Genomic DNA, 41,940 nt, shown 5'->3' with positions numbered 1-41,940 from the left:
TGGCGGCAGTAGCGCGGTGGTCCCACCTGACCCCATGCCGAACTCAGAAGTGAAATGCCGTAGCGCCGATGGTAGTGTGGGGCCTCCCCATGCGAGAGTAGGGAACTGCCAGACATCAAATCAAGCGAAAGGCCATCCGAAAGGATGGCCTTTTTGCATTGTACGAAAAGTTGAATTCACCTTTTCAGTCCAGGAAACACAACTTAATGGATTACCTGCGATAAAAATGCCCTCGTACGCTCTGATTTAGGATGCGCAAAAAACTCATCTGGTGCAGCTTGTTCCACTATCTCTCCGCGATCCATAAAAATCACCCGGTCAGCGACGGTTCGCGCAAATCCCATCTCATGCGTTACGCACAACATTGTCATTCCCGACTGCGCCAGCCCAATCATCGTATCCAGCACTTCTTTCACCATCTCCGGATCAAGCGCCGACGTAGGTTCATCAAACAGCATAATCTTAGGCTTCATACAAAGTGAACGTGCTATAGCAACGCGTTGCTGCTGACCACCGGAGATCTGTCCGGGAAACTTCTGTGCATGTTCGGCAATTCTCACCCGCTCAAGGTAATGCATCGCCAGAGCTTCAGCCTCTTTCTTTGGCATCTTGCGTACCCAAATCGGTGCCAGGGTACAGTTCTGTAAAACGGTCAGATGTGGGAAAAGATTAAAATGCTGAAAGACCATTCCCACTTCCTGTCTGACACGCTCAATATTGCGGATATCTTCGTTAAGTTCGATGCCATCCACCACGATCCGTCCCTGTTGATGTTCTTCCAGATGATTAATACAACGAATGGTTGTCGATTTACCGGAACCTGAAGGGCCACACAGAACGATCCGTTCGCCCAGTTGCACGGTTAAATTTATATTTTTCAAAACATGGAATTGTCCAAACCATTTATTGACGTTTTCCAGCGTAATCATCGCGTTAGCAGGTTGCAGTAAACTTTGGCTCATAGTGTCCTCAATGCGGTGTACGCCCGGTGTTAAAACGTTTTTCCAGATGCTGGCTATAGCGCGACATGCTGAAACAGAAGATCCAGTAGATCAGTGCGGCGAAAACATACCCTTCGGTCGACATGCCCAACCAGGCGGGATCAACGGTTGCCTGCTGGACGCTACTGAAAAGATCGAACAACCCGATAATGATCACCAGGCTGGTATCTTTGAAGAGTGCGATGATGGTATTGACCAGCCCAGGAATTACCAGCTTCAACGCCTGTGGCAGAATAACCAGTCCCTGGGTTTTCCAGTAACCCAACGCCAGCGATTCCGCCGCTTCATATTGCCCCTTTGGCAGCGCCTGTAATCCGCCTCGCACGACTTCTGCAACATAGGCTGACTGAAACAGGATCACGCCAACCAGCGCGCGGATCAGTTTGTCGATACTGGTGCCTTCTGCCATAAACAACGGCAGCATGACCGAAGACATAAACAACACGGTGATCAGCGGCACGCCACGCCAGAACTCGATAAAAATGACCGATAAGATACGCACAATCGGCATATGGGAGCGGCGACCTAATGCCAGCAAGATCCCCCACGGTAGCGCCCCCGCGATCCCAACTGATGCAAGAATCAAAGTCAGCGTCAGCCCGCCCCATTGCCGGGTTTCAACCCGCGCCAGACCGAGAAAACCGCCATACATTAGCCACCAGACGATGAGTGGGTAGATAACCGCCCATACCGCAATATAGCGCCCGCGATGAGGGAGTATTTTCCAGAACATCGGCGCAATCGAAACCAGGACAATCAGTAATGCCAGATTAATTCGCCAACGTTGGTCGTGTGGGTAAAGCCCATACATAAACTGACCAAATCGTTCGTGGATGAAAACCCAACAGGCACCGGCTTTTGTGCAGTCGGCACGCGTTGAGCCAACCCAGTTAGCCTGCAAAAATGCCCAGTTCAGCAACGGCGGAATCAATTCCCACATCAACCACAAGCAGCCAATAGTCAGCAGGCTATTGCCCCAGCTGGAGAACAGGTTTTTGCGCACCCACACCATAGCGCGGCTTGAGTTATGGCTCGCCGGGCGCGGGGGATGAGACAGCAATACTTTTGTCATCATGACTCCTTAGCGTTCAACGATCGCGATACGGCGGTTATAGATATTCATCAGCAGCGAGATAGTCAGACTGATAATCAGATAGACCGACATGGTCATGGCTATAGTTTCGATAGCTTGCCCCGTCTGGTTCAGTACGGTGCCAGCAAACAGCGAAACCATATCCGGGTAGCCAATAGCGGCGGCAAGAGAGGAGTTTTTGACGATATTGAGATACTGGCTGGTTAACGGCGGAATAATCACCCGCAGCGCCTGGGGAATAATGACCTGGCGTAGCGTAACTGGGTTGGGTAACCCCAGCGAGCGGGCAGCTTCATGTTGACCATAAGGCACCGCCTGGATCCCGGCGCGGATAATCTCGGCGATAAATGCAGAGGTATAAACTGAAAGTGCCAACGTTAAGGCTGCCAGTTCGGGTATGAGAACCATACCGCCACGGAAGTTAAACCCTTGTAGCGCCGGAATATTCCAGTGCACTGCTGCACCAAAAAGCCAGTGTGCCAGTAAAGGCAAACCAATGATCAACCCAACGGCGACAGGCCATGTACGTCGTAGTTGACCGGTCTTTATCTGGTGCGTTTTATTGAAACGGAATAACCCAACAGAAATGGCTATAGCAATAACAACAGCCACTATGAACGCGAGAAATCCATCTCCCAGTTGCGGTGAAGGAATGTAAAGTCCACGATTGCTCAAAAAGATCAGATCTAACGCGCTCACCGCCTGGCGTGGTCCGGGCAAATTGCGCAACACGGCAAAGTACCAGAAGAAGATTTGCAGCAGCGGCGGAATATTACGGAAGATCTCAATATAAATTGTGGAAAGCTTTCGTAGCAGCCAGTTATCCGAAAGTCTCGCGAGACCGATAAAGAAGCCCAGAACAGAAGCGAACACAATACACAATGCTGAAACTAGTAGCGTATTGAGCAGGCCGACAATAAAAACGCGTCCGTAGGTATCGCCCTGCTGGTAATCGATCAAATGCTGGACGATACCGAAGCCAGCTCCGCGATCCAGAAAGGCAAACCCCGATGTAATGCCGCGATTGCTTAGATTCGTTACGGTATTATGGAATAGCCAGCCTACAATGCCGACGACGGCGACAACGGCAAGGATCTGGAAAAGCCAGGCGCGAACCGTAGGATTGGCAAATGAAAGTGAACCTTTAACGGTTGTGCGGCGATGGGACATAGGAACCTCGGAAACCATAACGCTAAAGAGAGCGCCGCTGTAGCGACGCTCATTACCTCACACCGACTTAACGCACGGGCGGTGCGTACTGGATGCCACCGTTATTCCAGAGATTATTTTGACCACGTTTAATTTTCAGTGGGCTTTCGGAGCCGACGTTGCGCTCAAAAATTTCCGAGTAGTTACCCACCTTTTTGATGATGTTGTATGCCCATTGGTTATCCAGCTTCAGATCTTTGCCGTAATCGCCCTCTTTACCCAGTAGATGCGCCATATCAGGCGTTGCCGGATTCGCCGCTTTTTCATCGACGTTCTGGGAATTGATGCCCATCTCTTCAGCATTCAGCATGGCAAAAAGCGTCCAGCGCACAATAGAGAACCATTCGTCATCGCCACGGCGGACTACCGGACCAAGCGGTTCTTTAGAGATAACTTCTGGCAGCACGATCCACTCGGCTGGGTTGCTTAATTTGATTCGCAATGCATACAGTTGTGATTGATCCGAGGCCAGCGTATCGCAGCGACCAGATTCCAGAGCCTTCGCGGATTCGTCAGAGCGATCGAAGGTCACGGGCGTGTACTTCATATTGTTTGCCTTGAAGTAATCGGCAACGTTGAGTTCGGTGTCTGTTCCTGCCTGAATACAGACCGTTGCGCCGTCCAGCTCTTTCGCGCTTTTTAGCCCCGCTTTATCGTGCGTCAGGAAACCAATGCCATCGTAATAAGTGACACCAGTAAATGCCATTCCCATGCCTGCGTCACGAGATGAAGTCCAGGTTGTATTACGAGAGAGTAAATCCACTTCGCCAGATTGCAATGCAGTGAAACGCTCTTTTGCGGTGAGCGGGGTGTATTTCACTTTTGTGTCATCGCCAAATACAGCGGCGGCGACGCCACGACAAACATCAACATCAATACCAGAAAACTTGCCATCTGCATCGGCATAAGAGAATCCAGGCAATCCGTCACTGATCCCGCATTGCACAAAACCTTTTTTCTTTACAGCATCGAGCGTCGCGCCAGCATGTGCCTGATTTGCAACGGCAAGCAGCACGCTGGCGGCAGCCAGTGTGGCTATCATCATCTTTTTCATAATGCTTCCTGTGAGGCGAAAATTATCGTTATAGGACGTTTGGGAAACGCCTTTTACCTGTCTGTGGCCATCCTCTTATAAGCAAAAGTAGTGCCAGCTTTTGCGCACGATTTCGCGTCGCAATAAGCTGAGTGTAGACAGGAAATAATAAAAACAGCGCCCCGCAATGGTGCGAAAATGAAACATGCGCCACATTTTGGCGCAAAAGATTTACTCGTATTTTGCTAAGCAGAATAATGATTATTGGCGTGAGTATCGGTGGGGAGGATGTGATTAAAAAATAAATTAATGCGTTATTTCGATATTGAGGTAATGCTGCGAGATAAAATGCTTAATTAAAAGGGGATTAGCCAGCGAAATATAGCGGTGTTTAACGTATAGAAAGATTCTGTATCGTTAAACAGAGCGCGGAAGTCCGCGCTCTGTTCAGTTATTTTGACAGAGCAATGATCCCCATCGTAAGGCCAGCGACAGCCGCCGCCCCGCCAGCAATAGCTCCGGCAGTTTCCCAGTTATCCTGTGTTGTACCTTTCATACAGGTATTGGTGTGAACCAGGCGTCCCTGATCGTCATAAACTGGAACGCAGGGGGAATCGTGAGCACAGCCCGCCAGCAATGCGGTGAGCAATGCCACAGGAATTAATCTTTTCATGGTGTTACCTCAGTAATAACGCTATCGCTTAATAAGTTAACTCTCTTATTAGCGAGCTGAATGCCATTTTATCACTGGAGGTTATAAATCTTGCGGAATGAATAATGACAAATTATGTGAATTGTAAAAATAGTGAAGGGAGCATGGGCTATAGAAAGTTATTAAAGAGTGAGTGGAAGATTATCTTATTAATTTTTATGGTGTTCAGTGGAATTAATAAAGGCGCCCGAAAGCGCCTTTATGTTTCTGATTTATCCTTTAAAGCAACGGCGGATCACGACAAAGAACACCGGTACGAAGAAAATCGCCAGCAATGTTGCAGAGACCATTCCGCCCATTACACCGATACCCACTGCGTTCTGCGCGCCACTGCCGGCACCGTTACTGATAGCCAGCGGCAATACGCCGAGAATAAAGGCGAGAGAGGTCATCAGGATAGGACGCAGACGCATACGTACTGCCATCAGCGTCGCTTCGACAACACCTTTCCCCTCTTTCTCCATCAGATCTTTAGCGAACTCAACAATCAATATGGCGTTTTTGGCTGACAAGCCAATTGTCGTTAACAAGCCCACCATAAAGTAAACGTCATTTTTTTGATTAAAGATTGTCGCGGCCAGCAGCACGCCAACAATCCCTAACGGCACGACCAACATAACCGAGACAGGTATTGACCAGCTTTCATAGAGCGCAGCAAGGCACAGGAAAACCACTACGAAGGAGATTGCCACCAAAGCAGGAGCCTGGTTACCCGATAAGCGTTCCTGGTACGACATACCTGTCCAGTCATAACCAATGCCTGCCGGTAATTTTGACGCAAGGTTTTCCATCAACGCCATGGCATCGCCGGAACTGGTTCCTGGCGCGGCTTCCCCCTGAATTTCCATTGACGGCAGACCGTTGTAGCGTTCCAGTCGCGGAGAACCATACACCCAATGTGAAGTGGTAAAGGAAGAGAATGGCACCATTTCGCCGTTGGCGCTGCGAACATAAAGTTTATCGACATCTTCTGGCAGCATACGGAATTTGGCATCCGCCTGAACATAAACTTTTTTCACGCGACCACGATCGATGAAGTCGTTAACGTAAGTCCCGCCCAACGCCGTAGAAATGGTCTGATTGATGTCAGAAAGCGATACGCCTAATGCTTGCGCCTTTTCCTGGTCAACTTCAAGTTTGAATTGCGCGGTATCTTCCAGGCCATTAGGGCGCACACTGACTAAGCTGCCAGGATGTTGCGCCGCCATGCCAAGCAGCTGGTTGCGGGCCTGGGTTAGGGCATCGTGACCCAGCCCTGCCTGATCAATTAACTCAAAGTCGAAACCCGTTGCCGTGCCCAGTTCAACAATAGCAGGCATATTAAACGGAATGACAAAACCGTCGCGGATCTTACCCAATTCCATTTTGGCGCGATGGATAACCGCTTCCGCGCTGTTTTCGTCGCCACTACGCTCTTCCCACGGTTTCAGGCTGACGAAGGCCATCCCGGCGTTTTGCGCCTGGCCGCTGAAGCTAAACCCGTTAACCGTAAAGACACTTTCAACGTTTGCTTTTTCATTGTGCAGATAGTAATCCGTCACCTGATCCAACACTTTTTGCGTCCGCTCTTGCGTCGCGCCAGCGGGTAGCTGAATCATAGTCAGAAAGACACCCTGGTCTTCTTCCGGCAAGAAAGAAGAGGGGAGACGTAAAAACAACACCACCATTCCGGCAACTATCAACGCATAGATCAGTAAATATCGTCCTGTGGAACCGAGGATTTTGCCGACGCTGTTGGTGTAGTGATTAACGCTATGATCGAAAGTGGTATTAAACCAGCCGAAGAAACCACCCTTATTTTCGTGATGCTCAGCAGAGACGGGTTTGAGCAGCGTTGCACATAACGCAGGGGTAAGGATCAATGCCACCAGTACGGAAAGCGCCATTGCTGAAACAATGGTGATAGAGAACTGGCGATAAATTGCCCCTGTGGAACCGCCGAAGAATGCCATCGGAATAAATACCGCTGACAGCACCATCGCGATACCCACCAGTGCACCCTGAATTTGCGACATTGATTTTTCCGTCGCTTCTTTTGGCGGGAGCTTATCCTCCATCATCACGCGCTCGACGTTCTCCACCACCACTATCGCATCATCGACGAGCAGCCCAATGGCAAGCACCATCCCGAACATCGTTAGTGTGTTGATGGAGTAACCAAAAGCGGCGAGGATGGCAAACGTCCCTAACAACACCACGGGCACCGCAATGGTGGGGATCAGCGTTGCTCGCATATTCTGCAAGAACAGATACATCACCAGGAACACCAGCATAATGGCTTCGAACAGCGTTTTTACCACTTCGTGAATAGAAAGCTGGACGAATGGCGTGGTGTCATAAGGGTAGAGAACTTTCATTCCCTGCGGGAAGAATGGCTGTAATTCCGCTAGTTTTGCCTTAATGGCTTTCGCAGTATCGAGAGCGTTCGCACCGGTTGCCAGCTTAATACCCAGACCCGCCGCCGGTTTACCGTTGATGCGAGCGATAACGTTATAGTTTTCACCGCCTAGTTCAACCCGTGCGACATCTTTCAGGCGCACAACCGAACCATCGCTGTTCACACGCAGGGTAACTTTGCCGAACTCTTCCGGATTTTTTAATCGCGTCTGAGCAATAATCGAGGCGTTCAACTGTTGCCCTGGTAACGCTGGCGTTCCGCCCAACTGTCCGGCAGCAATCTGATCGTTTTGCACTTTCAACTGGTTAATTACATCAACCGGTGTCAGCTTATATTTGTTCAGCAGATCGGCGTCCAGCCAGATACGCATCGCATACTGTGCGCCAAAGAGTTGCACGTCACCAACGCCATTCAGGCGGCTAAGCGTATCTTTAACGTTAGAGGCCACATAGTCCGAGATATCGTCCTGTGTGGTGCCTGGGTTATCAGAGACGAAACCCGCCACCATTAAATAGCTGCTACTGGACTTTTCAACGCTGATCCCCTGCTGTTGAACTTCCTGCGGCAGCAACGGCGTGGCGAGCTGGAGTTTGTTCTGCACCTGCACTTGCGCGATATCTGGATCGGTTCCGGACTGGAAGGTGAGGGTAATTGTCACGCTACCGGCGGAATCGCTGGTGGAGGACATATACATCAGGTTATCGATACCATTCATATTCTGTTCGATAACCTGCGTCACCGTATCCTGCACGGTCTGCGCATCAGCGCCCGGATAGTTTGCCGAAACAGAAACCGCAGGCGGCGCAATGGTTGGGTACTGGGCGACGGGCAATTGTAAGATCGCCAGTACGCCCGCCATCATCAGAATAATGGCCAGCACCCATGCAAATATCGGTCGTCGAATAAAAAAGTTTGCCATGTCAGATTGCCTTACTTCGATGCAGTATCTGCGGGGGTATCGGTAGTGGCTTTAACCTGTTCTCCCGGACGCGCTTTTTGCAGGCCGCTGACAATGACTTGATCGCCAGATTTCAGCCCTTCGCTAATCAACCATTTATCGCCAATCGCCTGGCTGGCAACGACAGGGCGCGCTTCAACCTGGCTTTTATCGTTCACAATCAGCACGGTTGCGTCACCACGCGGTGTGCGGCTAACGCCTTGTTGCGGGATAAGAATGGCATCAGGTTGTACGCCTTCATCAATCCGTGCGCGCACAAACATACCCGGCAAAAGCGTATGTTGCGGGTTAGGGAAGACCGCGCGTAGGGTTATGGAGCCGGTGCTTTCATCAACGGTCACATCGGAGAATTGCAGCGTGCCTTTCAGGGGATAGGTTTGACCGTTTTCCATCACCAGTTCTACGTTGCTGGTGGCGTTTTCCTTCTGCAAATTCCCTTGCTCTACGGACTGCTTCAGCCTCATGAAATCGTTGCTGGACTGAGTAACGTCGACGTAGATAGGATCAAGTTGCTGGACAGTCGCCAGTTCAGTCGTTTGCCCGTTAGTGACAAGAGCACCTTCGGTCACAGTAGATTTGCCGATACGTCCGCTAATTGGCGCAGTCACTTTGGTATAAGCGAGATTGATGCGGGCGCTTTCGACCGTGGCTTTTGCGGCAATTACGGCGGCATCGGCCTGGCGAGCATCCGCAATGGCCTGGTCGTACTCCTGCTGACTGATGTATTTCGTACCCACGAGCGGAACGTAACGTTTTACCGTCAAATGCGCGATGGAGGCGGCGGCTTCACTTTTCGCCAGTTCGCCTTTCGCGCTGTCATAACTTGCCTGATAGGTCGCTGGATCGATCTGGTACAGGGACTGGCCTGCCTGCACATCGCTGCCTTCAGTGAAATTACGATTCAGTACGATCCCACTAACCTGTGGGCGAACTTCGGCAATACGAAAAGCATTGGTGCGCCCTGGTAATTCAGTTTTTACTTCTAACGGGGCCGTTTTCACAACATGAACGGTAACCTGCGGTTCACCGACGTGAGCTTTCTCTTCTCCCTTATCGTTACAACCCGCGATTAAAGCAGCGGAGATCAGAATAAAGGAGGGCAGGAGGAAAAACCTGGCATGTTTCGTCATTACTATTCCTCAAAAAAACCAAAAGCGCGTTATTTACCCAAAAAGGCAACGCGTTAACTCGCAGAAAGAAAAAATACAGTTCGCTATCCTACAAATTATCATTCGTCGATGTAAGGAATAGTTATGAATACTGGCGTCTCAAGGCACATAAACACAAAAAAAGATTAATATTCTGATGTTTTGTTTTGATGCGAATTGAATGAGGTGGAATTAAATTCACGCAAATGGAAATATATATTGATTAAGTGAATGAATTTTAGATAAACAATACATATGATTTATTTGACGATTTATAGCAACTCAATATTAGCCTCTCGTATAAATACACATCAGGTGATAGATTAACCTGCGCTATTTTCTCACCCTGTGTCTAATATATTTATTTTCTGAATAATTAACTATGGCCAAAAGAACTAAAGCCGAAGCCCTGAAGACCCGGCAAGAACTGATTGAAACCGCCATCGCCCAGTTTGCACTACATGGCGTAAGCAAAACGACGCTCAATGACATCGCCGACGCCGCTAACGTCACGCGTGGCGCTATCTACTGGCACTTCGAAAACAAGACCCAGTTGTTTAATGAAATGTGGCTGCAACAGCCATCATTGCGGGAGTTAATCCAGGAGCGGCTGGCGGCAGGTTCAGACCATAACCCGTACCAGCAATTGCGTGAAAAACTGATTGTTGGCTTGCAATATATTGCCGAAATTCCCCGCCAACAGGCATTACTGCAAATCTTATATCACAAATGTGAATTTAATGATGAGATGCTGGCAGAGGCAGTAATACGCGAGAAGATGGGCTTTAATCCGCAGACTCTCCACGAAGTATTGCAATCATGTCAGCAACAAGGTTATGTGGCAAATAATCTCGATTTAGATGTCGTGATGATTATTATTGATGGCGCCTTCAGTGGTATTGTTCAAAACTGGTTAATGAATATGGCGGGTTACGATCTTTATAAACAAGCACCCGCATTAGTCGATAACGTATTAAGAATGTTCATGCCAGATGAAAACATAACGAAATTAATTCATCAAACAAATGAATTAAGTGTCATGTAAATTTACATTCTGTACTGAAAATTCAGCTCATCACAGTTAACCAGTTTAAGTGGATTAACCGAGTTCATATTGCGGCATTTGTCTGTTTCTGTTGCCAGCAGTTCAATCCATTGCATCAGTAAAGCATCAAACAGAAAAACGGAGACAGCGAAAACGACGAGCCACCAATACTTGCGAATCATTACCTGAACCTGTGCATGTTTAACCTGGTCTGGCAGGAAATATACACGAAATGAATAATCTGAAAACCAGGCTTACACTTCCTTTACTTTGCAATGAGATCGGGGTCAACTTCGCTTAACCGACTTCGTTTTGAGAGGTTGCTGGTTTTTCTTTTTTTCACTTTCGCCAAATCTTCCACAGAGTAATGTGACACGACATCCAGCCGTCGAAGTCCCATCTTGATGTACTCGCTGTTAATCTCAATACCAATGAATTTTCGCCCGCTGGCGACGGCTACGGCACCGGTAGTAAAGCTACCGGCAAACGGGTCGAGAACGACATCGCCAGGGTTGGAAGAGGCGAGAATAATGCGCTTCAGTAATGCTTCCGGTTTTTGCGTCGGATGGTTTTCATATTCATCCATCAAATAACGCACGCGCGGAAAATCCCAGACATTACCCGGTACTTTTTGATGATTGTAAGGCTGTGGAGGATTTTTACGGTAATCGATCAACGCGCGCTGCGATCCGGTTTTAGCTTCTACCAGAATAGCATCACCGTTGAACGTGTAGTTTTTTGCATCTTTCACCATCATCAGGATGGGTTCGTACATGGAGCCATAGTGTTTCTTCGCCTGCACCCCAGAACTGTCATATGACCAGACGATGCGACTTTTGATGGTAAAGATCTTGCGGCACTGGAGATCGATAAAGGGCATGTTTTCCGTGCTGTTCATGATGTACATACTGCCCTGCTTTTTCAGAACGCGGTGGCACTCTGCAATCACTTCAAACAGCCAGTCGATAAACAGTTCTTCTTTCCAGGCTTCGATCAGACCATCAAAATTTTTACCGATGTTATAGGGTGGGTCGGCAAAGATCAGATCGACGCTTTCGGTGGGTAGTTTTTTAAGCTCGGCAAGTGCATCACCGTGAATAATAGTCTTAGCTTCATTACCAAACCGGGTCGGTTCACATCCTGTTCTCATGGTCACTCCCTTTGTGACACCTATAAAAAAGGCGCTTCCCCATGCCGAGTAGCGCCTTTTTAATCAAGCATTTAGCTAACCTGAATTAGTTCATGCCGTACTTTTTCAATTTTTTACGCAGCGTACCACGGTTGATGCCCATCATCAGCGCAGCACGGGTCTGGTTACCACGGGTGTATTGCATCACCATGTCCAACAGGGGCTGTTCTACTTCAGCCAGTACCAGCTCATAGAGGTCATTCACATCCTGACCATTCAGTTGAGCAAAATAGTTCTTCAGTGCCTGTTTAACCGAGTCACGCAGGGGTTTTTGGGTTACCTGATCCTGAGAGTTAACGGTAGAAACGGTCAGTACGTCAGAATTTACGCGTTGTTCGAACATAGTTCTGTCAGCTCTTTATTTCTGTTTACGCAAAATTTTCGAAGTATGCCTCCAACGCCTCCAGCTGTTCGCTGGCATCCTCAATGGCGTTGAATGTGCGCCGAAACTGGTCATTTGGAGCGTGTTCCTGGAGATACCAGGAAACGTGTTTACGTGCAATTCGGTATCCTTTTGCCGGACCATAAAAGTCATGCAGTTCCCGAACGTGCGCGCAAAGCAAGCGCTTAACCTCTGCCAAAGGCAGCGGGGGCAGCAACTCCCCAGTGTCCAGATAATGCTGGATTTCCCGAAAGATCCAGGGTCTTCCCTGAGCTGCACGGCCTATCATCAGAGCATCCGCCCCTGTATAGTCGAGCACAGCTCTGGCTTTAAGCGGGTCAGTAATGTCGCCATTCGCGATAACCGGAATGGAAACTTTCTGCTTAACTGCCCGAATACTGTCGTACTCAGCTTCTCCATTGAACAAACAGGCGCGTGTACGGCCATGAATGGTCAGAGCCTGAATGCCACAGTCTTCAGCCAGTTGGGCAATCTCTTCACAGTTACGGTGTTCCGGCGCCCAGCCGGTGCGAATCTTCAGGGTAACAGGAACGTCCACTGCATTGACGACCTCGGTAAGGATCGATTTAACGACATCCGGGTACTGCAAGAGGGCTGAACCTGCGAGCTTGCGATTCACTTTTTTAGCCGGGCAACCCATATTGATATCAATAATCTGGGCACCGCTTTCCACGTTAATACGTGCTGCATCTGCCATTTCTTTCGGATCGCTACCAGCAATTTGCACGGTGCGAATACCGGGTTCATCAATGTGCACCATCCGTAAACGAGATTTGTCGCTTTCCCAAACCTGAGGGTTAGAAGACATCATCTCGGATACTGTCAATCCGGCTCCCATCTCGTAGCACAACGTCCGAAAAGGTCTGTCTGTAATGCCAGCCATGGGCGCTGCGATCAGGCGATTTCTGAGCTGATATTGTCCGATGCGCATGAGTTAAGAAATGACCATACTGTGACTGCAAGGCGGCGTATATTACGCATTTTTTGCACGAGATGAAAGGCCAAACTTTGACCAATCCTCTGAGATGGATCAAAGAATTGCATTTAAAATGAGCGTAGCGCGATAATTAATCATAAAAATCATCATATTAGAAAATAGTGACTAAAATTTACACTCAAAGAAATTTGAGTAAGTTCTCAATTTTTCTTTATGAATGAAAATTTTGGCACGCAAAATTGCGTAAATAATCAGCAAATTTACGTGCCTTTTGTGACCTTGCTCGCACTTCGCCCTGCATCACCATGTGGTGATGCGAAGGTTAATTCTTACGACCAGTAATGCGACACCACTCTTCTTTTTCCACAACCGGGTCCAGAGCGAAGCTGTCGACATAAGCTTCGCAAACGCTCTCCGCCTGGCTTGCCAGAATACCGGAAAGTCCCAGCAAACCGCCTGAAACCGGCAGGACGCTGATTAACGGTGCCAGTTCACGTAATGGGCCTGCGAGGATATTAGCGACCACCACGTCGGCTTTCATTTCTTCTGGCTGATCTTTCGGGAGATAGAGTTCCAGACGCTCGGAAACGCCATTGCGTTCAGCGTTGTCACGGCTTGCCTGAATAGCCTGCGGGTCGATATCAATACCAATAGCTTTTGCTGCACCAAGTTTCAGCGCCGCGATAGCCAGAATGCCGGAGCCACAACCAAAGTCGATGACCGTTTTACCGGTTAAATCGAGGCTGTCGAGCCATTGCAGGCACAGAGAGGTGGTTGGATGAGTCCCTGTACCAAACGCCAGGCCTGGGTCTAACATTACGTTGACAGCGTTTTCGTCCGGCACATCACGCCAGCTTGGGCAGATCCACAGACGTTCACCAAAGCGCATTGGGTGGAAATTATCCATCCATTCGCGCTCCCAGTCTTTATCTTCCAGTTGTTCGATTTTATGCGCGAAGCCCGCGCCGAGCAGCGGATGGTTTTCCAGAATCGCCACAACTTCATTCATGTCAGTTTCAGCGTCGAACAGACCTATCACATCGGTATCGCCCCACAGGCGAGTTTCGCCAGGCAGCGGCTCAAACACCGGTGTATCGTGGGTGTCCTGAAAAGTGATAGAAACGGCACCCGCTTCCATCAGCGCATCGCTAAGATCTTCTGCGTTCGCGCCGGTGGTGTTCAGTTTCAGTTGGATCCAAGGCATGGCAAAACTCTTTATTTATCAGTAGTCAAAACGGTAGCTTGCGGGACGGATGTACCGAAACGGTTTCCGACCAGGAAAGCCAGCAAACTTAGCAGTAACGAGGGCACGATAGGATGGAAGCCCAGGTACTGAATATTCAGCGTCGCAAGTACGGCATACAGCACGCCGCCGACGATCATGGCACTTAGCGCGCCTTTGGCGTTGGCGCGTTCCCAGTAAAGACCCAGCACCAGCGGCCACAGGAAAACGGCTTCCAGCCCACCAAAGGCCAGCAAATTCAGCCAGATGATCATTTCTGGCGGCTTCCAGGCGGCAAGCAGCAGCAACGCGCCGAGAACTAACGTAATTACTGCCGACATCCGCTTCAGACGCGTCTCATTTTGCATTTGATCCGGACGGATATTCAGATAGAGATCTTTAATGATCGTAGCGGAACTTTGCAGCAATTGGGCGTTGATTGTCGACATGATCGCAGCCATTGGTGCAGCAAGGAAGATCCCGGCAGCAAACGGTGGCAGCACTTTTACCATCAACGTTGGGATCACCAGATCCGGTACGGTGAGATCGGGGATCACTGCCCGACCTAACGCTCCGGCAAGGTGCATACCAAACATCAGGATCGCCACCACAACCGTACCAATGATGATCCCACGATGTACTGCTTTACTGTCTTTATAAGAGATGCAGCGCACAGCGGTATGCGGCAGACCAATCACGCCAAAACATACCAGCACCCAGAACGACGTCATAAAGGCTGGCGACAAAATATCGTCAGCACCTTGCGGCGTAACCAGCTGCGGATCGATGGTTTGCAGCGTCTCTACTGCGTTGCTTAAGCCGCCAGCAGCATGGACCACGCCGACCAGCAGCACAATGGTGCCAATCAGCATCACCAGCCCTTGCATAGTGTCGTTCAGCACGCTGGCGCGGAAGCCGCCAAAGGCGGTATACAACGCAATGCTGATACCGAAAATCAGCAGGCCGGTTTCATAAGGAATACCCGCAGCGGTTTCCAGCAGGCGCGCACCGCCGATAAACTGCACGGTCATCGCACCAACGAACGCAACCAGCAAACTCAAACTTGCCAGCCACACCAGCAGGCGGCTCTGGTAGCGGGCAAACAGCATATCGTTCAGCGTTACCGCATTATAACGGCGCGCGAGAATCGCGAACTTTTTGCCAAGAATACCGAGCGAAAGCCAGACTGCCGGTAGCTGGATCATCGCCAGTAATACCCAGCCCAGCCCGTATTTATAAGCAGCACCAGGCCCGCCGATAAACGAACTGGCGCTGATATAGGTTGCGGTGAGCGTCATCGCCAGCACAATACCGCCCATAGAACGGCTGCCGAGGAAATACTCATTAAGGAACGTGCCCGCGCTCCGTTTACGCATCGCGTAGACAGAGATTCCGAACACCACCACCAGATAGGCGACCAGCGGTAGAATTACTTCAAGCTGCATCGTCATCCTCCAGCGGGATATCGCGATAGATAAATTTCACCATCGCCCAGCACAGTCCAATAAACAGCAGCGGCGTCAGGATGCAGGCCATCTCAAACCAGCGTGGAAAGCCGGTAAAACCGGGGGCAACGCCAGGTAAGTAAGCGGCTACTAACCATACAGCCAGATACAAAAGGGTCAGCCCCAGCGCCCAGCGCGCCTCTTTATGGGCCTGAACAAAACGAGTGTCCATTTTTTGTCCCTGATGGGTGAAGAAAGCGGGGATTGTACCTTATGGGGCTTGTCGATCCCCAGAAATAAAAAAGGCCGGAAAATCCGGCCTTTTGACGTTTTTGCAGTTTTATTTTTCCTGAAGACCGAGTTTTTTCTCCAGATAGTGGATGTTAGTGCCACCATGCTGGAAGTTCTCGTCGTTCATGATGCGGATCTGCAGATCAACGTTGGTTTTGATACCGTCGATGATCAGCTCCTGCAGCGCATTCTTCATGCGTGCAATCGCCACGTCACGGTTTTCACCGTAGCAAATCAGTTTGCCGATCATTGAGTCATAGTACGGCGGCACGGTGTAGCCAGCGTAGATATGAGACTCCCAACGCACGCCAAAACCGCCAGGTGCGTGGAAACGGGTGATTTTGCCCGGGCTTGGCAGGAAGGTGTTCGGATCTTCGGCGTTGATACGGCATTCCACCGCATGGCCGCGAACGTGAACTTCTTCTTGCTTGATCGACAGCGGTTGACCTGCCGCGATACGCAGCTGTTCTTTGATCAGGTCAACGCCGGTGATCATTTCGGTAACCGGGTGTTCTACCTGAATACGGGTGTTCATTTCGATGAAATAGAACTCGCCGTTTTCGAACAGGAACTCGAAAGTACCTGCACCGCGATAGCCGATATCAACACACGCTTTAGCGCAACGTTCGCCGATGTAACGACGCAGTTCCGGGGTAATGCCCGGTGCTGGCGCTTCTTCGACGACTTTCTGGTGACGACGCTGCATGGAGCAGTCACGTTCTGCCAGATAGATTGCGTTGCCCTGACCGTCCGCCAGTACCTGGATCTCGACGTGGCGAGGATTTTCCAGGTACTTCTCCATATAAACCATATCATTGCTAAAAGCAGCTTTCGCTTCCGCACGGGTCATGGAGATAGACTGCGCCAGTTCAGCGTCGCTGCGCACAACGCGCATACCGCGACCGCCGCCGCCGCCGGAGGCTTTGATAATCACCGGATAACCAATGCGTTTTGCAATGGCGCGGTTTTTATCCATATCATCGCCCAGCGGGCCGTCAGAACCCGGAACGCAAGGAACGCCAGCTTTTTTCATCGCTGCAATTGCAGACACTTTATCGCCCATCAGGCGAATAGTGTCTGCTTTCGGGCCGATGAAGATAAAGCCAGAGCGTTCAACCTGCTCGGCAAAATTAGCGTTTTCGGAAAGGAAGCCGTAACCCGGATGGATTGCTACTGCGCCGGTGATTTCAGCGGCGCTGATGATAGCCGGGATGTTCAGATAACTTTTTACTGACGGAGCCGGGCCAATACAGACCGTTTCATCTGCCAGTAATACGTGTTTTAAATCGCGATCCGCGCTGGAGTGCACAGCGACAGTCTTAATGCCCAGTTCTTTACAGGCACGAAGAATACGCAATGCAATCTCGCCACGGTTGGCAATAACAATTTTATCCAGCATGTTCGCCTCGTTACTCGATGACGACCAGCGGCTCGTCAAATTCTACCGGTTGTCCACTTTCGACCAGAATTGCTTTCACAGTACCGGATTTGTCTGCTTCGATCTGGTTCATCATTTTCATGGCTTCAACGATGCACAGGGTATCGCCCACGTTCACTTTCTGACCCACTTCGATGAACGCTTTCGCGTCCGGGCTTGGGGTGCGATAGAAAGTACCAACCATTGGGGAACGTACGATGTGACCACTGATTTCCGCTGCTGCTGGCGCTTCCATGGAAGGAACGGTCGCCGGAGCGGCTGCGTTAGATTGAGCTGGCTGCTGCATCATCGGTGCAGCGTAAGCTTGTTGCATCATCGGGAAACTAGCGGCAGGTGCTGCACGGCTGATGCGTACTGACTCTTCGCCTTCAGAAATTTCCAGTTCAGAGATGCCTGATTCTTCAACCAGCTCGATCAGTTTTTTAATCTTACGAATATCCATGAGTGGGTTCCGTACTCTTTGTTTAGTGTGATTGTGACAGGCGTTTCACCGCCGTCTGTAAAGCGTATGCCCCGACAGCTGTATGCATAGCGATAAATTCCAGCTGACCGGGACGCCGGTCTATTTTGCCCCAGAGCGTCAATGTGAGACTTGACGGACATTGTGTAGCGATCTGCTGCTATCCTCCGGCAAAAAACAAAATATACCTTCGTTGCGCCATTGTCACCTTTTCCGCAGCTTAAAAACCGCGTTAGGGAGAACGAAGTCGCACATTATAACGATTTCGTAGCAATTGGCAGCTAAATACTGGTCTTATCAGGGAAGATAATCAACAGCTAACATGTAAATAACTTTCAACGCCGTGCATTTTGCAACAAGCCGCACAGTTCATGAAATTAGCGCCACCATTGACGGAACTTCTTAAAACGTAAGGCTAAAAGCAGTAAAGCCAACCCGGCGTAGATAACCGGCTGTGGTGAGATAATCTTCACTGACCACAGATAATGTATGGGAGCCAGGATCGCGACCAGATAGACGAAGTTATGCAACTGTTGCCAGCGTTTACCTAAGTTTCGCTGCATCGCCTGCGTGGAAGTGAATGCTAAAGCCAGTAAAATCAGCCAACTGACAATGCCGAGCGTTAAATAAGGTCTGGTGATTAATTCCTGACCGAATAACGTCAGGTTATTCACGCCCAGTTCCAGTAAGGCATAACTGGTTAAGTGCAGTGTTGCCCAGGCGAAACACCATAAACCTAGCAGGCGGCGGGTGCGTATCAATAAGGGCTGTTTAGCATAGCGCGCTAGTGGCGTAATTAATAAGGTCGCCAGCAAGAATTTCAGCGCAGTCCGACCAGTAAAATGCTGAATATCTTTCACCGGATCGGCGCTTAATCCGCCATGATTGATTGCCCATACCAGCCAGACAAACGGTAAAAATCCGGCAAGATGCAGGCAAACTTTCAGCCATGTCACTTGTTTTGCTGTCAGTCGCACTTAAAAATTCTCCCGTAAATCCAGGCCACGATAAAGCGACGCTACTTGATCGGCATATCCGTTAAACAGCAGCGTAGGCTGGCGTTGTACATCCAGAATGCCGCCTGAACCAATAAAACGTTCGGTGGCCTGCGACCAACGGGGATGATCAACATGCGGATTGACGTTGGCGTAAAAGCCATATTCATTGGGCGCAGCCAGATTCCAGGTGGTTGGCGGACGTTCGCGGGTCAGCTTAATGCTGACAATCGATTTAATCCCTTTAAAGCCATATTTCCACGGCACAATCAGCCGCACAGGTGCGCCATTTTGTGGTGGTAGCGCCTTGCCATAGACACCGACGGTCATCAGCGTGAGTGGATGCATCGCTTCGTCGAGACGTAATCCTTCTATATAAGGATATTTCAGGCCGCCGCCAATAAACCGGTCCTGCTGGCCTGGCATCTGTTCCGGCGCATAAATGGTTTCGAAGGCGACGTATTTTGCGTTACTGGTTGGTTCCGCCAGTGCCAGTAATTTGTGCAGCGGGAAACCAATCCACGGTACGACCATCGACCACGCTTCCACGCAGCGCATACGGTAAATCCGCTCTTCCAGCGGGAAACGACGGGTTAAGGCTTCGTGGTCGAGCGTTAACGGTTTGGCGACTTCACCACTGATTTTCAACGTCCACGGATCGGTTTTCAGGCTGCCGGCATTTGCCGCTGGGTCCGCTTTATCCAGCCCGAACTCATAGTAGTTGTTATAGCCGGAAACTTTATCTTCCGGCGTGAGCGGCAGATTATTTTGCCAGGCGGCAGGTTTACTAAACTCCAGCGGCTTCCCGGCAGGTGCGGGCGGGCGATCGTTGCCCTTAAACCAGTTAAGCAGGTCGGCATGTGTAGTGGGTGGCAGAGAAAGTGCAGCTGCGCTGATGCCTAATGTTTTCAGAATCTGCCGACGTTGCATAAAAAAAGCCGATTCGGCAGTGACATCGGCTTCTGTAAATTGACGAATTTTTTTCATAACAGACTCCCGGTATGCTCCTGATTACTATGGCAGGGAGAATGTCAAAGTGCTGCTAAAATTCGTTAGTTATATGTAAATTATTTTGTACGAAATCTTAACTTATTTTTACCAGTGTGCGCCCCTGCACCTGGTTATTAATAATAGCTTCGGCAAACTTCGGTGCCTCTGTCAGTGAGATTTCTTTTGCTGCCTGTGAATAGAATGATTCCGGTAGATCAGCGACCAGACGCTGCCAGGCCTGCGCCCGACGAGCTGGTGGCGTCATGACTGAATCCACTCCTTGCAGACGGACGTTGCGTAGAATAAACGGCATTACCGTGGTTGGCAGAGCAAAGCCACCCGCCAGACCACAAGCCGCCACGCAGCCGCCGTAGTTCATTTGTGCCAGTACTTTCGCCAGTACTTTGTCACCAACGGTGTCAATTGCGCCTGCCCAGAGTTGTTTTTCCAGCGGACGGGATTCAGCAAACTCATCGCGCGGCAGAATACGGCTGGCGCCTAAACTTTTCAGATACTCATGGGTACTTTCGCGACCAGATACAGCAACGACCTGATAACCTAACTTATGCAACAGCGCCACGGCTGTACTGCCGACGCCGCCGCTGGCACCCGTCACCACAATCTCGCCATCCTGCGGACGAATACCGGCATCTTCCAGTGCCATTACGCACAGCATGGCGGTAAACCCGGCAGTACCGATAATCATCGCTTTACGCGCGTCCAGACCTTGCGGCATCGCAACAAGCCAGTCACCTTTTACGCGCGCCTGTTGTGCCAGCCCGCCCCAGTGGTTTTCACCGACGCCCCAACCCGTCAGTAACACTTCCTGACCGGCATGAAAACGAGGATCTTCACTGGCGCGTACCGTTCCGGCGAAGTCAATGCCAGGAATCATCGGAAAATTACGGATGATTTTTCCTTTACCAGTAATCGCCAGTGCATCTTTATAATTCAGACTCGACCACTGGACATCGACCGTCACATCGCCTTCCGGCAGGCGACTTGCGTCCAGAGTCTGTACAGATGCGAGGGTTTTACCGTCCTGCTGTTCTAAAAGTAACGCCTGCATAAGAGATCCTCATGTGCATGATGGATTGGAAAATAATTTCTGAAGACTATACTCGCTAATGGAAAAGCAAAGCCGATGAAGCGCAATAAATTGCGAGATAAATCTGATTTGCTAGTATGCCCGCGTCCTCACTATCGGAGTTAACACAAGGATGAGATTAACGACGAAATTTTCGGCCTTTGTCACGCTGCTCACCGGGTTAACAATTTTTGTGACTCTGCTGGGCTGCTCGCTTAGTTTCTACAACGCCATTCAGTATAAGTTTAGTCATCGTGTTCAGGCAGTGGCGACGGCGATCGATACCCACCTTGTGTCGAATGACTTCAGCACATTGAGGCCACAAATCAGCGAACTGATGATGTCTGCAGATATCGTTCGCGTGGATCTTTTGCACGATAAAAAACAGGTTTATACCCAGTCCCGCAATGGTAGTTACCGTCCGGTGGGAACCAGCGATCTGTTTCGCGAACTGACTGTACCGTTGATTAAACATCCGGGGATGTCGCTGCGTTTGGTTTATCAGCACCCGATGGGCAACTATTTCCACTCGTTGATGACCACCGCACCGCTCACCGGTGCGATTGGTTTTATCATTATTATGCTCTTCCTGGCAGTACGCTGGTTACAGCGGCAACTTGCCGGGCAAGAACTGCTGGAAACCCGCGCCACACGTATTTTAAATGGCGAGCGAGGCTCGAATGTGTTGGGAACCATCTATGAATGGCCGCCCAGAACCAGCAGTGCGCTGGATATGCTGCTTTGTGAAATTCAGAACGCACGCGAACAGCACAGTCGTCTTGATACACTGATTCGCTCCTATGCTGCTCAGGACATCAAAACTGGCCTCAATAACCGACTCTTTTTCGATAATCAGTTAGCAACGTTACTGGAAGATCAGGAGAAAGTGGGGACTCACGGGATCGTGATGATGATCCGCCTGCCGGATTTCAATATGTTGAGCGATACCTGGGGACACAGCCTGGTTGAAGAACAACTCTTCACCCTGACAAATCTGTTATCGACATTTATGATGCGTTATCCCGGGGCGCTATTGGCGCGTTATCACCGTAGCGATTTCGCCGTGCTGTTGCCACACCGGACATTAAAAGAGGCGGAGAGTATTGCCGGGCAATTGATCAAGGCGGTCGATACCTTACCGACGAATAAAATGCTGGATCGTGATGATATGATTCACATCGGCATCTGTGCCTGGCGTAGCGGGCAGGATACCGAACAGGTGATGGAACATGCGGAATCCGCCACGCGCAATGCAGGATTACAGGGCGGCAATAGCTGGGCTATTTACGATGACTCGTTACCTGAAAAAGGGCGCGGTAACGTTCGTTGGCGTACGCTCATCGAGCAAATGCTGAGTCGCGGCGGCCCGCGTCTTTATCAGAAACCGGCGGTTACCCGTGAAGGGCAGGTTCATCACCGCGAACTGATGTGTCGTATCTTTGATGGTAACGAAGAGGTCAGTTCGGCGGAATATATGCCGATGGTGTTGCAGTTTGGCTTATCGGAAGAGTATGACCGTCTGCAAGTCAGTCGCCTCATCCCGCTGTTACGCTATTGGCCGCAAGAAAATCTGGCGATTCAGGTCACCGTTGAGTCGTTGATTCGCCCGCGTTTCCAGCGTTGGCTACGCGATACACTGATGCAGTGTGAAAAATCACAGCGAAAACGCATAATTATTGAACTTGCAGAGGCTGATGTTGGTCAACATATCGGTCGCTTGCAACCTGTCATTCGTTTGGTGAATGCTTTAGGAGTTCGGGTCGCCGTCAACCAGGCTGGTTTGACGCTGGTAAGTACCCGTTGGATCAAAGAACTTAATGTCGAATTACTCAAGCTCCATCCGGGGCTGGTAAGAAACATTGAGAAGCGAACAGAGAATCAATTGTTGGTTCAGAGCATGGTAGAAGCGTGTTCCGGGACCAACACCCAGGTTTACGCTACTGGCGTACGTTCGCGAAGCGAGTGGCAGACCCTGATTCAGCGTGGGGTTTTGGGTGGGCAGGGGGATTTTTTTGCGTCCTCACAGCCACTTGATACTAACGTGAAAAAATATTCACAAAGATACTCGGTTTAACCTGCCGTTTGATCCGTTTTCACGTAGAATAACGCGCGCTGCGTTTCACGGGAGCGTGCTTGTCTGTTCGCCAGATTGTTGCAGCACATATGCAGATTAATGACCTTACGCAGTTGCAAACAGGCGAGGAATGCATGCTGATGCATTTAGCCTCTCTGGACTCAGGTAGAGATTTGTAACAAAGGAAACAAACTGCACTAATTTTCACCGTAGCAGATGATTTTTGCGCCTTGTCGCTGCTGCGTGTGGTTGGTAAAGTAAGCGGATTTTCTTTTCCGCCCCAGCTTTCAGGATTATCCCTTAGTATGTTGAAAAAATTTCGTGGCATGTTTTCCAATGACTTGTCCATTGACCTGGGTACTGCGAATACCCTCATTTATGTAAAAGGACAAGGCATCGTATTGAATGAGCCTTCTGTGGTGGCTATTCGTCAGGATCGTGCCGGTTCACCGAAAAGCGTAGCTGCAGTAGGTCATGACGCGAAGCAGATGCTGGGCCGTACGCCGGGCAATATTGCTGCCATTCGCCCAATGAAAGATGGCGTTATCGCTGATTTCTTCGTGACTGAAAAGATGCTCCAGCACTTTATCAAACAAGTGCACAGCAACAGCTTTATGCGTCCAAGCCCGCGAGTTCTGGTTTGTGTGCCGGTTGGCGCTACCCAGGTTGAGCGCCGTGCTATTCGTGAATCCGCGCAGGGCGCAGGCGCCCGCGAAGTATTCCTGATTGAAGAGCCGATGGCCGCAGCAATCGGTGCCGGCTTGCCGGTATCTGAAGCAACCGGTTCCATGGTGGTTGATATCGGTGGTGGTACTACTGAAGTTGCCGTTATCTCCCTGAACGGTGTGGTTTACTCCTCTTCTGTACGTATCGGTGGTGACCGCTTCGACGAAGCGATCATCAACTACGTTCGTCGTAACTACGGTTCTCTGATCGGTGAAGCGACTGCAGAACGTATCAAACACGAAATCGGTTCTGCTTATCCGGGCGATGAAGTCCGTGAAATTGAAGTTCGTGGCCGTAACCTGGCAGAAGGCGTGCCACGCGGCTTTACATTGAATTCCAACGAAATCCTCGAAGCGCTGCAAGAGCCGCTGACCGGCATCGTTAGCGCGGTGATGGTTGCGCTGGAGCAGTGCCCGCCGGAACTCGCTTCCGACATTTCCGAGCGCGGAATGGTGCTCACTGGCGGTGGTGCGCTGCTGCGTAACCTTGACCGTTTGTTAATGGAAGAAACCGGCATTCCTGTTGTTGTTGCTGAAGACCCGCTGACCTGTGTGGCGCGCGGTGGCGGCAAAGCACTGGAAATGATCGACATGCACGGCGGCGACCTGTTCAGCGAAGAGTAATCGGATGCAGGCAGGGGAAGCATCTGTTTGCCCTGCCTGGTCTGATACGAGAATACGCATAACTTATGAAGCCAATTTTTAGCCGTGGCCCGTCGCTACAGATTCGCCTTATTCTGGCGGTGCTGGTGGCGCTCGGCGTTATTATTGCCGACAGTCGCCTGGGGATGTTTAGTCAAATCCGTACCTATATGGATACCGCCGTCAGTCCTTTCTACTTTGTTTCCAATGCTCCTCGAGAATTGCTGGATGGCGTATCGCAGACGCTGGCCTCGCGTGATCAACTAGAACTTGAAAACCGGGCGTTACGTCAGGAATTGCTGTTGAAAAACAGCGAACTGCTGATGCTTGGACAATACAAACAGGAGAACGCGCGCCTGCGCGAGCTGCTGGGTTCTCCGTTGCGCCAGGATGAGCAGAAGATGGTGACCCAGGTTATCTCTACGGTTAACGATCCGTATAGCGATCAAGTCGTTATCGACAAAGGCAGCGTTAACGGAGTTTATGAAGGCCAGCCGGTCATCAGCGACAAAGGTGTTGTTGGCCAGGTGGTGGCGGTCGCCAAACTGACCAGCCGCGTGCTGCTGATTTGCGACGCGACCCATGCACTGCCAATTCAGGTACTCCGTAATGATATCCGCGTAATTGCTGCGGGTAACGGTTGTACTGATGATTTACAACTTGAGCACCTGCCAGCGAATACTGATATTCGTGTTGGTGATGTATTGGTGACATCTGGTCTTGGTGGACGCTTCCCGGAAGGTTATCCGGTGGCGGTCGTCTCTTCTGTGAAACTCGATACCCAGCGCGCTTATACCGTGATCCAGGCGCGTCCGACTGCGGGGCTGCAACGTTTGCGTTATCTGCTGCTGCTGTGGGGCGCAGATCGTAACGGTGCTAATCCCATGACGCCGGAAGAGGTGCATCGCGTTGCTAATGAACGTTTGATGCAGATGATGCCGCAGGTATTGCCTTCGCCAGACGCAATGGGACCAAAACTTCCGGAACCGGCAACGGGAATTACCCAGCCAGACCCGCAGCAACCTGCAACAGGTACTGCCACTAACCGCTCTCCACAAAGGGCTACGCCGCCGCAAAGTGGTGCTCAACCGCCTGCACGTGCGCCGGGAGGGCAATAGTGGCGAGATATCGTAGCCAGGGGCGCTGGGTTATCTGGCTCTCTTTCCTCATCGCCTTGTTACTACAAATTATGCCCTGGCCGGATAATCTCATCGTTTTCCGGCCAAACTGGGTATTGCTCATCTTATTGTATTGGATCCTGGCCTTGCCTCATCGCGTAAATGTGGGCACAGGTTTTGTGATGGGTGCCATACTGGATCTGATCAGTGGCTCTACGCTCGGTGTCCGGGCGTTGTCGATGAGTATCATTGCTTATCTGGTAGCACTGAAATTCCAGCTTTTCCGCAACCTGGCATTATGGCAGCAGGCGCTGGTCGTCATGTTGCTTTCGCTGGTAGTGGATATTATTGTTTTCTGGGCAGAGTTTTTAGTGATCAACGTCTCTTTCAGACCCGAAGTGTTCTGGAGTAGTGTAGTCAATGGTGTGCTCTGGCCGTGGATTTTCTTGCTGATGCGCAAAATCCGTCAGCAGTTTGCAGTGCAATAAAGGTTTCTATGACTTCTCTGTATTTAGCTTCCGGTTCTCCGCGTCGTCAGGAGTTACTTGCGCAACTTGGCGTGACCTTTGAACGTATTGTTACGGGCATTGAGGAACAGCGTCATCCGCAGGAGAGCGCGCAGCAGTATGTCATGCGTCTGGCGCGTGAGAAAGCGCAAGCAGGTGTTGCTCATACTGCGCAGGATCTCCCGGTGCTGGGAGCGGATACCATCGTTGTCCTGAATGGGGAAGTGTTAGAGAAACCGCGCGATGCAGAGCATGCGGCGCAGATGTTGCGCAAATTATCGGGACAGACTCATCAGGTAATGACGGCGGTGGCGCTGGCAGACAGCCAGTACATTCTCGATTGTCTGGTGGTCACCGATGTGACGTTCAGAACGTTAACAGACGAAGACATCGCGGGCTATGTTGCCAGCGGTGAACCGTTAGATAAAGCAGGTGCATACGGTATTCAGGGGCTGGGTGGTTGTTTTGTCAGGAAGATAAATGGCAGCTATCACGCCGTAGTCGGCTTACCGCTGGTTGAAACGTATGAATTATTAAGTAATTTTAACGCACTGCGTGACAAAAGGGATAAACATGACGGCTGAATTGTTGGTAAACGTAACGCCTTCGGAAACACGAGTGGCGTATATTGATGGCGGTATTCTGCAGGAAATTCATATTGAACGTGAGGCGCGACGCGGAATAGTAGGCAATATCTACAAGGGTCGTGTAAGTCGTGTACTTCCGGGTATGCAGGCGGCTTTTGTAGATATTGGGCTGGATAAAGCCGCGTTTCTTCATGCATCCGACATCATGCCGCACACCGAATGTGTGGCGGGTGAAGAACAAAAGCAGTTCACGGTGCGCGATATTTCAGAGCTGGTGCGTCAGGGACAAGATCTGATGGTGCAGGTGGTGAAAGACCCGCTTGGCACTAAAGGTGCGCGCCTGACCACAGATATCACGCTGCCATCTCGCTATCTGGTGTTTATGCCGGGTGCATCTCACGTTGGGGTTTCCCAACGCATTGAAAGTGAATCTGAACGTGAACGCCTGAAAAAAGTGGTCGCAGAGTATTGCGACGAGCAGGGCGGATTTATCATCCGTACTGCGGCGGAAGGGGTTGGCGAAGCGGAGCTGGCCTCCGATGCAGCCTACCTGAAACGTGTCTGGACCAAAGTGATGGAGCGTAAAAAGCGTCCACAGACCCGTTATCAACTGTACGGCGAACTGGCGCTGGCGCAGCGTGTTCTGCGTGATTTCGCCGACGCTGAGCTGGATCGTATTCGCGTTGACTCGCGCCTGACTTACGAAGCATTGCTTGAGTTCACCTCGGAATATATTCCTGAGATGACCAGCAAGCTGGAGCATTACACCGGACGCCAGCCAATTTTCGATCTCTTTGATGTCGAAAACGAAATCCAGCGGGCGCTGGAACGCAAAGTAGAACTGAAATCCGGCGGCTATCTGATTATCGACCAGACCGAAGCGATGACCACTGTGGACATCAATACCGGGGCGTTTGTCGGTCATCGCAATCTGGACGACACCATCTTCAATACCAATATTGAAGCGACGCAGGCTATCGCTCGCCAGTTACGGTTGCGTAACCTGGGCGGGATTATCATTATTGATTTCATCGACATGAATAATGAAGATCACCGTCGCCGCGTATTGCATTCGCTGGAACAGGCGTTGAGTAAAGACCGGGTGAAAACCAGCGTTAACGGTTTTTCTGCTCTGGGGTTGGTGGAAATGACGCGTAAACGCACCCGCGAAAGCATTGAGCACGTACTGTGTAATGAATGCCCTACCTGCCACGGTCGCGGAACGGTAAAAACCGTGGAAACGGTATGCTATGAAATCATGCGCGAGATCGTTCGCGTGCACCATGCTTACGACTCTGACCGTTTCCTGGTCTATGCTTCTCCGGCAGTAGCGGAAGCCTTGAAAGGCGAAGAATCTCACTCGCTGGCGGAAGTGGAAATTTTCGTAGGCAAGCAGGTTAAAGTACAAATCGAACCGCTCTACAACCAGGAGCAGTTTGACGTCGTAATGATGTAAACAGATGCTGGGCCGCCATCCGGCAAAGGGTTTTTGAGTCACATTTTTAGCAGACAAGGAGTGACGGGTGAGGCGATTGCCGGGGATTTTACTGCTTACTGGAGCCGCGCTCGTTGTGATCGCTGCGCTGCTGGTCAGCGGCCTGCGTATTGCTTTACCGCACCTCGACGCCTGGCGCCCGGAAATCCTTAACAAAATTGAATCCGCGACGGGTATGCCGGTGGCAGCCAGTCAGCTCTCCGCCAGTTGGCAAAATTTTGGCCCAACACTTGAAGCACATGACATCCGCGCTGAGTTGAAAGATGGCGGTGAGTTTTCGGTTAAACGTGTCACCCTGGCGCTGGATGTCTGGCAGAGCCTGCTGCATATGCGCTGGCAGTTTCGCGACCTCACTTTCTGGCAACTGCGCTTTCGCACCAATACTCCCATCACCAGTGGTGGTAGTAATGATAGCCTGGAAGCCAGCCACATCAGCGATCTGTTTCTTCGTCAGTTCGATCACTTCGATCTCCGCGATAGCGAAATCAGCTTCCTGACACCATCCGGTCAGCGCGCTGAACTGGCGATCCCGCAACTCACTTGGCTTAACGATCCACGTAGACACCGCGCGGAAGGTCAGGTAAGTCTCTCCAGTCTGACCGGACAACACGGCGTGATGCAGGTGCGCATGGATCTGCGTGATGACGAGGGACTGTTAAGCAATGGTCGCGTCTGGCTCCAGGCTAATGACATTGACCTGAAGCCGTGGCTCGGTAAATGGATGCAGGACAATATTGCGCTGGAAACGGCACAGTTCTCCCTTGAAGGCTGGATGACGATCGACAAAGGCGATGTGATCGGCGGCGATGTCTGGCTGAAACAGGGTGGTGCAAGCTGGCTGGGCGAGAAAAAAACACATTCGCTGTCGGTGGATAATCTGACCGCGCACATAACGCGCGAACATTCGGGCTGGCAGTTTTCCATTCCTGATACGCGGATCACCATGGACGGCAAACCCTGGCCGAGTGGAGCTTTGACGCTGGCCTGGATACCGGAACAGGACGTTGGCGGCAAAAACAATAAACGCAGTGACGAACTACGGATTCGCGCCAGCAATCTGGAGCTGGCGGGGCTGGAAGGCATACGCCCATTAGCAGCGAAACTTTCACCTGCGCTGGGTGATATCTGGCGTTCAACCCAGCCGAGCGGCAAGATCAACACGCTGGCGCTGGATATCCCGCTTCAGGCGGCAGAGAAGACCCGCTTTCAGGCATCGTGGAGCGATCTGGCCTGGAAACAATGGAAATTATTGCCAGGCGCGGAACATTTCTCCGGGACGCTTTCAGGAAGCGTAGAAAATGGTTTGCTGACGGCTTCCATGAAGCAGGCGAAAATGCCTTACGAAACGGTATTTCGCGCACCGCTGGAAATTGCCGACGGTCAGGCAACTATAAGCTGGTTGAATAATGACAAAGGTTTCCAGCTGGATGGTCGTAACATCGACGTCAAAGCTAAAGCCGTCCATGCGCGCGGCGGTTTTCGTTACCTGCAACCTGCTAACGATGAACCCTGGCTGGGGATTCTGGCTGGCATTAGTACCGATGATGGTTCACAAGCCTGGCGCTATTTCCCGGAAAACCTGATGGGGAAAGAGTTAGTCGATTATCTAAGTGGCGCAATTCAGGGCGGTGAAGCGGATAACGCAACCCTGGTTTATGGCGGCAATCCACATCTTTTCCCTTACAAACACAACGAAGGTCAGTTTGAAGTGCTGGTGCCGCTGCGTAACGCGAAGTTTGCTTTCCAGCCAGATTGGCCTGCGTTGACTAATCTCGATATTGAACTGGACTTTATTAACGACGGTTTATGGATGAAAACCGATGGCGTTAATCTGGGCGGTGTGCGTGCCAGTAACCTCACTGCGGTGATCCCTGACTACTCGAAAGAAAAGCTGCTGATTGACGCTGACATTAAAGGTCCGGGTAAAGCCGTTGGTCCTTACTTTGATGAGACGCCGCTGAAGGATTCGCTGGGCGCGACCCTACAAGAACTCCAGCTCGACGGCGATGTGAATGCTCGCTTACATCTCGATATCCCGCTGAACGGCGAACTGGTTACAGCGAAAGGTGAAGTGACGCTGCGCAACAACAGTCTGTTTATCAAACCCCTCGACAGCACTCTGAAAAATTTGAGCGGAAAATTCAGCTTTATCAATGGTGATCTGCAAAGTGAACCACTGACAGCAAGCTGGTTTAACCAGCCACTGAACGTGGATTTTTCCACCAAAGAAGGGGCGAAAGCCTACCAGGTTGCGGTGAATCTCAACGGCAACTGGCAACCGGCGAAAACCGGCGTTCTGCCTGAAGCGGTGAACGAAGCGTTAAGCGGCAGCGTGGCGTGGGATGGAAAAGTGGGTATTGAGCTGCCTTATCATGCTGGCGCGACCTATAACGTAGAGCTGAACGGCGATCTGAAGAATGTGAGTAGTCACTTACCCTCACCGTTAGCCAAACCTGCGGGCGAACCGCTACCGGTTAACATTAAGGTTGATGGCAATCTCAACAGCTTTGAATTAACCGGGCAGGCTGGCACGAAGAACCATTTCAATAGCCGCTGGTTGCTCGGTCAAAAGTTGACGCTTGAGCGCGCTATCTGGGCGGCAGACAGCAAAACGCTTCCCCCGTTACCGGAACAGAGTGGTGTTGAGTTAAATATGCCGCCAATGGACGGCGCCGAATGGCTGGCGCTATTCCAGAAAGGCGCGACGGAAAAAGTTGGTAGCGCGGCGAGTTTCCCTCAGCACATTACGTTACGTACACCGGCGTTGTCATTGGGGAATCAGCAGTGGAATAACCTGAGCATCGTCTCGCAACCGATGGCAAACGGTACGCAGGTTGAGGCGCAAGGGCGTGAAATCAACGCTACGCTGGCGATGCGTAATAACGCGCCGTGGCTGGCGAATATTAAATATCTCTATTACAACCCGAACGTAGCGAAAACAGGTGGTAAATCAACGAGTTCATCACCTTTCCCGACCACGGAGCGCATCAGCTTCCGTGGCTGGCCGGACGCGCAAATACGTTGCGCAGAGTGCTGGTTCTGGGGGCAAAAATTCGGTCGCATCGACAGCGATATCACCATTTCCGGCGATACGTTAACGCTGACCAATGGACTGATTGATACCGGTTTCTCGCGACTCACTGCCGATGGTGAATGGGTTAACAATCCGGGGAATGAACGCACCTCGCTGAAAGGAAAACTGCGCGGACAGAAAATTGATGCCGCCGCAGAATTTTTTGGTGTCACGACGCCAATACGCCAGTCGTCATTTAATGTGGATTACGATTTACACTGGCGTAAAGCACCGTGGCAGCCAGATGAAGCGACATTGAATGGCATCATTCATACTCAACTGGGCAAAGGCGAAATTACCGAAATTAGCACCGGACATGCCGGGCAATTGCTGCGCTTATTGAGCGTTGATGCCCTGATGCGTAAGCTGCGTTTTGATTTCAGGGATACCTTTGGCGAAGGGTTCTATTTTGACTCCATTCGCAGCACCGCGTGGATTAAAGACGGCGTTATGCACACTGACGATACGCTGGTGGATGGCCTGGAAGCGGATATCGCCATGAAAGGGTCGGTAAATCTGGTACGTCGCGATCTGAATATGGAAGCGGTTGTCGCACCAGAGATTTCTGCGACGGTGGGCGTGGCTGCAGCCTTTGCGGTTAACCCCATTGTCGGCGCGGCAGTGTTTGCCGCCAGTAAAGTGCTGGGGCCGCTGTGGAGCAAAGTTTCCATTTTGCGCTATCACATTTCGGGTCCGCTGGACGATCCGCAAATCAACGAAGTGTTGCGCCAACTGCGTAAAGAAAAAGCGCAATGATTTGACGAGGGCGCGTAATTGCCCCAATCTCATAAGATAATCGTTGCCATACGGCCAACGAGCCGGAACATAACCGTAGGCCGGATAAGGCGTTCACGCCGCATCCGGCAGCCGTAAAAAATCCTCTACCGCAGTAACTAACGAGTAGCAAAAACGATGAGTCTGAACCTGGTAAGTGAACAATTGCTAGCGGCGAACGGCCTGAAACATCAGGACTTGTTCGCGATCCTCGGTCAACTGACCGAACGTCGCCTTGATTATGGCGATCTCTATTTTCAGTCGAGCTATCACGAATCCTGGGTTTTAGAAGACCGCATTATTAAAGATGGTTCTTACAACATCGATCAGGGCGTTGGCGTGCGTGCAATCAGCGGTGAAAAAACCGGATTTGCTTACGCTGACCAAATCAGCCTGCTGGCGCTGGAACAGAGTGCGCAAGCGGCACGTACCATTGTGCGTGACAACGGCGATGGCAAAGTACAGACGCTGGGCGCGTTAGAGCATAGCCCGCTGTATACCTCGGTCGACCCGCTGCAAAGCATGAGCCGTGAAGAGAAGCTGGATATCCTGCGTCGTGTCGATAAGGTTGCTCGCGAAGCGGACAAACGCGTACAGGAAGTGACTGCCAGCCTCAGTGGCGTCTATGAATTAATTCTGGTTGCGGCGACTGACGGCACCCTGGCGGCAGATGTGCGCCCTCTGGTGCGTCTTTCTGTGAGCGTTCTGGTCGAAGAAGGTGGTAAACGCGAACGCGGCGCCAGTGGCGGCGGTGGTCGTTTTGGTTATGAGTTCTTCCTTGCCGATCTTGACGGCGAAGTTCGTGCGGATGCATGGGCAAAAGAAGCCGTGCGTATGGCGCTGGTCAATCTTTCTGCTGTTGCCGCACCTGCGGGCACCATGCCGGTGGTTCTCGGCGCTGGCTGGCCTGGCGTGCTGTTGCATGAAGCGGTCGGTCACGGCCTGGAAGGCGACTTCAACCGCCGTGGTACTTCGGTCTTTAGTGGACAGGTCGGGGAGCTGGTGGCTTCTGAACTGTGTACCGTGGTTGATGACGGCACGATGGTCGATCGCCGTGGTTCGGTAGCGATTGATGACGAAGGTACACCAGGCCAGTACAACGTGCTGATTGAGAACGGCATCCTGAAAGGTTACATGCAGGATAAACTCAACGCGCGCTTAATGGGCATGAAGCCGACCGGCAATGGTCGCCGTGAATCCTACGCTCACCTGCCAATGCCGCGTATGACTAATACCTACATGCTGCCGGGTAAATCTACCCCGCAGGAAATTATTGAATCCGTTGAGTATGGCATCTATGCGCCGAACTTCGGTGGCGGTCAGGTGGATATCACCTCCGGTAAATTTGTCTTCTCCACCTCAGAAGCGTATCTGATTGAAAACGGTAAAGTAACGAAGCCGGTGAAAGGCGCAACGTTGATTGGTTCCGGTATCGAAACCATGCAGCAGATTTCGATGGTGGGCAACGACCTGAAACTGGATAACGGCGTGGGTGTCTGCGGTAAAGAAGGGCAGAGTTTGCCGGTTGGCGTGGGTCAGCCGACGCTTAAAGTCGATAATCTGACCGTTGGCGGTACAGCGTAATAATCCCAGTATTTTCAGAAGGATAACTAATCCTTCCACGTACACGAACGGTTCCCTCGCCCTTTTGAGGAGAGGGTTAGGGTGAGGGGAACCCGTTGGCACAGGTTTGAACAACGTGACAGTACAATATGAATTACTTCTCTTTCCCGCGCCCGTGCATCTCCTGAAACAGCTTACCGACCTCAACAAAATAATCCGTCAGTGAGTTGATCACGACCTGCACCTTCAGTGGCAGCTTATCTTTTTCGGTATACAACGCATAAACCGGGCGTGGATCTGACTGGTAACGCGGCAGCAAGATCTCCAGTTCCCCGCGATTGATCTCGTTGATCACCCACATCAGCGGCACGTAGGCGATGCCGGCGCCTGCCGTCAGCCAGCGCACCAGCGTCATTGGATCATTTGTGACAAATCGCCCTTGAGGGATCAGCCGTGTCGAGATCCCTTCCGGGGCGATCAGTTCAAATTCATTGTCCGGGCGCACGCTGTATTCCAGCCATGAATGGCTACTTAAATCGGCGGGTTTTTCCGGTATGCCGTATTGTGTGAGATAGCTTTTAGCGGCGCACACCACCATTGGCATCGCGCCCAGACGGCGGGAAAACAGGCTGGAATCCTGCAAAGCGCCGACGCGGATCACCACATCCAGACCATCAGCGATCAGGTCGGGCGCAGGTATACCTGTGACCAGATTCACGCTCAGGCCTGGGTACTCTTTCAGCATTTTTGCTGTCAGCCCGGCGAGAACATTTTGTGCCATAGTTGAAGAACAGCCAATGCGCAGCGTCCCGATGGGCGTGTTATTGAAGGCATACAGTTGTTCGTGGACATCCTGCACTTCATGGAGCATCCGACGGCAGCCCTGGTAGTAAATTCTACCGGCCTCGGTCAGACCAATGCTGCGTGTGCTGCGGTTTAGCAGCTTTACCTGCAACTCATCTTCCAGTTTTGACACCGTCTGACTGATGGACGAAACGCTCATCTGTAGCTGTCTGGCGGCGGCGGTAAAAGAGCCAAATTCAACTACTTTGGCAAACACCGACATGCGTTTTAGTCGTTCCATTATTCACTCTGACTTAAAAGTGATTTAGATCACATAATATAGATAACAGCATAACAGTTACGCTAATATATTAAATATCAATCTACAGCAATGTTGCTCTCGCCCGGCTTTCCATGCCCTTCTCTGCGGCGACAGATGCTGAAAATAATAACGCCTGCTCTCTCTATACAACCAAGGTCAACATGAGTCTGTTTCCCATTATCGTGGTGTTTGGGCTGTCCTTCCCACCGATATTTTTCGAATTGCTTTTATCACTGGCGATTTTCTGGCTGGTGCGCCGGGTACTTGTGCCAACAGGTATCTACGACTTTGTCTGGCATCCGGCGTTGTTCAACACCGCGCTCTATTGCTGCTTGTTTTATTTGATATCGCGACTGTTCGTTTGAGGTTGAAGTGAAAACACTAATAAGAAAATTCTCCCGTACGGCCATCACGGTCGTATTAGTCATTCTGGCCTTCATCGCAATTTTTAATGCCTGGGTCTATTACACCGAATCCCCGTGGACGCGTGACGCGCGCTTTAGCGCCGACGTCGTTGCGATCGCGCCGGACGTATCCGGACTCATTACTCAGGTGAATGTTCATGATAACCAGCTGGTGAAAAAAGGACAGGTACTGTTCACCATCGATCAGCCGCGCTATCAAAAGGCGCTCGAGGAAGCGCAAGCCGATGTTGCTTATTATCAGGTGCTGGCACAGGAGAAACGCCAGGAGGCCGGACGTCGTAACCGTCTCGGCATACAGGCGATGTCTCGCGAAGAGATAGACCAGGCCAACAACGTACTACAAACGGTTCTGCATCAATTAGCGAAAGCGCAGGCGACCCGCGATCTGGCAAAACTGGATCTTGAACGCACGGTGATCCGCGCGCCAGCAGATGGTTGGGTGACCAATCTCAACGTCTATACCGGTGAGTTTATTACCCGTGGCTCAACGGCGGTTGCGCTGGTGAAACAGAACTCCTTCTATGTGCTGGCCTATATGGAAGAAACCAAGCTGGAAGGCGTACGCCCTGGGTATCGCGCAGAGATCACGCCGCTTGGCAGCAACAAAGTTCTGAAAGGTACGGTTGATAGCGTCGCTGCCGGGGTCACCAACGCCAGCAGTACGCGCGATGACAAAGGAATGGCGACTATCGACTCTAACCTGGAGTGGGTGCGTCTGGCGCAACGTGTTCCGGTACGTATTCGTCTCGACAACCGGCAAGAGAACATCTGGCCTGCGGGCACCACCGCTACGGTGGTGGTCACTGGCAAACAGGATCGTGACGAAAGCCAGGATTCGTTCTTCCGTAAAATGGCTCATCGCCTGCGTGAGTTTGGTTAATCACGATGGGTATTTTCTCCATTGCTAACCAACATATTCGCTTCGCGGTAAAACTGGCGACTGCCATTGTGCTGGCGCTGTTTGTTGGCTTTCACTTTCAGCTGGAAACGCCACGTTGGGCGGTACTGACAGCGGCGATTGTTGCCGCCGGCCCGGCCTTTGCTGCCGGTGGCGAACCGTATTCTGGTGCTATTCGCTATCGTGGCTTTTTACGTATCATCGGCACATTTATTGGTTGTATTGCCGGGCTGGTGATCATTATTGCGATGATCCGCGCCCCCTTGCTGATGATTCTGGTGTGCTGTATCTGGGCTGGTTTTTGTACCTGGATTTCTTCACTGGTACGAATAGAAAACTCCTATGCGTGGGGACTGGCTGGTTATACCGCGCTGATCATTGTGATCACTATTCAGCCGGAACCGCTGCTTACGCCGCAGTTTGCCGTCGAACGTTGTAGTGAGATCGTTATTGGTATTGTGTGTGCGATTATGGCGGATCTGCTCTTTTCTCCGCGATCGATCAAACAAGAAGTGGATCGAGAGCTGGAAAGTTTGCTGGTCGCGCAATATCAATTAATGCAACTCTGTATCAAGCATGGCGATGGTGAAGTTGTCGATAAGGCCTGGGGCGACCTGGTTCGACGCACCACGGCGCTACAAGGTATGCGCAGCAACCTGAATATGGAATCTTCCCGCTGGGCGCGAGCCAATCGACGTTTAAAAGCGATCAATACGCTATCGCTGACGCTGATTACCCAGTCCTGCGAAACCTATTTGATTCAGAATTCGCGCCCGGAATTGATCACTGATACTTTCCGCGAATTTTTTGACACGCCGGTAGAAACCGCGCAGGACGTTCACAAGCAGTTAAAACGCCTGCGGAGAGTTATTGCCTGGACCGGGGAACGTGAAACACCTGTCACCATTTATAGCTGGGTCGCGGCAGCAACACGTTATCAATTGCTCAAACGCGGCGTTATCAGTAACACAAAAATCAACACGACCGAAGAAGAGATCCTGCAAGGCGAGCCGGAAGTAAAAGTAGAGTCAGCCGAACGTCATCATGCGATGGTAAACTTCTGGCGAACCACAATTTCCTGCATTCTTGGCACGCTTTTCTGGCTGTGGACGGGGTGGACTTCCGGCAGTGGCGCAATGGTGATGATTGCGGTAGTGACGTCACTGGCAATGCGTTTGCCGAATCCACGTATGGTGGCGATCGACTTTATCTACGGGACGCTGGCGGCGCTGCCGTTAGGGCTGCTCTACTTTTTGGTGATTATCCCTAATACCCAACAGAGTATGTTGCTGCTGTGTATTAGCCTTGCAGTGCTGGGATTCTTCCTCGGCATTGAGGTACAGAAACGGCGACTAGGCTCAATGGGGGCGCTGGCCAGCACCATCAATATTATCGTGCTGGATAACCCGATGACGTTCCATTTCAGCCAGTTTCTCGACAGCGCATTAGGGCAAATCGTCGGCTGTGTGCTCGCGTTCATCGTTATTTTGCTGGTGCGGGATAAATCGCGCGACAGAACCGGACGCGTATTGCTTAATCAATTTGTTTCTGCTGCCGTTTCCGCGATGACCACCAATGTCGCGCGACGTAAAGAGAACCATCTTCCGGCACTTTATCAGCAGTTGTTTTTGCTGATGAATAAATTTCCCGGAGATTTGCCGAAATTTCGCCTGGCGCTGACGATGATTATCGCACACCAGCGCCTGCGTGATGCGCCGATCCCGGTTAACGAGGATTTATCGGCGTTTCACCGACAAATGCGCCGCACAGCAGACCATGTGATATCTGCCCGTAGCGATGATAAACGTCGTCGGTACTTTGGGCAGTTGCTGGAAGAACTGGAAATCTATCAGGAAAAGCTACGCATCTGGCAAGCGCCACCGCAGGTGACGGAACCGGTGCATCGGCTTACTGGTATGCTGCATAAATACCAGCACGCGCTGACCGATAGTTAAGTTAAAACCGACGCCAAAAGCGTCGGTTTTTTCATGTCTATACTTAGCGATGAACGGCAGAACTCGCCGCGAAACGTGACGGTGGCAACAGATGAATATCTATACCTTTGATTTTGATGAGATTGAGAGTCAGGAGGATTTTTATCGCGACTTTAGCCAAACCTTTGGCCTGGCGAAAGATAAGGTACGCGATCTCGACTCTTTATGGGATGTGTTAATGAACGATGTCCTGCCGCTACCGCTGGAGATCGAATTTGTTCATCTGGGAGAGAAAACGCGTCGCCGTTTTGGCGCGTTAATATTGCTGTTTGATGAGGCAGAGGAAGAGCTGGAAGGGCATTTGCGTTTTAATGTTCGTCATTAGCGCAAAAAAAGCCCCCGAACCGGGGGCAATATCGTCGGACAAGACGATGAGGGTTTATTTGTACAGTTCAGCCGTAGCGTGCCAGGTGTCACCGCTACGAGCTTCAGTAATCTGGTAGGCCGTTGCGCCTTTTTCTTCCGCTTTTTTATTCAGCATTTCACGCATATCCATCGGTGAAGACGCCACCCCACTGACGGATACTGTACCGATAGCTTCACGGTTTTGCGCTTGTGCAGCATTAATGGAATCGGCAGCGAACGCACCGAAAGAGAGAACAGAAAGTACGCTTAATGCAGCAACAGTGGTTTTGATTTTCATGATTTTTACCTCGACATAATCTTTTAACTGGGTCTTTGTTTCGTGACCCATATCACAAAATCAAGTATACACTAATTATCTAGCTAATTAATACCACGCTAACCGTTTGTATTAAGTTTAAAGTGTTAAAAATATTAATTTTTATAACAAAGTGGAATTAAAAACATAGTGCACCATGATAAATATCATTAATTTCAATATGATATAGCATTTTGCATAATGTGCGATTATTACCCTATGTATTCAAGATGTGAATGTTTTGTCGCAGTAAAGCGCACTATTCGTTAAGTAGATGGCAGGGGAAAGCAGGGAGATGAGAGGAGAATGCAGCATTTTTCCCGCCGCCAGAAGCGGCGGGGTAGAGATTAAAGCTCCTGGTCGAACAGCTCTAAAATCGCTTCGTACAGGTCTTTGACGGTAAAACCTTTGGCAGGGGTGGTAAAGATGGTGTCATCACCGGCAATAGTGCCAAGAATACCTTCTGCTTTGCCCAGAGAGTCCAGCAGACGCGCAATTAATTGTGCCGCGCCAGGGCTGGTATGAATCACCACAACAGCATCGTTGTAGTCGATATCCAGCACCAGATTTTTCAGCGGACTGGAGGTGGTTGGTACGCCCAGTTCAGCTGGCAGGCAGTAAACCATTTCCATCTTGGCATTGCGGGTTCGTACAGCCCCAAACTTGGTTAACATCCGCGAGACTTTAGACTGGTTAATATTGTCAAAGCCTTGCTCCTGCAATGCGGCGACGATTTCGCCCTGGGAGCTAAATTTCTCTTCTTTAAGTAACGCTTTAAACGCTTTAACTAATTCTTCTTGCTTAGCCGAGCTTCGCATAAGTCACCCAATATGGTGGTTGATACAACATTATTGTGCATACAGATGAATTTTTATGCAAACAGTCTGCCCTGGAGAAGGCTGAAATAATGTTATGAAAGAGCGGGATTTTATCAAATTTCGTTATTGAGAAACATGCCTGCGTCACGGCATGTAAATTTCGCTTAAAAGTAAATTAATTGTTATCAAAATGATGTTGTTTTGGCTGAACGGTAGGGTATATTGTCACCACCTGTTGGAATGTTGCTCTAACGCATAAGCGACTGTTAATTACGTAAGTTAGCTCCCTGATTACGTCAATTAAATGCATAAACGCCAAATTTGCGTGACTACACATTCTTGAGAAGTGGTCATTGTAAACAGGGAATTTGTGGATTAAGGTCGCGGCAGCGGAGCAACATATCTTAGTTTATCAATATAATAAGGAGTTTAGGATGAAAGTCGCAGTCCTCGGCGCTGCTGGTGGTATCGGCCAGGCGCTTGCACTACTGTTAAAAACCCAACTGCCTTCAGGTTCAGAACTCTCCCTGTATGATATCGCTCCAGTCACTCCCGGTGTGGCCGTCGACCTGAGCCATATCCCTACTGCTGTGAAAATCAAAGGTTTTTCTGGTGAAGATGCGACCCCTGCTCTGGAAGGCGCAGATGTCGTTCTTATTTCTGCAGGTGTTGCGCGTAAACCGGGTATGGATCGTTCCGACCTGTTTAACGTTAACGCCGGTATCGTGAAAAACCTGGTACAGCAAGTTGCGAAAACCTGCCCGAAAGCGTGCATTGGTATTATCACTAACCCAGTGAACACCACTGTGGCTATCGCTGCAGAAGTGCTGAAAAAAGCCGGTGTTTATGACAAAAACAAACTGTTCGGCGTTACCACGCTGGATATCATTCGTTCCAACACCTTTGTTGCGGAACTGAAAGGCAAACAGCCGGGCGAAGTTGAAGTGCCGGTTATTGGCGGTCACTCTGGTGTTACCATTCTGCCGCTGCTGTCACAGGTTCCTGGCGTCAGCTTCACCGAACAAGAAGTGGCTGATTTGACCAAACGTATCCAGAACGCGGGTACTGAAGTGGTTGAAGCGAAAGCCGGTGGCGGGTCTGCAACCTTGTCTATGGGTCAGGCAGCTGCACGTTTTGGTCTGTCTCTGGTTCGCGCACTGCAGGGTGAACAAGGCGTTGTAGAATGTGCCTACGTTGAAGGCGACGGTCAGTACGCACGTTTCTTCTCTCAACCGCTGCTGCTGGGTAAAAATGGTGTGGAAGAGCGTAAATCTATCGGCACCCTGAGCGCATTTGAACAGAACGCGCTGGAAGGTATGCTGGATACGCTGAAGAAAGATATCGCCCTGGGCGAAGAGTTCGTTAATAAGTAATTGATTAGCGGATAATAAAAAAAACCGGAGCAACGTCTCCGGTTTTTTGTCTTTCACGCTGGCCTTAATTGGTCGCCGGATATTCCTGAATGGTGACCTGCAACGTTAACTGTTTATCATCACGCATCACTACAACCGGGATCACCGAGCCTGGTCGGATTTCCGCCACCTGATCCATCGTCTCCAGAGCAGAGATGGCCGGTTTGTTATCCACTGAAATAATCAAATCGTTGACCTGAATACCCGCATTCGCCGCCGGGCCGTCAGGTGACACTTCATTAACCACGATCCCTTGCAGTTGATCGATGCCGCCGCCCTGCGCGTGCAAAGGTGCGATCTCTCGTCCACCAATGCCAATGTAGCCACGGATCACGCGACCATCGCGGATCAGCTTATCCATAATTTTGGTTGCTAACTGGAAAGGAATCGCAAAGCCGATACCTTCCGGCGTTTCGCCATCGTTACTCTTATCAAACGACAGCGTGTTAATGCCCATAAGCTCACCTAGCGAGTTAACCAGCGCGCCACCAGAGTTACCATGGTTAATGGAAGCATCGGTTTGCAGGAAGTTTTGCCGCCCGGTCGGGTTCAGGCCGATTCGACCCGTGGCACTGATAATGCCCTGGGTAATGGTCTGCCCGAGGTTGTATGGGTTACCGATCGCCAGCACCACATCGCCAATGTGCGGTACGCGTCGTGAATTGATTGGAATAGTGGGTAAACCGCCAGTGGCATTAATTTTAAGCACCGCCAGATCGGTTAGAGAGTCAGATCCCACCAGTAATGCTTCAAAAACACGACCATCCTGTAAGGCGACGATGATCTGATCGGCGTCGTTGATCACGTGTTTATTGGTGATGATATAACCGCGTTGATCCATGATCACGCCAGATCCCAGTGTACGGATCTCAAGCTGGTTGTGTGAGGAGGTGTTCAAACCACGGTTATAAACGTTGACTACCGCTGGCGCGGCGCGGCGAACCGCCAGATTATAGCTGGCAGGCGTCTCATCGGTACTGTCGAATTGCGGTGTGGAAAGCGGGTTAATGCTGCGC

38 protein-coding genes and 1 rRNA gene (1 of these 39 running past the window's edge) are annotated in these 41,940 nt (G+C 50.8%); 15 read left to right on the top strand and 24 right to left on the bottom strand.

Translation table 11 applies throughout. The features are described 5' to 3' along the window. Nucleotides 1-114, top strand: a 5S ribosomal RNA gene (gene rrf / locus HEN21_RS14215); the annotation flags it as partial. 89 nt (nucleotides 115-203) lie between these two features. Here rrf and HEN21_RS14210 read toward each other — a convergent pair. The 7 genes from HEN21_RS14210 to acrE form a co-directional block, all read right to left on the bottom strand. Beyond that, nucleotides 204-962, bottom strand: coding sequence for an amino acid ABC transporter ATP-binding protein (locus HEN21_RS14210; protein WP_000083513.1), 759 nt, complete (start codon nucleotides 960-962; stop codon nucleotides 204-206). A gap of 7 nt (nucleotides 963-969) precedes the next feature. Continuing rightward, the gene (locus HEN21_RS14205) at nucleotides 970-2,073 is read right to left on the bottom strand and encodes an amino acid ABC transporter permease (protein ID WP_176251710.1); all 1,104 of its coding nucleotides are present in this window, start codon (nucleotides 2,071-2,073) and stop codon (nucleotides 970-972) included. A gap of 9 nt (nucleotides 2,074-2,082) precedes the next feature. After that, nucleotides 2,083-3,264, bottom strand: a complete 1,182-nt coding sequence (locus HEN21_RS14200; RefSeq protein ID WP_016159502.1) for an amino acid ABC transporter permease — start codon at nucleotides 3,262-3,264, stop codon at nucleotides 2,083-2,085. A gap of 67 nt (nucleotides 3,265-3,331) precedes the next feature. Then, entirely contained in the window at nucleotides 3,332-4,357 is a 1,026-nt protein-coding gene (locus HEN21_RS14195; protein ID WP_000738561.1) for an amino acid ABC transporter substrate-binding protein, read from the bottom strand. A 430-nt stretch (nucleotides 4,358-4,787) separates the two neighbouring features. Then, nucleotides 4,788-5,009 (bottom strand): membrane protein, encoded by a 222-nt coding sequence (locus tag HEN21_RS14190; protein WP_000825639.1) that lies wholly within the window; start codon nucleotides 5,007-5,009, stop codon nucleotides 4,788-4,790. Nucleotides 5,010-5,260: 251 nt separating this feature from the next. After that, nucleotides 5,261-8,365, bottom strand: a complete 3,105-nt coding sequence (gene acrF / locus HEN21_RS14185; protein ID WP_176251709.1) for a multidrug efflux RND transporter permease subunit AcrF — start codon at nucleotides 8,363-8,365, stop codon at nucleotides 5,261-5,263. An 11-nt stretch (nucleotides 8,366-8,376) separates the two neighbouring features. Then, nucleotides 8,377-9,534 carry a multidrug efflux RND transporter periplasmic adaptor subunit AcrE gene (gene acrE, locus HEN21_RS14180; protein WP_105282655.1) on the bottom strand — a complete coding sequence of 386 codons (1,158 nt, stop codon included), beginning with the start codon at nucleotides 9,532-9,534 and terminating at the stop codon, nucleotides 8,377-8,379. 400 nt (nucleotides 9,535-9,934) lie between these two features. On the opposite strand from acrE, the gene acrS reads away from it, so the two are divergent. Next, complete coding sequence (gene acrS, locus HEN21_RS14175) at nucleotides 9,935-10,597, top strand: multidrug efflux transporter transcriptional repressor AcrS (RefSeq protein ID WP_176251708.1); 663 nt, start codon at nucleotides 9,935-9,937, stop codon at nucleotides 10,595-10,597. Nucleotides 10,598-10,599: 2 nt separating this feature from the next. Here the strand turns inward: acrS and HEN21_RS14170 are convergent, their stop codons facing one another. The 12 genes from HEN21_RS14170 to acuI form a co-directional block, all read right to left on the bottom strand. After that, nucleotides 10,600-10,779, bottom strand: coding sequence for a DUF2556 family protein (locus HEN21_RS14170; RefSeq protein WP_105287226.1), 180 nt, complete (start codon nucleotides 10,777-10,779; stop codon nucleotides 10,600-10,602). Between the two features lie 83 nt (nucleotides 10,780-10,862). Beyond that, nucleotides 10,863-11,747, bottom strand: coding sequence for an adenine-specific DNA-methyltransferase (gene yhdJ / locus HEN21_RS14165; RefSeq protein ID WP_105285458.1), 885 nt, complete (start codon nucleotides 11,745-11,747; stop codon nucleotides 10,863-10,865). An 85-nt stretch (nucleotides 11,748-11,832) separates the two neighbouring features. Further along, nucleotides 11,833-12,129, bottom strand: a complete 297-nt coding sequence (gene fis / locus HEN21_RS14160; RefSeq protein WP_000462905.1) for a DNA-binding transcriptional regulator Fis — start codon at nucleotides 12,127-12,129, stop codon at nucleotides 11,833-11,835. 25 nt (nucleotides 12,130-12,154) lie between these two features. Next, nucleotides 12,155-13,120: a tRNA dihydrouridine synthase DusB gene (dusB, locus tag HEN21_RS14155; protein WP_001219652.1), complete on the bottom strand. Its 966-nt coding sequence runs from the start codon at nucleotides 13,118-13,120 to the stop codon at nucleotides 12,155-12,157. A gap of 328 nt (nucleotides 13,121-13,448) precedes the next feature. Then, on the bottom strand, nucleotides 13,449-14,330 hold the full coding sequence (gene prmA / locus HEN21_RS14150; protein ID WP_105285457.1) for a 50S ribosomal protein L11 methyltransferase: 882 nt from the start codon (nucleotides 14,328-14,330) through the stop codon (nucleotides 13,449-13,451). Between the two features lie 11 nt (nucleotides 14,331-14,341). Continuing rightward, on the bottom strand, nucleotides 14,342-15,793 hold the full coding sequence (gene panF / locus HEN21_RS14145) for a sodium/pantothenate symporter (RefSeq protein ID WP_001175701.1): 1,452 nt from the start codon (nucleotides 15,791-15,793) through the stop codon (nucleotides 14,342-14,344). Continuing rightward, nucleotides 15,783-16,025: a YhdT family protein gene (locus tag HEN21_RS14140; RefSeq protein WP_000381170.1), complete on the bottom strand. Its 243-nt coding sequence runs from the start codon at nucleotides 16,023-16,025 to the stop codon at nucleotides 15,783-15,785. Before HEN21_RS14140 ends, panF begins: the two co-directional genes overlap by 11 nt. 108 nt (nucleotides 16,026-16,133) lie before the next feature. Beyond that, on the bottom strand, nucleotides 16,134-17,483 hold the full coding sequence (accC, locus tag HEN21_RS14135; protein ID WP_000884623.1) for an acetyl-CoA carboxylase biotin carboxylase subunit: 1,350 nt from the start codon (nucleotides 17,481-17,483) through the stop codon (nucleotides 16,134-16,136). A 10-nt stretch (nucleotides 17,484-17,493) separates the two neighbouring features. Then, nucleotides 17,494-17,964 carry an acetyl-CoA carboxylase biotin carboxyl carrier protein gene (gene accB, locus HEN21_RS14130; protein ID WP_000354618.1) on the bottom strand — a complete coding sequence of 157 codons (471 nt, stop codon included), beginning with the start codon at nucleotides 17,962-17,964 and terminating at the stop codon, nucleotides 17,494-17,496. A gap of 395 nt (nucleotides 17,965-18,359) precedes the next feature. Further along, on the bottom strand, nucleotides 18,360-18,959 hold the full coding sequence (msrQ, locus tag HEN21_RS14125) for a protein-methionine-sulfoxide reductase heme-binding subunit MsrQ (protein ID WP_001240071.1): 600 nt from the start codon (nucleotides 18,957-18,959) through the stop codon (nucleotides 18,360-18,362). Continuing rightward, nucleotides 18,960-19,964, bottom strand: coding sequence for a protein-methionine-sulfoxide reductase catalytic subunit MsrP (gene msrP / locus HEN21_RS14120; RefSeq protein ID WP_176251707.1), 1,005 nt, complete (start codon nucleotides 19,962-19,964; stop codon nucleotides 18,960-18,962). 97 nt (nucleotides 19,965-20,061) lie between these two features. Further along, the gene (gene acuI, locus HEN21_RS14115; RefSeq protein ID WP_016159496.1) at nucleotides 20,062-21,036 is read right to left on the bottom strand and encodes an acrylyl-CoA reductase (NADPH); all 975 of its coding nucleotides are present in this window, start codon (nucleotides 21,034-21,036) and stop codon (nucleotides 20,062-20,064) included. A gap of 151 nt (nucleotides 21,037-21,187) precedes the next feature. On the opposite strand from acuI, the gene csrD reads away from it, so the two are divergent. Then, complete coding sequence (gene csrD, locus HEN21_RS14110; RefSeq protein WP_176251706.1) at nucleotides 21,188-23,128, top strand: RNase E specificity factor CsrD; 1,941 nt, start codon at nucleotides 21,188-21,190, stop codon at nucleotides 23,126-23,128. Here csrD and HEN21_RS14105 read toward each other — a convergent pair. Continuing rightward, entirely contained in the window at nucleotides 23,125-23,274 is a 150-nt protein-coding gene (locus HEN21_RS14105; protein ID WP_016159494.1) for a hypothetical protein, read from the bottom strand. The two genes, csrD and HEN21_RS14105, sit on opposite strands and share 4 nt — an antisense overlap. Before the next feature lie 159 nt (nucleotides 23,275-23,433). Between HEN21_RS14105 and mreB the strand changes: the two genes are divergently transcribed. From mreB to tldD, 7 genes are all read left to right on the top strand, one after another. Next, nucleotides 23,434-24,477, top strand: a complete 1,044-nt coding sequence (gene mreB, locus HEN21_RS14100) for a rod shape-determining protein MreB (protein ID WP_000913396.1) — start codon at nucleotides 23,434-23,436, stop codon at nucleotides 24,475-24,477. 65 nt (nucleotides 24,478-24,542) lie between these two features. Next, nucleotides 24,543-25,613: a rod shape-determining protein MreC gene (gene mreC, locus HEN21_RS14095; RefSeq protein ID WP_000802527.1), complete on the top strand. Its 1,071-nt coding sequence runs from the start codon at nucleotides 24,543-24,545 to the stop codon at nucleotides 25,611-25,613. Then, nucleotides 25,613-26,101: a rod shape-determining protein MreD gene (gene mreD / locus HEN21_RS14090; protein ID WP_000135265.1), complete on the top strand. Its 489-nt coding sequence runs from the start codon at nucleotides 25,613-25,615 to the stop codon at nucleotides 26,099-26,101. The genes mreC and mreD overlap by 1 nt, the downstream gene beginning before the upstream one ends. An 8-nt stretch (nucleotides 26,102-26,109) precedes the next feature. After that, nucleotides 26,110-26,703 (top strand): nucleoside triphosphate pyrophosphatase YhdE, encoded by a 594-nt coding sequence (yhdE, locus tag HEN21_RS14085; protein ID WP_000203083.1) that lies wholly within the window; start codon nucleotides 26,110-26,112, stop codon nucleotides 26,701-26,703. Next, nucleotides 26,693-28,162, top strand: a complete 1,470-nt coding sequence (gene rng, locus HEN21_RS14080) for a ribonuclease G (protein WP_000123197.1) — start codon at nucleotides 26,693-26,695, stop codon at nucleotides 28,160-28,162. Before yhdE ends, rng begins: the two co-directional genes overlap by 11 nt. A 67-nt stretch (nucleotides 28,163-28,229) precedes the next feature. After that, entirely contained in the window at nucleotides 28,230-32,030 is a 3,801-nt protein-coding gene (gene yhdP, locus HEN21_RS14075; RefSeq protein ID WP_176251705.1) for an AsmA2 domain-containing protein YhdP, read from the top strand. Nucleotides 32,031-32,186: 156 nt separating this feature from the next. Beyond that, complete coding sequence (tldD, locus tag HEN21_RS14070; RefSeq protein ID WP_176251704.1) at nucleotides 32,187-33,632, top strand: metalloprotease TldD; 1,446 nt, start codon at nucleotides 32,187-32,189, stop codon at nucleotides 33,630-33,632. A gap of 133 nt (nucleotides 33,633-33,765) precedes the next feature. On the opposite strand, the gene aaeR is transcribed toward tldD, so the two are convergent. Then, a complete protein-coding gene (gene aaeR / locus HEN21_RS14065) occupies nucleotides 33,766-34,695 on the bottom strand; it encodes an HTH-type transcriptional activator AaeR (protein ID WP_000440317.1) in 930 nt (309 codons plus the stop codon). A gap of 182 nt (nucleotides 34,696-34,877) precedes the next feature. On the opposite strand from aaeR, the gene aaeX reads away from it, so the two are divergent. From aaeX to HEN21_RS14045, 4 genes are all read left to right on the top strand, one after another. Further along, entirely contained in the window at nucleotides 34,878-35,081 is a 204-nt protein-coding gene (gene aaeX, locus HEN21_RS14060; RefSeq protein ID WP_176251703.1) for a p-hydroxybenzoic acid efflux pump operon protein AaeX, read from the top strand. Between the two features lie 7 nt (nucleotides 35,082-35,088). Beyond that, nucleotides 35,089-36,021, top strand: a complete 933-nt coding sequence (gene aaeA, locus HEN21_RS14055; RefSeq protein ID WP_176251702.1) for a p-hydroxybenzoic acid efflux pump subunit AaeA — start codon at nucleotides 35,089-35,091, stop codon at nucleotides 36,019-36,021. A 5-nt stretch (nucleotides 36,022-36,026) separates the two neighbouring features. After that, a complete protein-coding gene (gene aaeB, locus HEN21_RS14050; RefSeq protein ID WP_000510935.1) occupies nucleotides 36,027-37,994 on the top strand; it encodes a p-hydroxybenzoic acid efflux pump subunit AaeB in 1,968 nt (655 codons plus the stop codon). A 91-nt stretch (nucleotides 37,995-38,085) separates the two neighbouring features. Next, complete coding sequence (locus HEN21_RS14045; RefSeq protein WP_001029013.1) at nucleotides 38,086-38,358, top strand: barstar family protein; 273 nt, start codon at nucleotides 38,086-38,088, stop codon at nucleotides 38,356-38,358. 54 nt (nucleotides 38,359-38,412) lie between these two features. Here HEN21_RS14045 and yhcN read toward each other — a convergent pair whose 3' ends face one another. Both yhcN and argR read right to left on the bottom strand, forming a co-directional pair. Then, entirely contained in the window at nucleotides 38,413-38,676 is a 264-nt protein-coding gene (gene yhcN, locus HEN21_RS14040; protein WP_016159490.1) for a peroxide/acid stress response protein YhcN, read from the bottom strand. A 365-nt stretch (nucleotides 38,677-39,041) separates the two neighbouring features. Beyond that, nucleotides 39,042-39,512, bottom strand: coding sequence for a transcriptional regulator ArgR (gene argR, locus HEN21_RS14035; RefSeq protein WP_001257843.1), 471 nt, complete (start codon nucleotides 39,510-39,512; stop codon nucleotides 39,042-39,044). A 434-nt stretch (nucleotides 39,513-39,946) separates the two neighbouring features. Here argR and mdh point away from each other — a divergent pair, with 434 nt between their 5' ends. Continuing rightward, complete coding sequence (gene mdh / locus HEN21_RS14030; RefSeq protein ID WP_001295272.1) at nucleotides 39,947-40,885, top strand: malate dehydrogenase; 939 nt, start codon at nucleotides 39,947-39,949, stop codon at nucleotides 40,883-40,885. Between the two features lie 64 nt (nucleotides 40,886-40,949). On the opposite strand, the gene degS is transcribed toward mdh, so the two are convergent. Then, nucleotides 40,950-41,940: the 3' portion of an outer membrane-stress sensor serine endopeptidase DegS gene (degS, locus tag HEN21_RS14025; protein WP_000497717.1), read on the bottom strand. The gene runs 77 nt beyond the window's last position; the window shows 991 of its 1,068 coding nt (coding positions 78-1,068); its start codon lies off the right edge, out of view; the stop codon is at nucleotides 40,950-40,952.

The sequence above is a fragment of the Escherichia sp. 93.1518 genome, assembly GCF_013368915.2.
GTDB classification, from domain to species: Bacteria; Pseudomonadota; Gammaproteobacteria; order Enterobacterales; family Enterobacteriaceae; genus Escherichia; species Escherichia ruysiae.
This window is presented reverse-complemented; position numbering and strand designations above follow the sequence as displayed.

Excerpts from the sequence above, each read along its gene's own strand:
- HEN21_RS14210 (WP_000083513.1), bottom strand. The coding sequence starts at position 962 with ATGAGCCAAAGTTTACTGCAACCTGCTAACGCGATGATTACGCTGGAA.
- HEN21_RS14205 (WP_176251710.1), bottom strand. The coding sequence starts at position 2,073 with ATGACAAAAGTATTGCTGTCTCATCCCCCGCGCCCGGCGAGCCATAAC.
- HEN21_RS14200 (WP_016159502.1), bottom strand. The coding sequence starts at position 3,264 with ATGTCCCATCGCCGCACAACCGTTAAAGGTTCACTTTCATTTGCCAAT.
- HEN21_RS14195 (WP_000738561.1), bottom strand. The coding sequence starts at position 4,357 with ATGAAAAAGATGATGATAGCCACACTGGCTGCCGCCAGCGTGCTGCTT.
- HEN21_RS14190 (WP_000825639.1), bottom strand. The coding sequence starts at position 5,009 with ATGAAAAGATTAATTCCTGTGGCATTGCTCACCGCATTGCTGGCGGGC.
- acrF (WP_176251709.1), bottom strand. The coding sequence starts at position 8,365 with ATGGCAAACTTTTTTATTCGACGACCGATATTTGCATGGGTGCTGGCC.
- acrE (WP_105282655.1), bottom strand. The coding sequence starts at position 9,534 with ATGACGAAACATGCCAGGTTTTTCCTCCTGCCCTCCTTTATTCTGATC.
- acrS (WP_176251708.1), top strand. The coding sequence starts at position 9,935 with ATGGCCAAAAGAACTAAAGCCGAAGCCCTGAAGACCCGGCAAGAACTG.
- HEN21_RS14170 (WP_105287226.1), bottom strand. The coding sequence starts at position 10,779 with ATGATTCGCAAGTATTGGTGGCTCGTCGTTTTCGCTGTCTCCGTTTTT.
- yhdJ (WP_105285458.1), bottom strand. The coding sequence starts at position 11,747 with ATGAGAACAGGATGTGAACCGACCCGGTTTGGTAATGAAGCTAAGACT.
- fis (WP_000462905.1), bottom strand. The coding sequence starts at position 12,129 with ATGTTCGAACAACGCGTAAATTCTGACGTACTGACCGTTTCTACCGTT.
- dusB (WP_001219652.1), bottom strand. The coding sequence starts at position 13,120 with ATGCGCATCGGACAATATCAGCTCAGAAATCGCCTGATCGCAGCGCCC.
- prmA (WP_105285457.1), bottom strand. The coding sequence starts at position 14,330 with ATGCCTTGGATCCAACTGAAACTGAACACCACCGGCGCGAACGCAGAA.
- panF (WP_001175701.1), bottom strand. The coding sequence starts at position 15,793 with ATGCAGCTTGAAGTAATTCTACCGCTGGTCGCCTATCTGGTGGTGGTG.
- HEN21_RS14140 (WP_000381170.1), bottom strand. The coding sequence starts at position 16,025 with ATGGACACTCGTTTTGTTCAGGCCCATAAAGAGGCGCGCTGGGCGCTG.
- accC (WP_000884623.1), bottom strand. The coding sequence starts at position 17,483 with ATGCTGGATAAAATTGTTATTGCCAACCGTGGCGAGATTGCATTGCGT.
- accB (WP_000354618.1), bottom strand. The coding sequence starts at position 17,964 with ATGGATATTCGTAAGATTAAAAAACTGATCGAGCTGGTTGAAGAATCA.
- msrP (WP_176251707.1), bottom strand. The coding sequence starts at position 19,964 with ATGAAAAAAATTCGTCAATTTACAGAAGCCGATGTCACTGCCGAATCG.
- acuI (WP_016159496.1), bottom strand. The coding sequence starts at position 21,036 with ATGCAGGCGTTACTTTTAGAACAGCAGGACGGTAAAACCCTCGCATCT.
- csrD (WP_176251706.1), top strand. The coding sequence starts at position 21,188 with ATGAGATTAACGACGAAATTTTCGGCCTTTGTCACGCTGCTCACCGGG.
- HEN21_RS14105 (WP_016159494.1), bottom strand. The coding sequence starts at position 23,274 with ATGCATCAGCATGCATTCCTCGCCTGTTTGCAACTGCGTAAGGTCATT.
- mreB (WP_000913396.1), top strand. The coding sequence starts at position 23,434 with ATGTTGAAAAAATTTCGTGGCATGTTTTCCAATGACTTGTCCATTGAC.
- mreC (WP_000802527.1), top strand. The coding sequence starts at position 24,543 with ATGAAGCCAATTTTTAGCCGTGGCCCGTCGCTACAGATTCGCCTTATT.
- yhdE (WP_000203083.1), top strand. The coding sequence starts at position 26,110 with ATGACTTCTCTGTATTTAGCTTCCGGTTCTCCGCGTCGTCAGGAGTTA.
- rng (WP_000123197.1), top strand. The coding sequence starts at position 26,693 with ATGACGGCTGAATTGTTGGTAAACGTAACGCCTTCGGAAACACGAGTG.
- tldD (WP_176251704.1), top strand. The coding sequence starts at position 32,187 with ATGAGTCTGAACCTGGTAAGTGAACAATTGCTAGCGGCGAACGGCCTG.
- aaeR (WP_000440317.1), bottom strand. The coding sequence starts at position 34,695 with ATGGAACGACTAAAACGCATGTCGGTGTTTGCCAAAGTAGTTGAATTT.
- aaeX (WP_176251703.1), top strand. The coding sequence starts at position 34,878 with ATGAGTCTGTTTCCCATTATCGTGGTGTTTGGGCTGTCCTTCCCACCG.
- aaeB (WP_000510935.1), top strand. The coding sequence starts at position 36,027 with ATGGGTATTTTCTCCATTGCTAACCAACATATTCGCTTCGCGGTAAAA.
- HEN21_RS14045 (WP_001029013.1), top strand. The coding sequence starts at position 38,086 with ATGAATATCTATACCTTTGATTTTGATGAGATTGAGAGTCAGGAGGAT.
- yhcN (WP_016159490.1), bottom strand. The coding sequence starts at position 38,676 with ATGAAAATCAAAACCACTGTTGCTGCATTAAGCGTACTTTCTGTTCTC.
- argR (WP_001257843.1), bottom strand. The coding sequence starts at position 39,512 with ATGCGAAGCTCGGCTAAGCAAGAAGAATTAGTTAAAGCGTTTAAAGCG.
- mdh (WP_001295272.1), top strand. The coding sequence starts at position 39,947 with ATGAAAGTCGCAGTCCTCGGCGCTGCTGGTGGTATCGGCCAGGCGCTT.